This is a genomic window from Teichococcus deserti, from assembly GCF_001982615.1.
Taxonomy (GTDB): Bacteria; Pseudomonadota; Alphaproteobacteria; order Acetobacterales; family Acetobacteraceae; genus Pseudoroseomonas; species Pseudoroseomonas deserti.
On the sequence record NZ_MLCO01000153.1, the window covers coordinates 1 to 56086 of the forward strand.

Consider the following 56086-nt stretch of genomic DNA (forward strand, 5'->3'; position numbering starts at 1 on the left):
CGTCCCGGCGACGGCAGCCTCCTTCCGGCGGCGCTGGCGACCGGCATCGCCGCGGTCGAGCAGCGCGTGCTGCGCGACCATCAGCCCGCGGTCTCCGACCTGCTGCCGATGCCGGGCGAGTCGGGCCATGCCGTGCTGCTGGCCGTGCCGGTGCTGCGGCAGAACGAGCTGCGCGGCCTGCTCTGGCTGCTGCTGCGCCCGGAAGCCTTCCGCCAGACCCTGGCCGGCGTGCCGCTGCCGCGCGGCTGGGTCGGCAATCTTGTCGATGGCAGCGGCGGCCTCGTCGCCCGCAGCGCGCGGCATGACGACTTTCTCGGCCAGCCGACGCCCTCCGAGGCGCAGCGGCACAATCCCGGGCCCAGCGGCATCTGGATGACCGCGTCGCTGGACGGGCAGCAGGTGATGCTGGCCTATGTCATGCTGCAGGCCATCGGCTGGCGCGCCAGCGTGCTGGTGCCGGTGGCGGAGAGCGAAGGCGCGCTGCAGCACTCCCTCCTGTTGCTCGGCCTGGCGGCCGCCGGTCTCGTCGCCCTCGCCGCGGGGCTCGCGGTGCTCTTCGCCCGCGGCATCGCGCGGCCGGTGCGGGCGCTGGCGCAGGCCGCCCATGCGCTGGGCCGCGGCGAGCCCGTCGTCACCCCGCAGGCGCCGATCGAGGAGCTGCATGCCGTCGGCACCGCCATGGCCGCCGCCAGCATCACGCTGCGCGCCCGCGAGCGCGCGCTGGCCGAAAGCGAGGCCCGGCTGGCCCGCGCGCTGAAGGCGGCGCGCATCGCCACCTGGGAATGGGAAGCCGCGACCGACAGCCTGACCGGCTCGCGCGGGCGGGAGGCGCTGTATGGCCGCCCCGCCGGATCGCTGCGCGACCTGCCCGGCCTGCTGGCGGCGACGCATCCCGAGGATCGCGACCGCCTGGCCCAGGCGATGCATGGCGGGCTGGACCCGGCCGGCACCGGCGTCTTCGAGGTCGCCGCCCGCACCGTCTGGCCCGATGGCCGCATCCGCTGGCTGCAGTCCCAGGGCGCGGTGATGGAGCGCAGCCCGGGCGGCGAGCCGCTGCGCCTGTCCGGCGTCGTCATGGACGTGACCGACGCGCAGGCCGCGATGGAGCGCGAGAAGCTGCTGGTCGCCGAGGTCGACCACCGGGCCCGCAACGTGCTGACCGTGGTGCAGTCGCTGCTGAAGATGAGCCGCGCCGACGACCCGGCGCATTTCGCGGCCGCCGTCCAGGGCCGCGTCGCAGCGCTGGCCCGCGCCCACACGCTGCTGGCGCGCGAGCGCTGGGACGGCAGCGAGCTGTTCGCGCTGGCCCGCGAGACGCTCGGCGGCCATGTCGAGAGCGGCCATGTGCTGCTGCGCGGCCAGCCGGTCGACCTGGCGCCGCATGCGGTGCAGCCGCTGTCGATGGTGCTGCACGAGCTCGCCACCAACGCGGCGCAGCACGGCGCGCTGTCGCGCCCGTCGGGCCAGGTGGTGCTGTCCTGGCTGGTGCAGGGCGGCGTGCTCAGCCTGTCCTGGCACGAGCATCATGGCCCCGCCATCACCGCGCCGGCGCGGCGCGGCTTCGGGCTGCGCGTGGTGGAGAACACCATCGCCCGGCAGATGGGCGGCCAGGTCGAGCTGCAGTGGCAGCCGACCGGGCTGATCTGCCGGCTGCGCATCGCCGCCGGCCGCGTGCTGCGCGGCGAGGCCCCGGCCGAGGACGACCGCAACCTCGCCGGCTTCCGCTAGCGTCTGGCGGTCTGCGTCAGGCGGTGCGCCTGCTCGGCATTGACCGCGCCCTCGGGGATGCGGCCCTCGGCCAGCGCCGCGACCTGGTGCACCGTGTCCATCGCCTGGTGCTCGGTGGCCGCCCGGGTCAGGCCGCCGACATGCGGGGTGGCCACCACCAGCGGATGCCGCGCCAGGGCCAGCGCCGGCATCTGGTCCGGCGCGCGGCCGACATCCAGCGCCGCGCCCGCCAGCCGCCCGCTTTCCAGCGCGGCGAGCAGCGCCGCATCCTCCACCAGTTCCCCCCTGGCGAGGTTCAGGAAAAAACTGCCGGGGCGCATGCAGGCGAAGCGCTCGGCATTCATCAGCTCATAGGTCTCGGGAGTCGACGGCGCCAGGCAGACGACGAAGTCGGATTCGGCCAGCATCGGCTCCAGCCGCATGACGCTGACATCGGGCTGCGGCACCGGGTCATGCACCAGCACGTTCATCCCCACCGCCCGCGCGATGCCGGCCAGCCGGCGCGAGATCCGGCCATGGCTGATCAGCCCCAGCGTGCTGCCCGAGAGCTGCCGGCCGAGGAAGGGCCGCGGCTGCTGGCCGGCATGGAAGACCGTCGCATAGCGCGAGGTGCCGCGCGCCAGGTCGATCATCATGCCCAGCGCCAGCTCGGCCACCGCATCGACGAAGCCGGGCGTCGCCCGCGTCACCAGCACGCCGGCGGCCGAGGCCGCCGCGACATCGATGGTGGAGATGTCGACGGCGACCCGCAGGAAGGCGCGCAGCTCGGGCGCGGCGGCGAAGGTCTCGGCGGTGCCGGGGGTCGCGCGGCCGGCGACGATGGCCTGGCAGCCGGCGGCGGCGGCGGCGAGCTCGGCGCCAGACAGCACGCGGCCCGTGGTGTTGCGCACCACCTCGGCATGGCGCGACAGGGCCGCGAGCGCGCGCTCGCCGTAATAGCCGTCGAACTCGGCCTCGGTATGGGTGAGGAAGACGCGCATCGCGCGTCGCGGTCCTTCGGCGGCGGGCTTCTGCGGCATGCTTCCTCCTGCGTCGCCCTTGGCCGGGCTTGTTGCGCCGCCGAGCTTATCCAAGCCGGCCGCCGCCGGGAAGCTGTGGTGAATTTGTAAAGTTCCACATCCGCGGCTGGGAAGCTGTGGAAGAATGTGGCAGGTTCCAACCCATGGCCCCTCGCAACACCCATGCCCTCGGCAAGCCCGCCCGCCATGCCGCGATCCTGGACGCACTGTCGACCGACCCGCTGGTGCGCATCAGCACGCTGGCGGAGCAGTTCGCGGTCTCCACCGAGACGGTGCGGCGCGACATCGAGGATCTGTCGGCCCGCGGCATGGTGCGGCGGACCTATGGCGGCGCCTCCGCCTCGCATCCTGCGGTGCAGCCGGGCCTGAGCGAGCGCGAGCGGGTGCTGGTGGCCGAGCGCGCCCGCATCGGCCGCGCCGCCGCCGCCCTGGTCGAGGACGGCGCCGTGGTCATGCTCGATGCCGGCAGCACCACGACGCATTTCGCGCGCGCCCTGGCTGCCCGCGGCGTGCGCGCAACGCTGCTGACCAACAGCCTGGACGCCGCGCTGGCCGCCGGCGCGAGCGAGGCCCTGCGCGTGCTGGTGGCCCCGGGGGAGCTCAGCCTGGTGGAGCGCGGCCTCTATGGCGCCGAGACGCATGCCTTCCTGCGCCGCTTCAACGTCGATCTCGCGGTGATCGGCGCCTCCGGCCTGTCGGAGGAAGGCCCGAGCGAGGCGGAAAGCCGCGCCGCCTGGGTCAAGCGCGCCATGCTGGAGCGCGGCGACCGGCGGGTGCTGCTGGTCGATTCCTCGAAGTTCGGCCGCGTCTTCCTGGAGCGCGTCTGCCCCGCTGCCGAGATCACCGACCTGGTCACCGAGGCCGATCCGCCGGTGCCACTGGCCGCGGCCCTGGGCCAGCGCGGGCTGCGGCTGACCATTGCCACAGAACTGTAAAAAACATGTTTGACCTGCCACATCGGATAGTGGCAAGTACAACATGTATATGACACAAGAATCCGCCTGGCCGCGGCCCCTCGCCGCCGCCCCCCAGTCAGAGCTCGCGGGGCTTCGCTGGGTGCTGACCGATATCGACGACACGCTGACCAGCGACGGCAGGCTGCCCGCCGCCGCCTATGCCGCGCTGGAGGCGCTGGACGCCGCCGGCATCGCCGTGGTGCCGGTGACCGGCCGGCCGGCCGGCTGGTGCGACGCCATCGCCCGCCACTGGCCGGTGGCCGGCGTGGTCGGCGAGAATGGCGCGCTCTGGTATGCGCTCGATCGCGGCGCGCGACGAATGCTGCGCTGGCAGGCCCAGCCCGAGGCGGAGCGCCGGCTGCGCCGCGCCAGGCTGGAAGCCCTGGCCCAGGCGGCGATGGCCGCGGCGCCGGGCTCGGCCATCGCCGCCGACCAGCCCTTCCGCCTCTTCGACATGGCGATCGACTTCTGCGAGGATGCCGGCCCGCTCGGGCTTGAGGCGGCGGAGGACATCGCCCGTGTCTTCCGCGCCGGCGGGGCGGAGGCCAAGGTCTCCTCGATCCACGTCAATGCCTGGATCGGCAGCTGGGACAAGCGCGCCGGGATCGAGGCGCTCTTCGCCGCGCGCTTCGGCAACTTTGCCGATCTGGCCTCGCGCGTCGCCTTCGTCGGCGACAGCCTGAACGACGCGCCGCTGTTCGCCGCCGTGCCCTGCTCGGTGGGGGTCGCCAATGTCGCTCCCTTTCTCGCCGGCATGACCACGCCGCCGGCCTATGTCACCCGCGCCGAAGGCGGCGCGGGCTTCGCCGAATTCGCCGACGCGCTGCTCAAGGCGCGCGGCGCCGTCCCGGAGGAAACCGCCGCATGAAGACCATCCTGCTCGCCAGCTCGGCCCTGGCGCTGTCGCTCGGCCTCTCGGCCCTCGCCGCGCCTGCTGCCGCCCAGCAGGCCTGCGCCTTCCGCGGCGCCCTCGACGAGGCCTATTGCGACGCCAACCGCGACATGGTGGCCGATGCGCCGACCGATCCGTCGAAGCTGCGCGACCCCTCGACCATCGTCTTCACCTACACGCCCGTCGAGGATCCGGCGCTCTATGCCAGCCAGTTCCGCCCCTTCCTCGACTATCTCGGCAAGTGCACCGGCAAGCGCGCGGTCTACTTCCAGGTGACCTCGAACGCGGCGCAGGTCGAGGCGATGCGCTCCGGCCGGCTGCATGTCGCGGGCTTCTCCACCGGCCCGACCGCCTTCGCGGTCAACCTGGCCGGCGCCATCCCCTTCGCGGTGAAGGGCGACGCCTCGGGCTATGAGAGCTACAAGGTCGTCATGCTGGTGCGGGCCGACAGCCCCTATCAGACGCTGGCCGATCTGCGCGGCAAGCGCGTCGCGCACACCTCCGCCACCTCGAATTCCGGCAATCTGGCGCCGCGTGCCTTCTTCCCCGGCCTCGGCCTGAAGCCCGACCAGGACTACCAGGTGCTCTATTCCGGCGGCCATGACCGCAGCGTGATGGGCGTCAATGCCGGCGACTACGACGCGGCGCCGGTGGCCTCCGACGTCTGGACCCGCATGGTCGCCCGCGGCCAGGTGAAGCGCGAGAATTTCCGCGTCATCTGGGAGAGCGAGCCCTTCCCGACCAGCGGCTTCGCGCTCGCCCATGACCTGCGGCCGGAGCTGGCGGAGAAGATCCGCCAGTGCTTCCTCGACTATCGCTTCCCCGAGCAGATGGCGCGCGACCTGGGCGGCAACGACCGCTTCTGGCCGGCGACCTATGCCGAGCAATGGGCCCCGGTGCGCGCCGTCGCCGATGCGGTGAACGCCCCCTACAACCGCGCTGCCTTCGACGCCGAGAGCCGCCGCGAGCTGGAGGCCGAGGCCCGCAAGCGCGCCCAGAGCCAGCCCGCGGCGCCGACCCATGTGGCGCCGACCGGTGCCGCCCCCGCCACCCCCAAGCCGTAAGTCCGAGAAAAGATGTCTGCGACCATGACCGCGACGGCACCGGCTGCCGGCCTGGCGAGCGCCCTGGAGATCCGGGGCCTCGTGAAAGAATACGTGGCCGGCAAGCCGGTGCTGCGGGGCGTCGACCTGGCGGTGCCGGCCGAAGGGATCACCGCCATCATCGGCCCTTCCGGCACCGGCAAGTCGACCCTGATCCGCTGCATCAACCGCCTGGTCGAGCCGACGCGCGGCTCGATCAAGCTGCATGGCGAGGAGCTGACCGGGCTCAGCGGACGCGGGCTGCGGCTGGCCCGCCGGCGCATCGGCATGGTCTTCCAGGAATACAATCTGGTCGAGCGGCTGTCGGTCATGGAGAACGTCCTCAGCGGCCGGCTCGGCTATGTGCCGCTGTGGCGCGCCTGGCTGCGCAAGTATCCGCAGGCCGATATCGACCGCGCCTTCATGCTGCTGGACGCGGTCGGCCTGCCGGAGCATGCGACGCGCCGCGCCGATGCGCTCTCGGGCGGCCAGCGCCAGCGCGTCGGCATCGCCCGCGCGCTGATGCAGCGGCCGGACATCCTGCTGGCCGACGAGCCGACCTCCTCGCTCGATCCGCGCACCGCGGTCGAGGTGCTGGAGCTGCTGACCCGGCTGACGGCGGCGGAAGGCGTGCCCGTCATCATCAACATCCACAACGTGGATCTGGCCAAGCGCTATGCCCGGCGCATCGTCGGCATGTCGGGCGGCAGCGTCATCTTCGACGGCCCGCCGGAGGAGCTCGAGACGCACCATCTGCGCGCCATCTATGGCGGCGAGGACTGGATGTGAGCGCGACCCTCACCCCTCCGGCCGGCCGGCGCGTCGCCTTCGCGCCGAACTGGCCGATGCGCATCGCGCTGCTGCTGCTGGCCGCCTACACCATCTGGGCCTGCACCCGGCTGGGCCTGACCTGGGACCGTGTCCTGCACGGGCTCGGCGAGGGCGGCAAGCTGCTGGCCCGCATGGTGCCGCCGAATTTCGAGCGCTGGTCGCTGCTGCTGGAAGGCCTGCTGGAGAGCTTGCAGATCGCCGTGCTGGCCTCGGCCATCGGCATTCTTCTTTCCTTGCCGCTGGGGCTGCTGGCGGCGCGCAACCTGTCGCCCTGGTTCATCGCCGGGCCGGTGCGCGCGGTGATCGCCGTCTGCCGCTCGCTGCACTACGTCATCGTCGCCATCCTCTTCGTCAAGGCGATCGGCTTCGGCGCGCTGGCCGGCACCGCCGCGCTGGTGGTGGCCTCGATCGGCTTCATCGCCAAGCTCTTCGCCGAGGCCATCGAGGAAATCTCGATGAAGCAGGTGGAGGCGATCCGCGCCACGGGGGCGAGCGCCATGAAGGTGATCGCCTATGCGGTGCTGCCGCAGGTGGCGTCGCGCTTCATCGGCTTCTGCCTCTACCAGCTGGACAGCAACCTGCGGAACTCGACGCTGGTCGGCATCGTCGGCGCCGGCGGCATCGGCGGCACGCTCTTCGCGGCCTTCAAGCGCTTCGACTACGACTTCGTCGCCGCCATCCTGCTCGCCATCATCGCCCTCATCTTCCTGGCCGAGATCATCTCCGGCCGTGTCCGGGCCGCCCTGCGATGAACGCCATGCCTGCTGCCCAACCCGATCCCATGGCGCCGCTGCGGCGCGAATGGACCCGGCTGACCCCGGCCCAGCGCATCAGCCGCTGGCTGGTCTGGCTGGTCTGCGCCGCCGCCGTGCTCTGGGCGGTCCGCTCGATCGACATCATCCCGGAGTTCCTCGAGGACGCGCCGGAGCAGATGGCCGACCTGCTGGTCCGCATGTGGCCGCCCGACATCGCGCATTACTATCCGGCGGTGCATGAGGCGCTGATCGAGACGCTGCACATTGCGACGCTGGGCACCGTCTTCTGCTTCACCCTCGCCGTGCCGCTGGCGCTGCTGGCGGCGCGCAACATCTGCACCATCCGGCCGCTGAACACCCTGGCGCAGCTTGGGCTGGTGGCGTCGCGCTCGGTCAACTCGCTGGTCTGGGCGCTGCTCTTCGTGGCCATCTTCGGTCCCGGCGCCGCGGCCGGCGTCTTCGCCATCGCCTTCCGCTCAGTCGGCTTCGTCGGCAAGCTGCTGTCGGAAGCGCTGGAGGAGACCAGCCACGGCCCGCGCGAGGCGCTGCGCGCCTCGGGCGCCAGCTGGGGCGCCGAGATGCTGAAGGGCGTCTGGCCGCAGGTGCAGCCGGCCTTCTGGGGCATCGCCCTGTTCCGCTGGGACATCAATGTCCGCGAGAGCGCCGTGCTCGGCCTGGTCGGCGCCGGCGGCATCGGCCTGGTGCTGGACGACGCCATCAACTTCTTCCAGTGGGAACGGGTGGCCACCGTGCTGCTCGCCATCCTGGCGGTGGTGCTGCTGGCCGAGCTGGTGGTGACCCGCATCCGCGCGAGGCTGATCTGATGCGCGACGCCTTCGACCTGCTGGTGGTGGGCGGCGGCATCAACGGCGCCGGCATCGCCCGCGACGCCGCCGGCCGCAGCCTGACGGTGGCGCTGGTGGAGCGTGGCGACCTGGGCGGCGCCACCTCCTCCGCCTCCTCCAAGCTGATCCATGGCGGCCTGCGCTATCTCGAGCACCACGAGTTCCGCCTGGTGCGCGAGGCGCTGGCGGAGCGCGAGGTGCTGCTGCGCCTGGCGCCGCATATCGCCTGGCCGATGCGCTTCGTGCTGCCGCATGCGCCGGAGATGCGGCCGCGCTGGATGCTGCGCGCCGGCCTGTTCCTCTACGACCACCTGGCCAAGCGGGTCACCCTGCCGGCCAGCCAGTCGCTCGACCTGCGGACGCATCCCTGGGGGGCGCCGCTGAACGGCCAGGCACGGCACGGCTTCGCCTATTCCGACGCCTGGGTCGAGGATTCCCGCATGGTGGTCCTCAACGCCCGCGACGCCGCCGCCCGCGGCGCGCAGGTCATGGTGCGGACGGAATTCGTCGGCGCCACCCGCGACGCCGAGGGCTGGACGGCGACGCTGCGCGAGGCGTCCGGCGTGGAGCGGCAGGTCCGCGCACGCGCCATCGCCAATGCCGCCGGCCCCTGGGTGATGCAGGCGCTGGGCGCGACCGGCATCCCCGCCCCCGACCGCGTCCGGCTGGTGCGCGGCAGCCACATCGTGGTCCCGGCACTGCATGACGGCGACCAGGCCTATATCCTGCAGAACGACGACCGCCGCGTGGTCTTCGTCATCCCCTATGAGGGCCGCTTCTCGCTGATCGGCACGACGGATGTGCCGCACGACCCCGCCTCCGGCCCGCCGCGCTGCACGGAGGAGGAGCAGGACTACCTCTGCCGTGCCGTGTCGCGGCAGTTCCGCAAGCCGGTCACCCCGGCCGACATCGTCTGGACCTATTCCGGCGTGCGGCCGCTGCATGACGACGGGGCCGAGAACCCCTCCGCCGTCACCCGCGACTATGTGCTGAAGCTGGATCGCGACGGCGCGCCGCTGCTCTCGATCTTCGGCGGCAAGATCACCACCTTCCGCCGCCTGGCCGAGGATGCGACGACCCAGCTCTGCCAGGCGCTCGGCAGCCCCCGCCCGGCCTGGACCAGCGGCCCGGCCCTGCCCGGCGGCGATTTCGGCGGACGCGACGCGGCGGCCCTGCTGTCGGATCTCGCCTCCCGCTACCCCTTCCTGCCCGGCGACCAGCTGCGCCGCCTGTTCCGCTGCTACGGCAGCGACCTGCCGGCGGTGCTCGGCACCGCGCGCAGCGCCGAGGAACTGGGCCGCGACCTGGGCGGCGGCATCACCGAGCGCGAGCTCGACTGGATGGTGGCGCAGGAATGGGTCCGCTCGGCCGAGGATGCGATCTGGCGCCGCACCAAGCGCGGGCTGCACATGACGCCGCAGCAGCGGGACGACTTCGCCAGCAGCTTCGAGGCGCTGCGGGTCGCCGCCTGAAAGACAAGAAGAAATGGCACCGGGGGGACGTATCCCCCCGGACCCCCTTCTATTTCTTTGCAGAAGGCCGCCAGGTTGCATCGCTGCGCGCTGGGCCATAGGGTCGGGCAAAGCGCAGGACACAGCCTATGGCCGATCACGATGCCGCGGCGCAGGCCGCCGCCCTGGCCGAGGAATTCGCCCCCGATCTGGGCGCCATCCTCTTCACCATCTATCCCGATGCCGACAGCCTCGACACGCTGCGGCCCGGCCAGACCGACCCCGACAGCGTCAATGCCGCCAACCGCGCCGCCGCCGCCGTGCTGGCCCGCGAGGGCGTCCAGGTCTTCGCCCAGCGCGCCGACCGCGGCGCCTTCCGCCGCTACATGGACGGGCGCGAGGACAGCCAGGCGAACCGCCTGGCCTGGCGCGACCGCGACCGCCTGCTGCAGGGCGACGCCGCGCTGCAGGCGCTGGGCCTCGATCCCAAGCAGGCCCGCCCCCGCCCCAGCGCCGCCAAGATCACCGGCAGCCCGGCCGACCGGCTGGTGCGCGCTTTCGGCGACGGCGGCGGACCGGAATTCGACGACCTGGCCGAGGAGCTGCTGGCCGCCGGCCGCGACGGCGTGCTGGATGTGGCCCGCCGCAAGGTCGCCGAGCGCTTCGGCGACGAGGCGGCGGAGGACTTCGCCGCCAGCCTGCTGACCCTGGCCGAGGGCGCCGAGCTCGGCCCCTCCGGCTGGGCCTCCCTGGTCGCCCTGCCGGTCGCCCTGCAGCCCGGGCCCCTGCCCGACGCCGCCGCCATCGGCGCCAGCATGATCGCCGCCGGCCTGCTGGAGGAGGCGCTGGACATCCGCTTCCTGCCGGAATGGCGCGCGCCCGAGCGGCTGGCCGCGCTGTCGCCGGTCGCGCTGCGCCGCGTGCTGCTCGACATGCTGGAAGGCCGCGCGCCGAAGGACATGCCGCCCGCCGCCTCGCTGCAGGGCCAGGATTTCGCCCTGCTGCTCGGCCTGCAGATCGACTGGGAGATCCCGGTCTGGGAGGAGGTCGCGCTGAACGGCTTGCCCGAGGCGCCGGACGAGCCGCCCGAAGGCGAGGAGCCCGAGCTGACGCCGGAGCAGCATGCCCGCATGCAGCTTTTCGACCGGTGGCGCGCCGGCGTCTTCGAGAGCAGCGGCGGCTGCGTGCCGCTGGGCCTGGTCGCGGCCTCGGAGACCGGCGCCGAGATCGCCGACTTCCTGGCCGAGGCCGGCAGCCGCAGCGAAGGCATCGAGGAGATCCGCAACTTCGTCGCCGTCGCCCGCGACGAGGCGCGCGGGGAGAAGGTCGTCTGCGTGCCGCAGGTGGAGGGCGAGGCGCTGCGCCTGGCGCTCTACACCGAGAGCGGCAGCTTCCTCGACGAGCTGCGCCTCGAGGCCGACCAGCTGCCGGTCGCCGCCGCCGAAATGCCGCCGCTGCTGGCCGCCTTCGTCACGCTGGTCGAGGCGCCGCCGGGGGGCTGAACCCCCCGGCGCAGGCCTCACATCACCGCGCCGATCTGCCAGGGCACGAATTCGTTGCGCCCGTAGCCGAGCAGCTCCGACTTGCTGCGCTGCCCTGACGCGACCGCCAGGATATGCGCAAAAATCTGGCGGCCCTTCTCCTCGATCGAGACGCCGTCGAGGATGTCCCCACAATCGATGTCCATGTCCTCCTCCATCCGGCGATAGAGGTCGGAATTGGTCGCCAGCTTGATCGAGGGCGTCGGCTTGCAGCCATAGGCCGAGCCGCGGCCGGTGGTGAAGCACAGCACATTGGCGCCGCCGGCGACCTGCCCGGTGGCGGCCACCGGGTCATAGCCCGGCGTGTCCATATAGACGAAACCGGCGCGGTCGATCCGCTCGGCATAGCGATAGACGCCGCGAAGCGTCGAGGTGCCGCCCTTGGCCGCGGCGCCCAGCGACTTCTCCAGGATGGTGGTCAGCCCGCCCGCCTTGTTGCCCGGCGAGGGGTTGTTGTTGAGCTCGCCCCCCGCCCGCGCGGCGTAGTCCTTCCACCACTCGATCAGGTCGACGATCTTCTGGCCGACCTCGCGGCTTTCGGCGCGCCGCGTCAGCAGATGCTCGGCGCCGAAGATCTCCGGCGTCTCCGAGAGGATCGCGGTGCCGCCATGCCGCACCAGCAGGTCGACGGCGGCGCCCAGCGCCGGATTGGCGGTCAGCCCCGAATAGCCATCCGAGCCGCCGCATTGCAGCGCCAGGTTCAACGCCGAGGCCGGCACCGTCTGCCGCACCGAGCGGTTGGCCAGCGGCAGCATTTCCTTGATCTTGGCGACGCCCGCCTCGATGGACTTCCGCGTGCCGCCGCTTTCCTGGATCACCAGGCTCTGGAAATGCGTCCCGTCCTCGATGCCATAAGCGGCCTTCAGGCGCGGAATCTGAAAAACCTCGCAGCCCAGGCCGATCATCAGGATGGCGGAGAAATTCGGATGGCTGGCATAGCCCCATTGGGTGCGCGCCAGAAGGTCGAATTCCTCGCCCTTCGACGACATGCCGCAGCCGGTGCCATGGGTGAAGGGCACCACGCCGTCGATGTTCGGATAATCGGCGAGGATGCCGGAGCGGGCGATCTCCTCGGCAATGAAGTCCACGACGGTGGCCGAGCAGTTCACCGAGCTCAGGATACCGACATAGTTGCGCGTCCCGACCCGGCCACCGGGGCGCAGGAAGCCCTGGAAGGTTGCGGGTGCCTCGCCGGGGCGCAGGCCTTCATCCGGCTTGGCCTCGGTCGCGAAGGCATAGTCGCGCTCGAAATCCTGGATGGCGACGTTGTGCTCATGCACCCAGTCGCCCGCCGCGATCGGCTTGGCGGCGAAGCCGATGATCTGCCCAAACTTGCGGATCGGCGCGCCTTCGGCGATCGCCTCCACCGCCAGCTTGTGCCCCTTCGGCACGCGGCCGCTGACAGAAACCCCGCCGGCGGCCTGCATGCCTTCGGCCAGCGCGTCGATGGCGATGACGACATTGTCCGCCGCATGCAGGCGGAGGGTGCGGGGTTCCGTCATGCGCGTCAGACTTCCAGGATCGCCTTGATGACGCCGGCCTCGGGCCGCAGCCAGTCCTGGAACAGCCTGGGCGCATCGTCCAGCGAGCCGCGATGCGTGTTCAGCGCGCGCGTCGGCACCTTGCCAGCCTGCATCTGCTTCACGACCTCGGCGAAATCGTCCGGCTGCGCGTTGCGGCTGGCGAACAGCGTCGTCTCGCGCTTGTGGAACTCGGGGTCGCTGAACGTGATGTCTTCCCGCACGACACTGACCAGCACGTAGCGGCCGCCATGGGCGACAAAGCCGAAGCCGCGCTGCATGGCGCCGCGATTGCCGGTGGCATCGATCACCACGTCGTAGAAGTCGCCATCGGTCAGGCGGGCGGCCTTCTTCTCGGCATCGGCGTCAGCCAGCAGCAGCGCATCGGCCGAGAGCTGCTCGCGGGTGAAGGCCAGCCGATCCTCGCGCATGTCCATCACCGTGACATGGGCGCCGCGCGCCTTGGCGAAGATGATGGCCGACATGCCGATCGGGCCGGAGCCCACCACCAGCACGCGGTCCTGCGCCGTGATCCCGCCGCGCTTCACGCCATGCGCGCCGATCGCCAGGAACTCGATCATCGCCGCATCGTCGAGCGAGGTCTCGCCGACGGGAATGACATTCTGCGCCGGGACCGAGAGGTACTCCGCCATGCCGCCGTCGCAGTGGACGCCGAGCACGCGGATGTTCTGGCAGGCATTGGTCACGCCCTTGCGGCAGCCGACGCATTGTCCGCAGGACAGGTAGGGGACGATGTAGACGTTCTGCCCGGCCTTCAGGCCGCTTCCGGCCGGCGCGCTCTCGACCGTGCCGGACAGCTCATGGCCCATGACCCGCGGATATTCGAGGAAGGGGTGCTTGCCCTGGAAGATGTGGAAATCCGTGCCGCAGATGCCGACGCGGCGGATGCGCACCAGCACCTCGCCAGCGGCCGGCTTCGGCTCGGCGCGGCTGATGATCGACAGCTTGCCGGGCTCGTCGCAGATCAAGGCCTTCATCGGAATCTCTTTCCAGGGTCAGCGGAAACATGGAAGGCGCCCGGCACAGGATGCCGGGCGCCGCGTCGAAGTCAGGCCAGCATCTCGGCCGGCAGGTCGACGCCGTGGAACTTCTTGTAGATGGCGTTCAGCTTGCCGTTCTTCAGATTGGCGCTGATCCAGCTGTTCAGCTCGGCCTGCAGGGCGGTCTCGCCCTTGCGGATGCCGATCGCGTAGTTGTTGGTCTTCAGCGTGATCTTCACCTCGAAGGGCGACTGCGGATGGCGCTGGTTGGCCGTCTGCATCACCTGCGGCGAGGTGGCCATGATGTCCACCTGGCCGGAGACCAGCGCGGTGATCAGCGTCGCGTCGTCGTCGAAGCGGATGATCTGGGCGCCGGTGTTGCGGTCGGTGAACTCCTTGTCGTTGGAGCTGCCGCGGGTGGTGCCGACGCGCTTGCCGGCGAGGCTGGCGAGATCCTTGATCTCCACGCCCTTCTTGCCGGCGACGACGATCTGGATGACGCCGTAGGGGGCAGAGAAGTCGATGACGCGCTCGCGCTCCGGCGTCACGCTGAAGGAGGCGATGACCATGTCGGCCTTGCCGGTCAGCAGGAAGGGCACGCGGTTCGGGCCGGTGACCTGCACCAGCTCCATCGGCATGCCCCAGTCGGCGGCCAGCAGGCGGCCGGTCTCGACGTCGGAGCCGCTGGGCTGCATCTGCGCGTCGGACTGGCCGAAGGGCGGGTTGCCGAGGTCGATGGCGACCAGCAGCTTCTTGCGGGCGCGCAGCGTCTCGAGCGCATTGGCGAAGGCCGGGCGGGCCAGCGGCGCGAGGGCCAGGCCGGCACCGGCGGCGAGCAGGGTACGACGGTTCATTCTTGGTTCCTCCAGCAGAGAGTTGGCGCGGTCAGAGGCCGCTGCCGACGAAATCGCGCAGCTCCGGCGTGGTCGGGGCGTCGAGCATGCTGCCCGGCCCGGTCTCCCACACCTTGCCCTTGTTCATGTAGACGACCTGGCTCGCCACCTTGCGGGCGAAGGCCATCTCATGCGTGACCAGGATCATGGTCATGCCGCCGCGGGCGAGGTCTTCCATGACCTTCAGCACCTCGCCGGTCAGCTGCGGGTCGAGCGCCGAGGTCACCTCGTCGAACAGCATGACCTTGGGCTGCATGGCCAGCGAGCGGGCGATGGCCACGCGCTGCTGCTGCCCGCCCGAGAGCTGCTCGGGATAATGGTCCGCCTTCTCCGACAGGCCGACGCGGGCAAGGCAGTCGCGGGCGATGTCGCGCGCCGCCTTCTTGCCCAGCGCCTTCACGCAGGTCGGCGCCAGCATGATGTTCTGCTCGGCCGTCAGATGCGGGAAGAGGTTGTAGCTCTGGAAGACGATGCCGACATCGAGCCGCAGCTTGCGCTTGTCGAGCTTCTCGTCATGCACGGCATGGCCGCAGACCTCGATGCTGCCCTGCTGGATGGTCTCCAGCGCGTTGATGCAGCGCAGCGCGGTCGACTTGCCGGAACCCGACTGGCCGATCACCGCAACGACCTCGCCGCGCGCCACCTCGAAGGAGACGCCGTCCAGGACCTTCAGCGGACCGAAGCTCTTATGGACATTGGAGAGCTTAACGACGACCGACATTGAGCCTCCTTTCCAGCCCGCGGCTCCAGGCCGACAGCGGGAAGCAGATGATGAAGTAGAAGACAGCCACGGTGACGAAGACCATGAAGGGCTGGAAGATCGAGTTGTTGATCAGCTTGCCGGCCTGGGCGAGCTCGACGAAGCCGACCACCGAGGCGAGCGAGGTGTTCTTGACGATCTGCACCAGGAAGCCGACGGTCGGCGCGGTCGCGATGCGCAGCGCCTGCGGCAGGATGACGCGGGTCATCCGCTGCCAGCGCGTCATGGCGAGGCATTCCGCCGCCTCCCACTGCGTCTTCGGCACGCTCTCGATGCAGCCGCGCCAGATCTCGCCGAGGAAGCCCGAGGAATAGATGGTCAGGCCGATGCCGGCGGCGATGATGGCGGGCAGCTGGTCGAAGCCGATGATGGCCAAGCCGAAATAGATCAGGAACAGCAGGATCAGCAGCGGCGTGCCCTGCACCACCTGCACGTAGGTGATGGCGATGCCGCGCACCAGGCGGCTGGGCGAGACGCGCATCAGCGCGATGACGAAGCCCAGCATGCCGCCGCCGATGAAGGCGACCGCCGACAGGCCGATCGTCCAGAAGGCGGCGATGGCGAGGAATTCGAGATGGACGAGGCCGAAGCTCGGCATGGTGGCGGCCCTCCCTTACAGCGCCGTGCCGAGCTTGCGGCGGCGGGTGAAGACCAGCATGCCGAAGCCCCAGAAGGCCCAGCGCACCACGAAGGACAGCGCCAGATAGAGCAGGCCCACGACGATATAGGTCTCGAAGGCGCGGAAGGTGTCGGACTGGATGCGGTTGGCCACCGCGGTCAGCTCCTCCGCCGAGATCTGCGAGGTGATCGAGGAGGCCAGCATCAGCAGAACGTACTGGCTGACCAGCGCCGGATAGACGCGCTCGATCGCCGGGCGCAGCACCACGTGCCAATAGGTCTGGCGCCGGTTCAGCCCGAGGCACTCGGCGGCCTCGACCTGCGCCTTGTGCACGCTCTCGATGCCGGCGCGCATGATCTCGCAGGTATAGGCGACGACATTGACCACCAACGCGATGACGGCGGCCAGGTTGGCGTCGACCATGAGGCCGAGGCTGGCGATGCCGAAATAGACCAGGAAGACCTGGACCAGCAGCGGCGTGTTGCGGATCACCTCGACATAGGCGCCGACGACGCGCTGCAGCCAGGGCGGCCCGTCGGCCCGGGCGATGGCGCAGAGCGCGCCGCCGACGAAGCCCAGCACGGTGGAGATGGCGGAAAGCTGCAGCGTCAGCCACAGCCCTTCCGCGAATTGCTGCCAGTAGGGCAGCAGCGATGAGAAATCGAACTGATAGGTCATGCCTGCTCCCGCGCAGCATGGCGCGCGACCAGGCCGCGCAGCACCGGCATCGGCAGCGCGGCATCGCGCTCCGCCGCCCAGTCGATGAAGGCGGCGATGCGCCGCTCCACCTTCAGCGCGTGGTTCTGCGCGATGTCGGCGACCCGATGCTCGAGGAAGGGGTTCCGGAAGCGGTCCAGCGTGGTGGCGACATAGGCGCGCGCGCCGTCTTCCATGCCATGGGCTGCGAAGCCGGGCAGCACCTCTTCGGCATAGAGCGCGTCGAGCCGCGCCGCGATCGCCGGGTCCGCCAGCATGTCCTTGACGGTGGTGCCGGCCGCGAGGCCGTCACGCTGGAAGATCTCCGCCAGAACGGTATGGCCGAGATTCAGGATATGCAGCTTCAGCCGCTCGAAGGGCTCGAGGGAATCCGCGAGCTCCAGGCTGGGATGTTCGAAGGGCAGCACAAGGCCAGGCCGGCGCTCGACCGCCCAGAGCGCATAGGGCTCGGCCACCGCGCCCACCGGCTCCAGCGGGGCAGAGACGATGCGGTCGACCAGCGTGTCGGCCCAGATCACCGTCTCCTGCAGCCACGCGACAAAGCCGGCCTCGGCGCCGGCCTGCTGCGCCAGCTCGGCGACCAGTCCCTGCAGCACGGCGCCGTTGCGGTTCAGCAGCTCGCAGGGAAGCACGGTGATCGGTGCGGCGCCGTGGCGCCAGCGATGGTGCAGCAGCGCGGTCAGCTTGCCGGGGAAGCTGGCCGGAACATCATCCTGCAATAGCGCCCGGCCGCGGTCCGCCGCGGCGACGGCATAGCCGGCATCCCCGGTGTTGGAGATGACATAGCCTGCATCGGCGACAAAAAGCCGGCGCAATTCGTCCCAGTCCGCGGCGGCGGAGAGGCCGCGCGCCACGCTGGTGACCTGGACCTGGCGGTCGACGGCGACGCCGTCCTGCATGCCACGGATGATGACCGGGTAGCCTTCGGGCCGGCCGAAGGCGGCGACGCGCCCGGCGCGACCGGCGGCACCAGAGGTCTGCACCACGACGATCGGGCCGGCTGCCTGCCCCTGCTCCCGCGCCTCATGCAGGAACAGCGCGGCATGGGCCTGCAGGAAGCGGCTGGTGCCGAACTGGATGATCAGGCGCGCGCTCATGCTGCGCCGCACAAGAAGCGCGAGGCAGCGAGCAGGCGCAGGCCGGTCACCCGGCCGTCGGGGGAAATGGCGGACACATCCTCTCCAGGCTTATTGGTTCCTGTTGATTGAACTTAAAAAACCGATCGCCCCGGTCCTGTCAACCGGTATTCCATGCGTAAAGAACTACCATACCAGCGCCTTCGCCGCGCCGTCTGGACGGCAGCGGCGGTGCCATGTTTCATGCCGGCTCCAAGATCGAGCGACGAATGAAGGCCAATACCGTCTACAAGCGGGCGCATAACCGCTGTCTGGCGCTGCTGCGGCAGCGGGAGCTGGGGAAACCCCTGGGATCGGAAGCGGAGCTGGCGCAGAGCCTGGCGGTCAGCCGCACCACGGTGCGCGCCGTGCTGGCGGCGCTGCAGTCATCTGGCATCCTGGCGCCGGATGGCGCGAAACGCTGTCTGCTGCGGCACCCGACCGCAGAGGAATTCTTCCCGGAACCGCAGACCGAGGCCGTTGCCGACCTGGTGGAACGCAAATTCCTGAACTGGGTGCTGGTGGGGGATTGCCGGCCGGGGCAGTCGATCAACGCCTCGGAGCTGGCGCGGCAATTCGGCACCTCGACCACCGCGATCCGCGAGTATCTCACGCATTTCCGCCATTACGGCCTGCTGGAGCGGCGGCCGAACAGCCGCTGGATCTTCAAGGGCATCACCCGCGACTTCGCTGCCGAGATCTATGAGATCCGCGAGATCTTCGAGCTGCGTTCGGCCCGGCGCTTCGCTGAGCTGCCGCCGGAGGCGCTGCCCTGGACGGAGCTCGCCGAGATCGAGCGCCAGCACCATGCGCTGCTCGGCGAGATCGAGGCCCGCTACAGCGATTTCTCCCAGCTGGACGAGCGGCTGCACCGGCTGATCCACGGCGCCTCCTGCAACCGCTTCATCCAGGATTTCTACCAGCTCATCGCCATGATCTTCCACTACCACTACCAGTGGAACAAGGCGGATGAGAAGGAACGCAACACCGTCGCCATCCACGAGCATCTCGCCTATATCGCGGCGCTGCGCTCGCGCGACTGGCGGGCCATCGACAGCACCTGCCGCGCGCATCTGCGCACGGCGCGCGCGACACTGCTGCGCTCGATCGAGGTCGGGCCGCTCGGCTGATCAGCGGCGATGCGCGGGGCCGACCACCTCGCGCATCGCGACAATGGTGCGGAAGCCGCGCACATTCGGGTCGTCCAGGAAGACCTCGCGGGTGAAGGCCTCATAGGCCTCCATGCTGGCCAGGTTCAGCAGCAGCACGAAATCCGCCTCGCCGGTGACGTACCAGGCCTGGCGCACCTCCTCCCGCCCGCGCAGCTTGCGGGTGAAGGCGTCGAGCAGCGCCGAGCCCTCCCGCTCGAGCGAGACCAGCACATGCAGGGTCAGCGGCCGGCCCAGCACCGCCGGATGCACCACGGCGACATCGGCCAGGATCACCCCCGCCTGGCGCAGGCGCCGCAGCCGGCGCAGCACGGCGCTGTCCGACAGCCCGACGCGTTCGGCCAGCAGCCGCGCCGGCGCCTGGTTGTCACGCTGCACCTCTGTCAGGAGAGCCTGGTCGAAGCTGTCCAGCTCGACGCCTGTTTTCACCGATCGTCCGCCCTTACACGCCGAAAACAGGCGCGATATAGCCTGAATTCGGCGATATCTTTCAAGGGCGTTGCGGCAGTCTGGTAGCATGGCACCGAACGACATCCTCCCCTCCCCACAGGACATCGCCCGCCTGCTCGGCCGGCTTGATCCGGCCTATGCTCCGACGCCGCTGCACAGCCTGCCGGCGCTCGCTCGGAAGCTCGGCATCGCCGCGCTCTGGGTGAAGGACGAGGGCGCACGCAGCCTGGGCAGCTTCAAGTCGCTCGGCGGCACCTATGCCGGGCTGCGGGCGCTGGCGCGCCACGCCGGCGTCACGCCGGAAGCGCTGCTGGAGGCGGCCACGCGGCCACAGGTGCTGCCGGCGCTGCTCTGCGCCAGTGACGGCAACCATGGCCTGGCGGTGGCCGCGGCGGCGCGGGCCGCTGGCGCGCCCTGCACCGTCTTCCTGCATTCCAGCGTGCCCCAGGCGCGCGCCGCGCGGATCACCGCGATGGGCGCGGCGATCACCTGGGTCCAGGGCACCTATGACGACGCCGTCGATGCCGCCGTGCTGGCCGCCGAGAAGGGTGACGGGCTGCTGGTGGCGGACACCGCGCTGGGCGCGCAGGATCCGGTCGTCGGCGACGTCATGGCCGGCTACGGCGTCATCGCCGCCGAGATTCGTGCGCAGGCAACAGCGCCGTTGCCGACGCATCTCTATGTCCAGGCCGGCGTCGGCGGCCTAGCGGCGGCGATGATCGCCGGGCTGGACGGCTTCCTGGCGGCGCCCGCGGCCATGGCGGTGGTGGAACCGGCCGAGGCCGCCTCGGTCGGCGCCGCGCTCGCCGCCGGCAGGGTGCTGCGCCTGCCGGGCGCGCTGCATTCGGTGGCCGAGATGCTGTCCTGCGGCGAGGCCAGCGGGCCGGCGCTCGCGTTGCTGCAGCCCCGCGCGCCGCGCGCCATCGCCGTGCCCGAGGACCGTCTGGTCGAGGCGCCGCGCCTGCTCGGGGAATCTGGCGGTCCGGCCAGTACGCCCTCCGGCGCGACGGGATTCTCCGGATTGCTGCAGGACATCGCCGACGGCCGTCATCCCGGTCCTGACGCGCGCGTCCTTCTGGTGATCAGCGAAAGGGCCCTGTCGTGAACGACGCGGCATTCTGGCAGAAGCTGGTGGAGTGGCGGCGGGATTTCCACCGCCATCCCGAATTCGGCTTTGAGGAAGGCCGTACTGCGCGGCTGGTCGCGGAACGGCTGCGCGGCTTCGGCCTCGAGGTGGCCGAAGGCGTCGGCGGCACTGGCGTGGTCGGCACGCTGCGCCGGGGCGATGGCGGGCGCAGCATCGCGCTGCGCGCCGACATGGATGCGCTGCGCATCGCCGAGCAGGGCGAGTCCGCATGGCGCTCGACGACACCGGGGATGATGCATGGCTGCGGCCATGACGGGCATGTCACCATGCTGCTCGGCGCCGCCGAGAAACTGGCCACGGAAGGGGGCTTCGCCGGCACCGTGAATGTCCTGTTCCAGCCCGCCGAGGAATGGGGCCGCGGCGCGCAGGCGATGATCGATGCCGGGCTGCTGGACCGTTTTCCGTTCGATGAGGTCTATGGGCTGCACAACATGCCCGGCATGGCGGTCGGACACTTCACGACGCGCGCGGGTCCGGTCATGGCGGCCGAGGACATCTTCGACATCCGGCTGACCGGGAAAGGCGGCCACGCCTCGCAGCCGCAGGCAGGGCGGGAGGTGATGCTGGCCGCCTGCGCGCTCGTGGTCGCGCTGCAGGCCATCGTCAGCCGCCGGCTGCCGCCCGGGGCCGCGGCGGTGGTCTCGGTGACTGAGCTGACCACCGACGGCACCCGCAACGTGCTGCCCGGCCAGGCCCGCATCCAGGGCGACGCCCGCAGCTTTCTGCCGGGCATCAGCGCGACGATCGAGGAAGACATGCGGCGCATTGCGGAGGGGGTCGCCCTCGCGCATGGCTGCACCGCCGAGGTCACCTACACGCGCGAATTTATCCCCACCCTCAACCATCCCGGCGCGACCGCCGCGGCCCTCGCCGCCGCGCGCGCCGCGCTGGGCGACAGCCACGTCGACGACATGGCCGAGCCGATCACCGCCTCCGAAGACTTCGCCCGCTTCCTGGCGCTGCGGCCGGGCTGCTTCGCCTTCCTCGGAAATGGCGCCGGTTCCGCCCCGCTGCACAACCCGCGCTACGATTTCTGCGACGATGCCATCCCGCATGGTGTCGGCTTCTTCACCGCCATCGCCCGGCAGCGCCTGGCGCCGGGTGCGGAGCCGCTCGCATGACCCTGCCCGCGATCGATGCCGCGACCCTGATGGCGCGGCTGCAGCGGCTCGGCGAGGTCGGCCGGGGCGCCGACGGCCGCCTGATACGCCTGGCCGGCAGCGAGGCCGATGGCGCCGGGCGCGACCTGGTCGCCGGCTGGATGCGCATGGCGGGGATGGAGGTCACCGTCGACGCGGTCGGCAATCTGGTCGGCCTCTGGCGGGGCGGGGCGCCGGCGGGCGCGGCGCCGGTGATGCTCGGCTCGCATATCGACACGGTGATCGACTCCGGCATCTATGATGGCTGCTATGGCGTGCTGGCCGGGCTCGCGGTGATCGAGGCGCTGCAGGCGGCCGGCACGCGCCTCTCGCGCCCCGTGGCGCTGGCCGCCTTCACCAACGAGGAAGGCGTGCGCTTCGCGCCCGACATGCTGGGCTCGCTGGTCTATGCCGGCGGCATGGCGGCCGAGGCGGCGCTGGCCATCCACGGCACCGACGGCGTGACGCTGCGGGAAGCTCTGACCGCCATCGGCTATGCCGGCGACGCCACGCCCGGCTTCCTGCGCCCGCATGCCTATCTCGAACTGCATATCGAGCAGGGCCCGGTGCTGGAGCATGAGGGCATCGCCATCGGCGCCGTCGACCGGCTGCAAGGCATCTCCTGGCAGTCCTTCGTGCTGACCGGCGAGGCCAACCATGCCGGCACCACGCCGATGGCGATGCGGCGCGATGCCGGGCTGGTCGCGGCCCAGGCCATCGCCTTCCTGCGCGGGAGGATCGCGCCGCGCGGCGGCAGCACCCTGGCGACGGTGGGCACGCTGACGCTGGATCCCGGCGCCATCAACGTCATCCCTGGCATGGTCCGCTTCACGCTCGACCTGCGCGATCCGGACGAGGCGCGGCTCGCCGAGGCGGAACGAGGCTTTGCCGCGGAACTGCAAAGGCTCTCCGAAGCCGAGGGCGTCAGCGTCGAAAGCACCCGCCTCGCCCGCTTCGAGCCCGTCATCTTCGATGCCGGCATCGTCGCCCAGGTCGAGGCGGCGGCGGCACGGCGCAGCCTGTCCTGTCGCCGCATCACCTCCGGCGCCGGGCATGACGCGCAGATGATGGCGCGGATCTGCCCGGCGGCGATGATCTTCGTCCCCAGCCGCGGTGGGATCAGCCACAATCCGCGCGAATTCACCGAATTCCGCCAACTGGCAGACGGCGCCGCGGTGCTGCTGGACAGCGCCATGGCTCTGGCGCGCTAGGCGGCACCCTCCATCTGCCAGGCGACCAGGCGGGCATAGGCGCCGCCTTGCGCCAGCAGCGCGTCATGCGGGCCGGCCTCGACAAGTTGGCCGGCCTGCATGACCAGGATGGTGTCGGCCTCGCGGATGGTGGACAGGCGATGCGCGATCACCAGCACCGTGCGGCTTTTCATCAGCCCCTTCAGGGCGGCGCGCACCTCGGCCTCGCTGATGGCATCGAGATGCGAGGTCGCCTCGTCCAGCACCAGCACCGGCGCGTCCTTCAGGAAGGCGCGGGCGATGGCGATGCGCTGCCGCTGCCCGCCGGACAGTTGCAGCCCGCGCTCGCCGACCGGCGTCGCCAGCCCCTGCGGCAGGCCAGCGACGAAGTCGCGCAGCGAGGCCTGCTCGATGGCGCGCGCCAGTTCCTCGGCGCTCGCCTCGGGCCGTGCCATCCGGATGTTCTCTTCCAGCGTGTCATTGAACAGGAAGGTGTCCTGGGCGACGAGGGCGACATGGTGGCGCAGCCCGTCGAGGGTCAGCTCGCGCAGGTCCATGCCGTCCAGCGTGATGCGCCCGGCCTCGGGGTCGAAGAAGCGGAGCAGCAGCGCCGCCACGGTGGACTTGCCGGCGCCCGAGGGCCCGACCAGCGCCGCGGTGCGCCCGGCCGGCAACATCAAGTCCAGTCCCGACAAAGCCGGATTGCTGCGGCCGTCATAGCGGAACGAGACGTCCTCGAAGCGGATCTCGGACCCGCCCTGCGGCGTCACCGGCGTCAGCCGCCCCGGGCGGATGCGCGGCTGCTCGCGCTCCACCAGCCGCAGCCGGCGGGTGGAGGCGATGGTGTCGGCCAGCTGCCGCCCGACCTGGGCGATTTCTGAGACCGGCAGGAAGGCGGCGATGGCCAGCAGGATCAGCATCGGCAGCAGCCCGGCCGCCAGCTGCCCCTGCGCCACCAGCAGCGCGCCGCCGGCGGCGACCGCCAGCCCGCCGAGGCCGGTCGCCACCTCCAGCCCGGCCGCGGCGCGCGCCTGGTCGTGCTGCAGCGCCAGCCGCCGCGCCTGATAGGTGGCGACACGGTCGAGGAAGGCAGCGCGCCGCAGCGGCACCGCCTGGAAGGCCAGCAGGTCGCCCAGGCCCTGGATGGTCTCGGTGACATGGGCGCCGAGCTCGCCCAGCGCGCCGCGCGCCTGGCTGCCCAGCGCGTCGATCCGCGCCCGCCCGCGCAGCGGCGACAGTCCGGCGAACAGCAGGAAGGGGAACAGGGCCAGGGCCAGCGGCCAGGCGAAGTAGCCCAGCACCAGCAACACCGTCACCGGCACCAGCAGCGCCACCACCGCCGGTGCCACGGTATGCGCGTAGAAATATTCGACCGTCTCGACATCGGTGGTGGCCAGCGCCACCAGGTCACCGGCGCGGCGGCGCAGCAGATAGGCCGGGCCCAGCGCGTCGAGCCGGGCGAAGAGGTCGATGCGCATCTCGGCCAGCAGGCGATAGGCCATGTCATGCGCCAGCCAGGATTCGAGCCAGTGCAGCAGCCCGGCCAGCGGCGCCAGCACCAGCAGGGCCACCGCCAGCGCGCCGATTGGCTCGCCGCGCCCCAGCGCCGCGGTCAGCAGCGCGCCCGCGACACCGACGCCGATGAAGGCTGCGACACGGCCGATGCCCAGCAGCACGGTCAGCGCCAGCTTGCCACGCCAGGGCAGGATGTAGCGGACCAGGCTGGAAAAGGTCTCGCGCCCGCCGATGGCGGCGGCCTCGGCATTGAGGTCGATCGGCGCGGCGGCGGTCTCGGCTTCGGCGATGGCGGCGGCGTCGAGCCGGTCGGGGGGCGCGCCGGCGCCGCGCTCGGCGGCCTGGGCGCCCATCAGGCGGAAATAGGTGCCGCCGGCCTGCATCAGCGCGGCATGGCTGCCGGATTCGACCACCCTGCCCTGGTCGAGAACAAGAATGCGGTCGGCGCCGATGACGCTGGACAGGCGATGCGCCAGGACCAGCGTGGTGCGCCCCTGCATCAGCCGGTCCAGCGCCTGCTGGATCAGCGCCTCGTTCTCGGCGTCCACGGCCGAGAGCGCCTCGTCCAGGATCAGGATCGGCGCGTCGCGCAGCAAGGCGCGGGCGATGGCGACGCGCTGGCGCTGCCCCCCCGAAAGCCGCGCGCCACGCTCGCCGATCAGCGCGTCATAGCCGCCGGGCAGGCCCAGGATGAAGTCATGCGCATTGGCGGCGCGGCAGGCGGCTTCGAGCTCTGCCTGGCCGGCCCCTGGCCGGCCGAGCCGCAGGTTCTCGGCGACCGTGCCGTGGAACAGCGTGGCGTCCTGGGCGACGATGGCGATCGACGCCGCGATTGAAGCAGGGTCCACCTCCGACAGCAGCTGGCCGCCGATGCGGATGGTGCCGGCCTGCGGGTCGTGCTGGCGCAGCAGCAGCCGCAGGATCGAGGATTTGCCCGCGCCGCTGGGCCCGACGATGCCGACGCGCTCGCCCGGGCGGATGGCGAAGGAAAGCCTGTCATGCGCCGGCGAGCGGCCGCCGGGATAGGCGAAGCGCACAGCGTCGAACTCGATCCCCGGCGCGGCGCCGCGCAATTCCAACGGCGCGCCGCCGGGGCCGATGGCGGGCTCGGCCTGCAGCAGCTCGTGCAGCCCGGCCGCGGCCGATTGCCCGACCATGCCCTGGTGCAGCACGCTGCGCAGGTCGCGCAGCGGCCGGAAGATTTCCGTCCCCGCCATCAGCACGACCAGCAGCGCTTCCAGGCTCATCTGCCCGGCCTCGACACGGTGGGCGCCCAGGATCAGCGCCAGCGCCGCGCCCAGCGCCATGCCGGTGTCCGTGATGCCCCTGGTCGAGACCGAGACGGCCAGCACGCGGAAGGTGGTCTGGAACAGCGCGCGGGCGCGGCGGGCCAGGCGCTCGCCATGGCTGGCGCTCTGGCCGAAGGCCTGCAGCGTCGGCAGGCCCTGCACCGCGTCGAGGAACTCGGCGCCGAAGGCCTTGAATTCCTTCTGGCGGGCCAGCGCGGCGCGGCGGTCGGAGCGATGCACCAGCGCCGGCAGCACCAGCGTCAGCAGCGCCGCGACCAGCAGCACGAAGGCGACGGGCACGTCCCACCACGCCATGAACAGGAAGATCGCCAAGGGCGCGCAGGCGGCGATGGCCAGCTGCGGCAGGTACTGGCCGAAGAAGGTCTGCAGCTGCTCGACGCCATCGACCATGGCCAGCATGACGCCGCCGGTGCGCTGCCCGGCGAACCAGGCCGGGCCCAGCGCCGCGATGCGGTCGAACAGCGCCGCCCGCAACTTCGTTTGCACGGCGGCGGCGGTGCGATGCGCCAGCCCCGCCCGCGCCTGCTCCAGCAGCCCGCGCAGCAGCACGGCGGCGGCGGCGCCCGCCAGCGGCCAGGCGGCCTCGGCCAGCCCGCCGCCGGCGAAGACGCGGGCCAGCGCCACGCCCAGGCAGGCGAAGCGGGCGATGCCGGCGGCCAGCGCCGCCAGGCCCAGCAGCACGCCCGCCAGCATGCCGAGGCGCAGGCCCTGGGTCAGCCGCCAGAGGCGCAGGTCGAAATACATGGAAGCCGTCTCCGGGCGATCGAGCCGCGATGCTGCGACCGGTCCGCGGCCACAGCAAATGCAAGCTTTTCATCGGCTGTTGAGCTAGATTGCACGGCCATGATCCCGCCGCTGCCGCCCCTCGCCGCGCTGCGCGCCTTCGCCGCCGTGGCGCGGGCCGGCAGCTTCGCCCGCGCCGCCACCCAGCTGCATGTCAGCACCAGCGCCGTCAGCCACCAGATCCGCGGGCTGGAGGCGCAGCTGGGCACGCCGCTGCTGACCCGCGCCCGCAACGGCGCCGGCCACAGCCAGACCGCGCCCACCGCCGCCGGGCAGACATTGCTGGAGGCGGTGGAGGCGGCGCTGACCATGCTCGCCGAAAGCTGCGCCGGCATCCGCGCCGAGGCCGGTCGGCCGCGTGCCCGGCTGGTGGTCTGCGCCAATGGCTCGGTCGCCTCGCTCTGGCTGGCGCCGCGGCTGGCGGCCTTTGCCGGGCTGCATCCTTCGGTCGACTGGCATATGCGGGCGGTCGAGGCTGGCTCGCCCGACCTGGCCGCCGAGGGCATCGACCTGGCGATCCTGCGCGCCCGCACCGGCCAGATCCCGCCCGGCGATTCCTTGCTGTTCGAGGAAAGGATGTTCCCCGTCGCCAGCCCGGCCGTCGCGGCGGAGGTGGCGCGGCTCGGGCGCAGCACGGCGCTGGCCCGGCTCAGCCTGCTGGAGGAGGAGCACAGCGCCGACAGCCCGGACAAGGACTGGCGGCACTGGCTGGCGCATCTGGGCGAGGCGGTGCCGGCGCCGCGGCTGATCCGCTTCAGCGGCTTCAACCAGGCGATCGGCGCGGCGCTGGCGGGGGCGGGCATCGCGCTCGGCCGCTCGCCGCTGCTGGATGCGGAGCTCGCCGCCGGCCGGCTGGTGCGGCTTTTCGCGCCCGAGGCCCTGGCCGGCACCTGGGTCTTCACCCTGCGCCTGGGGCCCGCTGCCGCGCGCGACCCGCATGTCCGCCAGCTGAGCGACTTCTTGCGCACGCCATCCTCCGGCTGAGGCCGAGAACAGAAAAAGTTCTGTCTTTATCTGCAGCGGCGCCGGCGCTTCGATAAAGGCCGCGTTGATGGAGAGGCACAGCATGCGCGATGACGGCCGGAAAGACATGGTGCTGGGGCTGAACCTGGTAGGGGCAGGCGCGCATGGCGGCGGCTGGCGCATGCCGGAGGCCAAGGCCGATGCCGCCCTCGACATCCGCTTCTGGAAACAGATGGCGCGCGAGGCCGAGGCCGCCTGCTTCCACTTCATGTTCTGGGCCGACGGGATCGCCGTGCGCAGCAATGCCCGCGACGAGCGGCAGCTGAGCTATGACAGCCGCATCGACGTCTTCGAGCCGCTGACCCTGCTGGCAGCGCTCTCGGCGGTGACCGAGAAGCTCGGCTTCATCGCGACCGCCAGCACCACCTACAACGAGCCCTACAGCATGGCGCGCAAGCTCGCCTCGCTCGACCACATCACCGAGGGGCGGGTGGGCTGGAACGTCGTCACCTCCTGGAGCGAGCAGGAGGCGCTGAATTTCGGCCGCGAGCGCCACATGGAGCACGCCGCGCGCTACCGCCGCGCCGAGGAATACGTCGACCTGATGTTCTCGCTGTGGGACAGCTTCGAAGACGGCGCCTTCATCCGCGACAAGGAAAGCGGGCAGTACTTCGACCCTGCCAGACTGCACACGCCGCATCACCACGGCGAGCATTTCAAGGTGCGCGGGCCGCTGAACCTGGCGCGGCCGATCCAGGGCTATCCGGTGATCGCCCAGGCGGGCTCCTCGGGCCCGGGCCAGGCGCTGGCGGCGCGCACGGCCGAGGTGATCTACACCATGCAGCGCAGCCGCGACGAGGCGGCCGCCTTCTACGCCCGCGTCAAAGGCCAGTTCGCGCCATTTGGCCGCGCGCCGGAATCGGCGCTGGTCATGCCGGGGATGATGCCGATCATCGGCCGCAGCCGGCAGGAAGCCCGCGACCTGTTCGAGCGGCTGCAATCGCTGATCCATCCCGAGCTCGGCCTGGCGGCGCTGTCGACCAGCTTCGGCGATCTCAGCGGCCATGACGTCGACGGCCCGCTGCCGCCGCTGCTGGCCGAGAGCAACGCGCTGAAAAGCGAGCATGCCAAATTGCAGACGTTCCTGGACGGGCGCAGCCTGACGATCCGGCAGCTGTTCCAGGCGCGCGCCGCCTCCGGCCACCACCTGATCGTCGGCACCGCCGCCGAGATCGCCGACGAGATGCAGGACTGGTTCGAGCATCGCGCCTGCGACGGCTTCAACATCCTGCCGCCCTTCTATCCGGGCCCGGTCGAGGATGTCTTCCATCGCCTGATCCCCGAGCTGCAGCGCCGCGGCCTTTTCCAGACCGACTATCGCGGCACCACGCTCCGGGAAAATCTCGGCCTGGCACGGCCGGCGCATGGCGCGCACCGGCCGGCGGCGCTGCGCCAGGCGGGGGAATGACCGCCCCACCGCATTTACCGAATTTCAATTCCGCCCTGAGAGAACCTTGCCGAAGCACGGAACCGCGCCAGCCTAGGAGAGGCTGCCTTCCGCCCCACCCCCTCGCGGGAGGCCTCGCATGCATCTTCGCCCCATCGATCTCGAGCGCGAGCAGGACAGCCGGCGCAGCTCCCGCGGTTTCCTGGGCCTGTCGCGCCTCGCCCATGCGCGGGAGGGGCTGCGCCGCTTCCTGGGCCTCGCCCCGGAGCCTGGCGCGAAGGCGCCGCTCAGCACCGAGGAAATCCGCGCCCGGCTGCGCGCGGACCGGCCGGCCACCACCAGCCTGCTGCCGACGCCCGAGACGTCCAGCGCCGAGCCGGAAGCGGCGCCGCAGCCGCAGGGGCTGCGCCGCTTCCTGGGCCTCGCCCCGCTGGTCGGCGTGCCTTCCAGCCTCGGCCGCTTCCTGGGCCTGGCGCCGCTGCCGCCGGCCCCGCCGGCCGAGCGCTTCCTCGACCTGGCGCCGGTGACCGGCGCCGCGCTGCCCGAGGCCGTGGCGCTGGCGCCGCTCGCCACCCCGGCGGCCGAGCCCCGCTTCATCGACCTCGCACCCCTGGCCGTGCCGGCCGCTGTCGTACCGCGCCATGTCGACCTGGCCCCGCTGGCCTCGAGCCCGGCGGCGCCGCGCTTCATCGACCTGGCGCCGTTGCCGCTGGCCGCCAGCGCGCCGCGCCATGTCGACCTGGCGCCGCTGCAGGCAGCCGCCGCCCGCGACATCAGCCTGCCCGCCCTGGCCGCGGCCAGCGCCAGCGAGGCGCATCGCCTGGCGCCCATCGCCCTTCGCCGCGAGCGCTTCGTCGGGCTGGCCCCGCTGGGCCGCACCGGCGCGCACTGAAAAAAAACCGGGGCGCACTGAAAAAAGGGCCCAGAGGCTTGCGCCCCCGGACCCTGGTCGGACCGTGCTGCAGGACGGCTCAGGTATCGCGCGAGCGGCCGGCCAGCGCCGCGGCAGTCGCCGCGATGAAGGCGCCGATCAGCATCGACAGCGCGGTGAACAGCGCCGTCGTCGCCGCCGACTTGCGGGCCGTCTCCGCCGCCTGCTTGGCCTGCTCGGCCGCCTGCTGGGCGCGGGTCACCGCGGCATCGACACGGCTGCGCGCTTCGGCCGGCGGAATCTCCGCCCGCGCCGCCACCAGCTGGGCCAGATAGGCACGGTCGGCCTCCGGCACCTCGCCCTGGGCAATGCCATTGGCGATGATGCGCCCGGCCTCGGCCGCCGCCTGGCCCTCCTCGCCCTGCACCACCGGCTGGGCGCGGCGGAACAGCGAGTCGATGTCATAGCTGCGGGCCAGCGCCGGCCCGGCCGTGCTGGCCGCCGCCTGCACCGCACCGCCGCCGACCGCCGAGACCGCCCGCGCGCCGGCGCCGATCGCGCCCGAGGCCGCCGAGGCCAGCACGCCGACCGTCACCAGCGTCGCCACGGCCCAGGCCAGGAAGCCATGCGCGGTGTCGCGGAAATAGACCTCGTCCGCATGCACCGAGGCCCAGTGGGTGCGCAGCCGGCCGGCGATATAGCCGCCGATGCCGGAGGAGAGCCACTGGGTGATGACCAGCCAGACTGCGGCGGTGACGCCGACCGCGGTCGCCGTCGGACCGGACCAGGGCGAGGCGATCGCCAGGCCAAAGCCGGTGCCGAGCAGCACCAGGATGAGGGACACCGCCGCCGCGCCCGCCGCGCCGCCCAGGATGGCGCCCCAGGAGATGGCGGAGACGGGCGACTGGTAGGTCGCCGGCAGCTCGGTCTCGCCGAGGCTCAGCCGGCCGCCGAGAGAGCTTCCGGAGTGGGAGGTGCTGGCCATGGCGGCGCCCTCCTTCCTCAGCGGAACAGCAGCATGAGGATGATGATCACCGGGATGGGAATGCCCAGCAACCACAGCAGAATTCCGCGACCCATGTGATGGCTCCTCCGGTCTTGACTATCCGGGGAGCCAACGCCGGCCAGCGCGGCCGGTTGCCGCATGACCGAATGGTCATGTGGCGAAAGCCCTGGCTTATCCAGGGCTTCGCCGTTACCAGCCAAGCCAGGCATGCTCCGGCGCCATGGTGAATTTCCAGGCGCGGCGCGGCCCGGCCATGACGTTCAGATACCAGAGGTCGAAGCCATGCGGTGCGCCGACCGGGTGGTAGCCGCGCGGCACCAGCACGACGTCGCCGTCGCCGACGGCCATGGTCTCGTCCAGGCTGCGGTCGTCGGTATAGACGCGCTGCACCGCGAAGCCGCCCGGCCGCGCCAGCCGGTGGTAATAGGTTTCCTCCAGCGCCGTCTCGTTGGGGAAGTCGTCGGCATCGTGCTTGTGCGGCGGATAGCTGGACCAGTTGCCGCCGGGCGTGACCACTTCCACCACCAACAGGCTTTCCGCCTCGGCGGTATCGGGCAGGATGTTGCGCACGTGGCGGAGATTGGTGCCCTCGCCGCGCAGCTCCTGCCCCACCGCCTCCGGCGGGATCAGCCGCGCCGGCAGGCGGCCGGTCGCCGGCGCGGTGCAGACGGCGACCTCCGCCCCCGCGGCGCTGGTCACCACCAGCCGCTGCCCGGGCGGCGCATAGACCGACCAGGGGCTTCCGTCGAAGACCGAGGCGCGGCCACCGATGTTTTCGAAGGTCTGGTCGCCGACGGCGACGGTGACATGGCCGGTCAGGACGACGAGGCAGGTCTCGCGCGCCGTCTCCTCGCGGGTCAGGCCGGCGCCCGGCGCCAGGCGATGCACCTCGAAGCCGACATAGGTCCAGCCGGCATTCCCGGGCGTGATGTGGTGCAGCCGGCCGTTGGCATCGGCGGCGGTCGGGTGGCGCAGCAGCGGGGTGGGCATCGAGCGGTCTCCCGGGATCAGAGCGCGGACAGCATGGCCGGGGCGCGGCGCGCTTCCCAGGCCTCGGTCAGGGCGGCGAAGCGCTCGGCCATCACCGTCTCGGCGGCGGCGTCGTCGAGCCGCCCGGCCAGCCAGGCACGTGCCGGCTCGGCAAAGATGCTGCGGCCGACAGCGAAGCCGCGCACCCGGGGCGCGGCGGTGCTGGCCTGGAAGGCGGCGACCAGCTCGGGCAGCGGCGCTTTCAGCCCGAGCATGACGATGCCGCGGCAATGCGGATCATGCGCGGCGATGACGCCGTCGATGGCGGTCCAGGCGGCGGCATCGGCCTGCGGCTCCAGCTTCCACCAGTCGGGGCGGATGCCGAGGCCGTAGAGATGCGCGAGCACGCCGGCGATGGTGCCGCTGTCCAGTGGACCATGCGGCCCCGCGATGATCTCTATCAGGAGCTCACGGCCCAGGCGCCGGCAGGCGTCGAAGACGCGTTTCAATTCGCGTTCCTGCCTGGCGCGCAACGCCGGCGCGTCGGCCGGGTGCCAGAAGCACAGCGCCTTGACCGTGTGCTCCAGCGGCCATTCGACCAGCGAAGAGCCTAGGTCGCCGCCGCCTTCGAAATCCAGCGGGCGCGAGCCGGGCTCTTCCACCGGGCGGCCGATCCACAAGCCCTGGCGCGAGGCCTCGAACAGCGCCTCCCGCCCATAGCGGCCGTCGAGCAGCATGCCGAAGCCCGGCCGCCCCTTGGCGACGCGGGCGGCGGCGCGCACCGCCAGCAGCTTGAACTCGCCGATCCGGCCGGCGATCTCGGCCTCCGGGATGCCGGCCTCGACCGCCATGGCGGCCAGCTGCGGCCGGTGGTCGATGGCCAGCGCCATCAGCGTGTCGGGCTGCGGCCGCCGCGTGGTCGACCAGTGCAGCGCCGACAGCGCGTCGTCATGCCGCAGCGCTGTCGTGGTGACGCCGCGCTCCAGGAAGAAGGAAAGCTCTTCCCAGGTGGCGTATTCCGGCGCGCAGAGCAGCCGCGACACGGCGATGGCGCCGCAGGCATTGGCGAAGGCGCAGGCGCGCTGCAGCGGCTCGCCACGCAGCCAGCCGCGCAGGAAGCCGGCCATGAAGGCGTCGCCGGCGCCGAGGACATTGTAGACCTCGACCGGGAAGCCGGGGCCGGCGATGCCGTCCTCCAGCCGCGCCGGGATGGAATCGGGGAAGACCAGGCAGCCCATCGGGCCGCGCTTGCAGACCAGCAAGGCCTTGCTGACCGCCCGAATGTTCTTCAATGCCTGCAGCGTGTCTTCGGAGCCGCCAGCGATATGCAACTCTTCCTCGGTGCCGACGATCAGGTCACATTCCGGCAGCAGCGGCGCCAGGCTTTCGGTCACCGCATCGGCGCGGATATAGCGGCTCTCGCCGGCATCATGCCCGGCGACGCCCCAGAGGTTCGGGCGGTAGTCGATGTCGAAGGCGACGCGGCGGCCGTTCTCGCGGGCGATGCGCATCGCCTTGCGCTGGGCGGCGGCGGTGTTGGCGCGGGCGAAATGCGTCCCCGTCACGACGATGCACGCGGCCGAGGCGATGAAACCCGGGTCGATGTCGCTTTCGTCCAGCGCGGCATCGGCGCAGTCGGTGCGGTAGAAGATCAGCGGAAACGACGAAGAATCCCGCACGCCCAGCACGGCCAGCGCGGTCAGCCGCTGCTGGTCCGTGTGGATGCCCGTCGTGTCCACGCCCTCGCGCGCCGCCTGCTCGCGGATGAAGCGGCCGAAGGCCTCGTCGCCGACGCGGGTGACCAGCCCGGCGCGCAGGCCGAGCCGCGACGCGCCGATGGCAATGTTGGCCGGGCAACCGCCGACCGCCTTGGCGAAGCTCGCCATATCCTCGAGCCGGCCGCCGATCTGCTGGCCATAGAGGTCGACCGAGGCGCGGCCGATGGTGATGAGGTCCAGCGTCGCTGCCGGCATCCTGGCGATATCCCCTCCAAAACTGATCGCCCGGTTCTGCGCCGGGCATCCGTCGCGGATGGAATTCTTTTTTCCTTATCCGGTCAAGGATGGAATTTGAATTCCATTCACCCCGCCGCGCGCAGCCGCGCCTCGGCGGTGCCCACCGCCAGGGTCATGGCCAGGGCGAAGGTGCCGGCCAGCGAGCGGAAGCCGGCATGGTCGGCCTCCGCCACCTCCAGCCAGGCGCTGGCCGAGGCCGCCAGCGGCGAGAACGGCGTGTCGGTCAAAGCCACCACGCCATGCCCACGCGCCGCCGCCGCCGCCACCAGCTCCAGCGTCGCCGGCGCATAGGGCGAGAAGCTGACAGCCAGCAGGACATCGCCCGGGGCCATCAGCGCCACCTGCTCCGGCGCCAGCCCGCCGGCCTGGTCGATCAGGTGGCAGCGGATCTCCAGCTTGCGCAGGGCATAGGCCAGGTAGGCGGCCACCGGAAAGGCGCGGCGGCTGCCCAGCAGGTGGATGGTGGGCGCTGCCGCCAGCAGCCCGATGGCGCGGTCCAGCGCCGCCGCATCCAGCGTTTCCGACAGCCGCTCCACCGAATGCAGCGAGGCGCCGATGAAGCCGCGCAGCAGCGCCGCGGGGCCGTCGCCGCCTTCCTCGCTGCGCAGCGTCTCCAGCCGCTCGCGGTAATCCGGCCAGCGGTCGCGGGCATGGGCGCGGAACACCGCCTGCAGCTCGCTGAAGCCGGAATAGCCCAGGCTCTGGGCGAAGCGCACCAGGGCCGAGGGCTGCACCCCCGCCTGCTGCGCGATCGCCCCGATAGTGGCGAAGGCGAATTCCTGCGGATGCGACAGGGCGTAGTCGGCCGCCTGCAGCAGCCGCTTCGGCAGGCTGTCGCGGCTCTGCAGGATCAGCGCGCGCAGCGCGGTCAGCGTCGCGGGCGGGGCGGCGGAATCGGGGGCGTCACCGGTCATGACGCCCCTCTTAGCCGCTCTGCTGCCACGCCGGGCGGGTTTTACGTCGTCAGGCTGGAAGGGCATGGCCGCATTCGGCCGGCCAGTGGCAGGTGACGCGGCTGCCCAGCGGCAGGATCGGCTCGCCCGCGGGGGCGGCGACCTTCAGCACCAGGTCGCCGGCGACCTTCACCTCGTAGCGCGTGGCGGCGCCCAGGAAGGCGGCCAGCTGCACCGTGCCGTCCAGCTGCGGCCCCTCCCCCGGCAGCGCGCCGAAGGGGCGCAGCCGGATCAGCTCGGGCCGCAGCGCCAGCTGCACCGACTGGCCCGGCGTGGCGCGCCCGGCGCGGGCCGGCAGCGGGCCGGCCGCGGTCTCGACCACCGCCTGGCCGTCGGCGGCGTGCTGCAGCCGCCCGGGCAGCAGGTTGTTGACGCCGACGAAGTCCGCGACGAACAGCGAGGCCGGCGCGCCATAGATCTCGGTCGGCGAGCCGATCTGCTCGACATGCCCCTTGTTCATCACGACGATCCGGTCGGAGACGGCCATGGCCTCCTCCTGGTCATGGGTGACGAAGACGGTGGTGATGCCTAAGCGCTTCTGCAGCGCGCGCAGCTCGAAGCGGATGCGCTCGCGCAGCTTGGCGTCCAGGTTGGACAGCGGCTCGTCCATCAGCAGCAGCGCCGGGCGGATGGCGATGGCGCGCGCGATGGCGACGCGCTGCTGCTGCCCGCCGGAGAGCTGCTTCGGGTGCCGGTCGGCGAAGGCTTCGAGGCCCACCATGTCGAGCACCGCATCGACCCGCGATTTGATCTCGGCCGCCGGCAGCTTCCGTAGCTTCAGCCCATAGGCGATGTTCGCCCGCACCGTCATATGCGGGAACAGCGCATAGGACTGGAAGACGAAGCCGCAGTCGCGGAGATTCGGCGGCAGATGCGTGATGTCGCGGCCGTTGAGAAGGATGCGGCCGCTGTCGGGGGCGCCGAAGCCGCCCACCATGCGCAGCAGCGTCGTCTTGCCGCAACCCGAGGGCCCAAGGAAGGTCATGAACTCCCCCGGCTCGACATCGAGGGAAATCCTCTCCAGCACCGTGTTGGCGCCGAAGGACTTTTTGACATCCTGGATCGAAAGGGGCGATGCAGTTACCACCAGCGCAGCCTCCGCACGGCGATTTCAAGGATGACGATGACCGCCACGGCGAAGACGTTGGTGGCCATGGCGACGGCGGCGCCGAGGCGGGTCGAGCCGCTCTCGAAGGCCTGGTAGATGGCGATCGGCATGGTGCTGATCTCCGGCGTGGTCAGCAACAGGGTGATCTCGAAATCCGAGATCGAGCGGGCGAAGACCAGCGCGACGCCGGTCAGCACCGAGGGCATGATCACCGGCAGCACGGTGGTGGCGAAGGCGCGGAGCGGCCCGGCGCCCAGGCTGCGCGCCGCATCCTCCACCGAGACATCGACCCGCTGCAGGGCGGCGATGATCGGCTGGATCATGAAGGGCAGCGAGACGACGGCATGGCCCAGCACGATGGCGACCCAGGGGCTGGTGCCGGAGAGCGGCCCCTGCTTGAAGATCTGCATCAGCCCGAAGGCCAGCACGATCGGCGGGAAGACCAGCGGCAGGTTCACCAGCTCCGCCAGCAGGCCGCGGCCGGGGAAGCGCAGCCGCACCAGCGCATAGGCGACCGGCAGCCCGACCAGGAAGCAGACCACGACGGTCGGCAGGGCGATGCGCATGCTGTCGGCGACCGAGCGCAGGATGGCCGGCCCAGATTCGCGATACAGGTCGAAGCTGATGCCATGCGGGAAGATGCCCCAGACCAGGTCGAAGCGGTCATTGACCGACAGCGACAGCAGGGTGATGGGCGGCAGCAGGATGAACAGGATCAGCCCGACCGTGGTCGCCGGGAACAGCCAGCGGAACGGCGGCAGGACGCTGCGCGGCGCCGCGGCGGCGGGCGCCGGGATGGTGGGGGCAAGCGTCGTCACAGGATCTCCCCCTGCAGCCTGTCGCGGAAGGCGCGGCGCACGATGGCCAGGTAGACGGCGCGGCCGAGCAGCGTGATGGTCGCCAGCACCACGGCGAAGGCGCAGATCTGCGCCATGCTGCCGGAAATGCCGAGCGACTGGATGCGGCTGAAGATTTCCAGCGGCAGCACGACGATGCCCTTGGCGCCGCCGCCCAGCACCAGCGCCGCCACATAGGCGACCATGGTGCGGATGAAGATGAAGACCCAGACCGCTGCGAGACCTGGTGCTGCCAACGGCAGCACGATTGACAGAAAAGTCTGGCGGAAGGTCGCGCCCAGCGAGGAAGAAGCATCTTCAAGCGCCGGCTCGATCATCTCGAACAGCGATGCCATCATCCGCACCGCCAGTGTCGAGAACAGCGCCAGGTCGCCCAGCACGATGGCGGTGAAGGTGCCGGTGAACTGCAGAGGCTCGTCGATCAGCTCCAACTGCTGGAACAGGATATGGTTGACCGGCCCGGTCGGCGCCATGAACCACAGGATGGCGAAGATGATCGTCACCGCCGGCGCCAGCGACGGATAGGTGACGATGGCCGAGATGGTCGGCGCCAGCCCCGGGCGGCGGGCCATGTAATAGCCGGTGCCGATGCCGATCAGCGTCAGCAGCGTCGCCACCACGGCCGAGATCGCCAGCGTCACCAGGATCACCTGCTGGTTGTGCGGCTCGGTCAGGATGGCGACGTAATGCGCAGTGGTCGGCTGCAGCCCGACGATGCCGTCGGCCCCGCCCAGGAATGGCAGGCCGAAGCTCGACGAGCCGGAAAAGCTCTTGATGGCGATGGACAGAAAGGGCGCGACCAGCAGCCCCAGCAGCATCAGGGTGAAGGGCGCGGCCAGCAGCCAGGCCAGCCAGGTCTCGCGCCGGATCAAGGGTTGTGATGGTGGCATCGGTCGCGCCCCCCGCTCAGCCGCGGCGGCGGAGGATCTCGGCCTCCCAGGTCTGGACATAGCGGTCCATCTTGCCCGCCCAGGCGACCCAGTCGGTCTTCATCGTGTGCTTCTGCACGTCCGCCCAGGAATTCAGCCCGACCTTGCTGGCATTGTTCAGCTCGAGGATCTTGTCGGACATCGGATGCGGATAGTTGGCCGGGTTGTTGCTCGGGTTCAGGCCGATATCCATCATCACCTTGGCGTAGCGGGCCGAGCTGATCAGGTTCAGCACCTTCAGCGCGCCGGTGCGCGACGGCGCCGACTTCAGCAGCGCGATCGACACCGGCAGCACGCCGAGGCCGACCTCAGGCTGGGTGATCGGGAAGCCGCTGACCGACGCCTTGTCGATCTGCGTGCTGATATAGATGTTCGCCAGGTTCATGAAGGTGATCCAGGCGTCGCCGCGCTGCAGCCCGATCCGGTTGTCGATCCAGCGGGCGTTGTAGGTCTTCACATTGGCGTCGATGCGGCGGCAATAGTCGATCCAGCCATTCTCGCCGAACAGCTCGACGACGATCGGGATCCAAACCGGGAAGCCGCGCGGATCGGCCCAGCTCAGCCGGTTCTTCCAGCGCGGATCGGCGAAGACCTCCCAGGTCAGCGGCGTCGTGAAGCTGCTGGCGCGCACAAAATTGGTGTTGAAGGCGGCGACGCCCCAATTGGTGCGGAACACCTCCAGCGTGAACTCGCCGCGGGCGAAGGCGTCCAGCTCCTGCGTCAGCGGCAGGTCGTCATAGGGCAGCCGCTCCAGCAGCCCGTCGAGCGCCAGACGCTCCGGGAAGGGGCTGTCGCCATAGAACAGGTCGGTGGTGAAGCTGCGGCTTTCCGCCTCGGTCTTGATCTTGGCAAAGGCCGGCGCATAGCCCAGCGGATCGAAGCGGACCTCGACCTCGCCCTTGGTCTCCTCGCGAATCATGGCAGACCATTCCTGCCACAGCTTCACATGCAGGCCGGGAACGCCCAGGACGTTCACCACCTGGGCGGCATTGGCGCGCGCCCCCAGGAAGGGTGTCGCCAGGCTCGCCCCGCCAGCCGCCTGCAGCAGGCGACGGCGCGGCAGGATCAATCTGCTTTCCATCAACTTTTTCCTTCCCCACAAACGAAAGAAAGCAAGGCTGGGGGGAGGTATCCCCCCAGACCCCCTTCTATTTTTATTTCTTGAGAGCAGCCTGGACGGTGGTCACCACCGCCGCGGGCGTGATGCCGAAATGCTCGTAGAGCTCGGCAGGCGCAGCGCTGGCGCCGAAACCCTTCATGCCGACGAAGCCGCCACGACGGCCGATGATCGCATCCCAGCCCTGGCGGATCGCCGCTTCCACCGCAACCTTCACCGGGGCGGTGCCGATCACCGATTCCACATAGTCGTCGCCCTGCTCGAAGAACAATTCGAAGCACGGCACGGAGACGACGCGTGTCGGCACGCCCGCGGCCTGCAGCTGCTCGCGCGCGGCCAGCGCGATGCTGACCTCGGAGCCGCTGGCGAACAGCGTCGCCGCGGCCTCGCAATCGGCGGCGGCGATCTCATAGGCGCCGCGCGACGAAAAATTCTCGGCCTCGGCATGGCGGCGCAGCGCCGGCACCTCCTGGCGGCACAGTGCCAGCACGCTCGGCCGCTCGCGCTCGGCCATGGCGATCTGCCAGCATTCGGCGGTCTCGATCGGATCGGCCGGGCGCAGCAGAAGAAGATTCGGGATCGCCCGCAGCGCCGCCAGATGCTCGACCGGCTGGTGCGTCGGCCCGTCCTCGCCCAGCCCGATGCTGTCATGCGTCATCACATGGATGGCGCCGACGCCCATCAGCGCCGCCAGGCGCAGCGCCGGGCGGCAATAGTCGGAGAAGGCCAGGAAGGTGCCGCTGGCGGGAATGGCGCCGCCATGCAGCGCCATGCCGTTCATCGCCGCCGCCATCGCATGCTCGCGGATGCCCCAATAGACATAGCGGCCGGCGAAATTCTTCTCGGCGATCGGGCCGAAGCCCTCGATCTTGGTGAAGTTGGCCGAGGTCAGGTCGGCCGAGCCGGTCACCAGCTCCGGCACCGCCGGCATCAGCAGCTCCAGCACCGCTTCCGACGCCTTGCGCGTTGCCAGCTTCGGCATCTTCTCGGCGAAACGCTGCTTGATCGCCAGGATCGCCGCATCCAGCCCGGCCGGGCGGCCGCCGGCCAGCGAGGCCTCGAACGCCGCGCGCTGGGCCGAAGCCGCAAGACGCTGCTGCCAGGCGGCATGCGGCGCGCGGGCGCGGGCGGCGGCGGCGTCCCAGGCGACGCGGGCCTCGGTGGGGATCTCGAAGGGACCGGCGGTCCAGCCGAGATGCGCGCGCACGCCTTCGACTTCCTGGGTGCCCAGCGGCGAGGAATGCGCCGCCGGCGTCCCCTGCTTCACCGGCGCGCCATAGCCGATGACGGTGCGGCAGGCGACCAGGCTGGGCCGCGGATCGGCGATGGCCTGGGCGATGGCGTCCGAGATCGCCTCCGGGTCATGCCCGTCGACCCGGATCGTGTGCCAGCCCGAGGCCTGGAAGCGCGCGATCTGGTCCGTCGCATCGACGAGGGAAATCTTGCCGTCGATGGAGATGTCGTTGTCGTCGAACAGCACGATCAGCCGCCCGAGGCCGAGCCGCCCGGCCAGCCCGATCGATTCCTGGCTGACGCCTTCCATCAGGTCGCCATCCGAGGCCAGCACCCAGGTGCGGTGATCGGCCAGTGCCTCGCCGAAGCGGGCGGCCTGGATGCGCTCGGCCATGGCCATGCCGATGGCGGTGGCCAGCCCCTGCCCCAGCGGCCCGGTCGTCGTCTCGATGCCCGTCGCATGGCCGTATTCCGGATGGCCGGCGGCCGGGCTGCCCAGCTTGCGGAAGCGCTGCAGCGCCTCGATGGTCATATCCGCATGGCCCATCAGATGCAGCAGCGCATAGAGCAGCATCGAGCCGTGGCCTGCCGACAGCACGAAGCGGTCGCGGTCGGGCCAGTGCGGCGCCCGCGAGTCAACCTTGATGAAGCGGCCGAACAGGGTCGCCGCCACATCGGCCATGCCCAGCGGCAGGCCGGGATGGCCGGACTGGGCGTGCTCGATCGCATCCATGCTGAGCGCGCGGATGGCATTGGCCATCAGCCGCAGACGCGCGGCGTCCGGCAGGGTGGTGGCGGCCGGATGCCGCGCGTCCGCGGCCTCCCGCACCGCGCCGGGCGCGGGCATCAGGTGGGGCATGGTGTTTCCTCGGCTGGCGCGCCGCGTCGCAGCGCGGCGGCTTGTTCTGCGGCGGCATGGAAACACATTGCCGAAGATCGGTCAAAACGGAATTTTTGTTCCAAATGCCGGAATCCGGCGAGCCGCGCCGCGGCGGCCTCGATCCGTCCCGGCGCTGCATTGGTCACCCCGAGCAGCAGCCCCCGCCGCGGCGCCCCGGCATACCAGGCGGAGAGCGGCACCACCCCGCCGCCGGCCTCCCGCGCCAGGGCGACGTCGTCGGCCGCCTCCGGCAGCGGCAGCAGCAGCGACAACCCGGCCTCCACCCCGCCCAGCGCCTGCCGCAGCGCCTGGCGCCGCGCGGCATAGAGCCGCTTCATCCGCCGCAAGTGGCGCAGCGCATGGCCGTCGCGCAGCAGCGCGGCGACGGCCAGCTGCGGCGCGGCCCCGGGCGCCGGCGCCAGGCACAGCGCGGCCTCGGCGAAACGCGGCACCAGCGCCGGCGGCACGACCAGGAAGCCCAGCCGCAGCGCCGGGCTGAGTGTCTTGCTGAAGCTGCCGGCATGGATCACCCGCCCCGCCCGGTCGAGCGCGGCCAGCGCCGGCGCCGCCCGCCCGGCCAGTTGCAGCTCGCCAAGATAGTCGTCCTCGATGATCCAGGCGCCCTGCCCCGCCGCCCAGTCCAATAGCGCGCGGCGCCGGGCCAGCGACAGGGTGACGCCCAGCGGCGCCTGCTGCCCCGGCGTCACCAGCGCCAGGGCCGCATCGGGCGCGCGGGCAAGGCCGGCCTCGACCTGCAGCCCCTCGGCATCCACCGGCACCGGCACGGCTTGGAGCCCGGCCAGGCGCAGCCCGGCGCGGGCGAGGGGATAGCCGGGCTCCTCCATCCAGGCCTTCTGTCCGGCCAGCCCTAGCGCCTGCAGCGCCAGGCCCAGCCCGCCCGCATAGCCGGCGGTGACGAAGACCTGCGCCGGGCTGCAGGCGATGGCGCGGGCCAGCGCGAGGTAGGAAGAGATCTCCTGCCGCAGGGCGAGCTCGCCGCGCGGGTCGGGATAGCTGACCGGCGCCGCGGCCGCGGTCCGGGCGGCGCGCGCCAACACCCGCGACCACAGCTTGAACGGGAAAGCATCCTGCGCCGGGACGCCCATCTGGAAGGGGGCCGGCGGGCCGCCGATCTCGACCGGGAAGCCGGGCAGCGGCGGCGGCTCGGGCGGCGCGGCCGGGGTCACGCTGGCGGCGGGCTGGTCGGTGACATGGGTGCCGGCCGGGCCCGAGGCCACCAGCAGCTGGCTGTCGGCCAGCCGCTCATAGGCCACGCGGACGGTGCCGCGGGCGACGCCCAGCTGCGCCGCCAGGTCGCGCCAGGAGGGCATGCGGGCACCGGGCCGCAGCCGCCCCTCGGCGATGGCGGCGGCGATGCCCAGGCGGATCTGCTCGGCCAGGGGCTGCCGGGCGGCACGGTCGAGGGTCAGCGCGAGCTCTTCGGTCATGCCCGCGATGGTACAGTCTTTTCAGCCGTTCTTGGGGCTGTCGCCTGCGCCATCCGCGGCGCATTTCCCGCGCCGACACAGCCGATGGTGGAGAGAAAAATGGAACGGATGGATTATGCGGCGGCAGCGCCGGCGGGGGTGAAGGCGCTGGGTGCCGTTTATGGCTATGTCCAGCAATGCGGCTTGCCGGCGCAGCTGGTCGAGCTGGTCTATCTGCGCATCTCGCTGCTGAACGGCTGCGCCTATTGCATCGACAAGCATTCGCGCGACCTGCTGCAGCGCGGGCTGGCGCCGGCGGCCCTGGCCATGGTCCCGGCCTGGCGCGAAGCCGGCACCTTGCTGGATGCGCGGGAAAAGGCGGCGCTAGCCTGGGCCGAGACGGTCACCCTGGTCGGCCAGACCCAGGTGCCCGAGGCCGACTATGCCGCGGCGGCCTCGGTGTTCTCAGACAAGGAGCTGGCCGACCTGACCATCGCCATCGGGCTGATGAACGCCTTCAACCGGCTGGCCATCAGCTTCCGCAAGACGCCGGATTCCGCGCGCGGCTAGCGGACCGGCAGCTTCCAGATCTCCTCGGCATAGTCGCGGATGGTGCGGTCGGAGGAGAACCAGGCGACATTGGCGGTGTTCAGCACGGCGCTGCGCCACCAGTCGTCGGGCTGGCGCCAGCGCTCGGCGACCTGGCGCTGGCTGCGCTGGTAGCTGTCGAAATCGGCGGTGACCAGGAAGCTGTCATGCGCCAGCAGCCCCTCCACCAGCCCGCGATAGCGGTCGGGCTCTTCCGGCGAGAAGACGCCGCCCATCAGCGAATCCAGCACGCCCTGCAGCTCCGGCGACGCCGCGACGGCAGCCCGCGCGTCGAAGCCGTCGCGGCGCATCGCGCCCGCCGCATCGGCCTTGAGGCCAAAGATAAAAATATTGTCGAGGCCGACGCGCTCGCTGATCTCGACATTGGCGCCGTCCAGCGTGCCGATGGTCAGCGCGCCGTTCAGCGCGAACTTCATGTTGCCGGTGCCCGAGGCCTCGAGGCCGGCGGTCGAGATCTGCTCCGACAGGTCGGCCGCCGGGATGATGCTCTCGGCCAGCGTCACGTTGTAGTTGGGCAGGAAGGCGACCTTCAGCAGCCCGTGCAGCGTCGGGTCGTTGTTGACCACGCGGGCGACGTCATTGGCCAGGCGGATGATCAGCTTGGCCTGGTGGTAGCTCGGCGCCGCCTTGCCGGCGAAGATTTTTACACGTGGCGTCCAGCGCGACATCGGCTGCGCCCGCATCGCGTTGTAGAGCGCGATGGTCTGCAGGATGTTCAGCAGCTGGCGCTTGTATTCGTGGATGCGCTTGATCTGCACGTCGAACAGCGCCTGCGGATCGACGGCGACGCCGATGCGGGCGCGCACCACCTCGGCCAGGCGGCGCTTGGCGGCCAGGCGCTGCGCCTCGAAGGCCTCGCGGAAGGCCGCGTCATGGGCCAGCGGCGCCAACTCGGCCAGATGCTCGGGGTCGTCCAGGAAGCGCGGGCCGATGCTGTCGGTGATCAGCTTCGTCAGGCCGGGATTGGCGCGCTGCAGCCAGCGGCGGAAGGTGATGCCGTTGGTCTTGTTGGTGATGCGGCCCGGGCAGGCGCGGTCGAGCTCGGCGAAGACGGTGGTCTTCATCAGCCCGGTGTGCAGCGCGCTGACGCCGTTGACCTTGTGCGAGCCGACGAAGGCCAAGTGCCCCATGCGGACGCGGCGCCCGGCATGCTCGTTGATGATCGAGATGGCTTCCAGCATGCCGTCATTGGCGCCGGCCTGGCGCGCCGCCTCCAGGTGCTGCGCGTTGATCAGGTAGATGATCTGCATGTTGCGCGGCAGCAGCCGCTCCATCAGCGCGACCGGCCAGCTTTCCAGCGCCTCCGGCATCAGCGTGTGGTTGGTGTAGGAGAAGGTGGCGATGCCGATGCGCCAGGCCTCGTCCCATTCCAGCCCGTGCACGTCGATCAGCAGCCGCATCAGCTCGGCCACGCCGATCGCCGGATGCGTGTCGTTCAGCTGGACGGCGTTCTTCTCGGCGAGCGTCGTCACCTCGCCATGCAGCCGCTTGTGCCGCCGGATCATGTCCTGCAGCGAGGCCGAGGCGAAGAAATACTCCTGCCGCAGCCGCAGCTCCTGCCCGGCCGGGCTTTCATCGCCGGGATAGAGCACGCGGGAGATGGCCTCGGCCCGCACCCGGTTCAGCTGGGCGCCGATATGGTCGCCGCTGTTGAAGGCGTCGAGCTGCAGCGGGTCGGTGGCGCGGGCCGACCACAGCCGCAGCGTGTTGACCCACTTGCCGCCCCAGCCGACCACGGGGGTGTCATAGGCGATGGCGCGCACCACCTCGCCCGGGTGCCAGGCGACGCCGCCCTCGGCGCGCGGCGCGACATGGCCGCCGAAGCCGACGTCGCAGACGATGTTGGCGCGCTCGAATTCCCAGGGGTTGCCCAGGCTCAGCCAGTCCTCCGGCACCTCGCGCTGGCGGCCGTCCTGGATCAGCTGGCGGAACAGCCCGTGCTCGTAGCGGATGCCATAGCCGAAGGCCGGGATCGACAGGCTGGCCATGCTGTCCATGAAGCAGGCGGCCAGACGCCCGAGGCCGCCATTGCCCAGCGCCGCATCCGGCTCCTGCGCATAGATCTCTTCCAGCTCGACGCCGAGGCCGGAGAGGGCCTCGCGCATCGTCTCGGTCAGGCCGAGATTGCCCAAGGCGTCGGAGAGCAGCCGGCCGATCAGGAATTCCATCGACAGGTAGCAGACCTGGCGGTGGTGCTCGGCGGCGGACAGGTCGTTGGCAGCGCGCCAGCGGTCCATGATGCGGTCGCGCACCGCCAGCGTCGCCGCCAGGAACCAGTCGCGCGGGCTGGCGCGCTCGTCGCGGCCGCCGACCTGGTAGATCAGCTTGTCCAGGATCGCCGCCCGCAGCGCCGCGACCTCCGGCGAGGCGGGCGCGGCCCCGTCATCGGGCATGGGCAGGCGGTCCCGGGTCAGGCTGTCGTCGGTCATGCGGCGAGGTCCCTTCTGCGGTGGCGGGCAGGCGCCCCGCCGGCGGTCAGGCGACCGCGCGGTAGAGCGCCGCGTAGTGACGGGCGGGGCGGCGCCAGCTGACATCGGCGGCCATGCCGTTGCGCTGCAGCTGCTGCCAGCCAGGGCGATCCTGCCACAAGGCGGCCAGCCGCCCCAGCGCGGCCTCGAGCGGGGCGCGGGCCGCGGCGGCGAACTGCACCCCCGTGCCGACCCCGGCGGCCAGCGCCATCTCATTGGCATCGATGACGGTATCCGCCAGGCCGCCGACGCGCGCGACCACCGGAAGCGCGCCGTAACGCAGAGCGCAAAGCTGCGTGAGGCCGCAGGGCTCGAAGCGCGAGGGCACCAGCAGCGCGTCGCTGCCGCCCTGCACCAGATGCGCCAGCGCCTCGTCATAGCCGCGATGCAGCCCGACCTGGCCGGGATGTGCCGCCGCCGCCGCGGCAAAGCCCTCTTCCAGGGCAGGGTCGCCGCTGCCGAGCACGGCCAGCTGCATGCCATGGCCGAGCAGCGCCGGCAGCGCCTCCAGCACGGCATCCATGCCCTTCTGCCAGGACAGCCGGCTGACGATGCCCAGCAGCGGCGCCACCGGCCGCTCGGCCAGGCCCATGCGGCGGCGCAGCGCAGCCCGGCTGGCCTCGCGCGCCGAGAGGGTGTCGGACGAATATGGGCCGGGCAGCGCCGCATCGGCCTCCGGGTTCCAGACCGCGGTGTCGATGCCGTTCAGGATGCCGGACAGGTCGGCGGCGCGCGACCGCAGCAGCCCGCCCAGGCCCATGCCGCCCTCCTCGGTGCGGATCTCCGCGGCATAGGAGGGCGAGACGGTGGTGATGCGGTCGGCGAAATGCAGCCCGGCCTTCAGGAAGCCGATGCCGCCGTAGTACTCGACGCCGTCCATCGCCCAGGCCTGCGGCGGCAGGCGCAGGGCGGCGAGCAGCTCGGGCGCGCACTGCCCCTGGAAGGCCAGGTTGTGCACGGTCATCACCGTGCCCGGGCGACTGGCCTCGGCATAATGCAGATAGGCGGGCGCCAGCCCGGCCTGCCAGTCATGCGCATGCACGACATCGGCGCGGAAGCCGGACAGGCGCCCGAGGCCGAGCTCGGCGGCCACCCAGCCCAGGCCCGCGAAGCGCTGCGGATTGTCGCGGAAGTCGCCCTCCGGCCCGGCATAGGGACTGCCGGGACGGGCATAGAGATGCGGCGCGTCGATGACGAAAAGGTCCAGCCCGGCGGCGCGGGCGGCCAGCAGCCGGCCCGGCCCGCCGAACAGGTCGTCCCAGTGCAGCACCGGCTCGGCCTGCTCCAGCCGCTGCATCACCGCCGGATAGCCCGGCAGCAGGGAATGGACGGCAATCCCCTCGGCGGCCAGCGCCCCGGGCAGGGCGCCGGCCACATCGGCCAGCCCCCCGGTCTTGATCAGCGGATAGAGCTCGGAAGCGACCGAGAGGACAGTGAACGTCATGGGCAGGCAGCACTCACGCGGTAAGGGCGTCGACCATCGGCTGGGTGATCAGGGTAACGCCACCGGCGGTGCGGCGGAAGCGGCGGGCATCGGCCTCCGCGTCCTCGCCGACCACCAGGCCTTCCGGCAGGCGCACGCCGCTATCGACCACGGCCCGGGTCAGCCGGGTGTGCCGGTTCACGGTGACGCCGGGCAGCAGCACGCTGCTGTTCAGGTCGCAATAGGAATGCACCCGCACATTGGTCGACAGCACCGAGCGCTCGACATGCGAGCCGGAGACGATGCAGCCACCGGAGACCAGCGAATCCACCGCCATGCCGCGCCGCGCCTCGTCGTTGAAGACGAACTTGGCCGGCGGCGACAGCTCGCTATGGGTCCAGATCGGCCAGTCGCGGTCGTAGAGGTCGAGCGGAGGGACGACGTCGCACAGGTCGATATTCGCCTGCCAATAGGCGTCCACCGTGCCCACGTCGCGCCAATAGGACGACGCCTCCTCGCCGGTGGTGACGCAGCTGTCGGTGAAGCGATGCGCCTGGGCGCGGCCGTTCCTGACGATATGGGGGACCAGGTCGGAGCCGAAATCGTGGCTGGATTGCGGGTCGGCGGCGTCGCGCCGCAGCTGCTCGGCCAGGAAGCTGGTGGAGAAGACGTAGATGCCCATGCTGGCCAGCGCCATCTCGGGCTTGTCGGGCATGCCCGGCGGGTCGGCCGGCTTCTCCAGGAAGGAGACGATGCGGTCCTCCTGGTCGACCTGCATGACGCCGAAGGCCATGGCCTCGGCCCGCGGCACCTCGATGCAGCCGACGGTGACATCGGCGCCCGAGGCCTCGTGCTGCTGCAGCATGACCTCGTAGTCCATCTTGTAGACATGGTCGCCGGCCAGCACGATCATGTAGCGCACGCCATAGGCCTCGATGATGTCGAGGTTCTGGTAGACGGCATCCGCCGTGCCGGAATACCAGCCGCTGCCCTCGACCCGCTGGCTGGCGGGCAGGATATCGAAGCTCTCGTTCCGCTCGGCCCGCATGAAGTTCCAGCCGCGCTGCAGGTGGCGGATCAGGCTGTGCGCCTTGTACTGGGTGGCGACGCCGATGCGGCGGATGCCCGAATTCAGGGCGTTGGACAGCGCGAAGTCGATGATGCGGGACTTGGCGCCGAAGAAGACGGCGGGCTTCACCCGGCGCTCGGTCAGCTCCATCAGGCGGGTGCCGCGGCCCCCGGCCAGGACATAGGCCATGGCGTGGCGCGCCAGGGGCGCGGGCGTCTGCGGCTTCAGCATGCGCTGGCGACTTCGGTGTTCATTGGCAGCTGGCTCCCCCGATCCCCTCATGGCCATGGCACGGCACCAGGTCAGGATAGGCCGATGCCGATGCCCGGCGACAGGCAGACGATGCAAGGGGGGCGAAAGTTTCAGCCACGCTGTCGCTTTTCATGCTTTCACCCCCCGGCGTGACATCGCGGCGTCACGCCCGGGGACCATCGTGGCTGGTTCAGGCCTGCGCCGTCACCGGTTCCATGACCGCCTTCGGGGCCGGCCGCTGCAGCGACAGCACCATCAGCGCGGCGACCAGGCAGAAACCGCCGGCGACGAACAGGGCGGGCAGATAGGTGTCGAAGGCGCTGCGGGCGCCGCCGGCGGCGAAGGCGGCGGTGGCGGCGCCCAGCTGGTGCCCGGCGAAGACCCAGCCGAAGACCAGCCCGGCGCGCTCGGCGCCGAAGCGCTCGGCGACCAGGCGCACCGTGGGCGGCACGGTCGCGATCCAGTCCAGCCCGTAGAAGACGGCGAAGAGGCTGAGCGCCACCAGGTTGAACTCGGTGAAGGGCAGGTAGAGCAGCGACAGCCCGCGCAGCCCGTAGAACCAGAAGAGCAGCCAGCGATTGTCGTAGCGGTCGGCAAGCCAGCCCGAGGCCACGGTGCCGACCAGGTCGAACAGCCCGATCACCGCCAGCATGCCCGCCGCCCCCACCGGCGCCACGCCGAAATCGCCGCAGAGCGAGACCCAATGGGTCTGGATCAGCCCGTTGGTGCTGAGGCCACAGATGAAGAAGGTGCCGAACAGCACCCAGAAGGCGCGGCTGCGCGAGGCCTCCTGCAGCGCCAGCAGCGGCGAGGCCAGCAGGTCGAGCAGCCCGCCCTTCGGCTTCCCCGGCGGCACGACCTCCGCCCCGCCCAGCGGCGGCAGGCCGAGCTCGGCGGGGTGGTCGCGCATCAGCAGGGTGACCAGAGCGAGGGCCAGCAGCAGCATGGCGACGACGAAGGCCAGCGCGGCGCGCCAGCCGATCGCCTCAGTCAGCGCCGCCAGCAGCGGCAGGAAGACCAGCTGGCCGGTGGCGTTGCTGGCCGTCATCAACCCGACCACCAGGCCACGGCGCTGCACGAACCAGCGGGTGGCCACCGTCGCGCCCAGGACCAGCGCGGTCATGCCGGTGCCGAGCCCGACCACCCCGCCCCAGAGCAGCAGCAGCTGCCAGTGCTCGGTCATCAGGGCGGAGGCCGCCAGCCCGCCGCCGATCATCAGCAGCGCCACGGTGACCACCCGGCGCAGGCCGAAATGGTTCATGAAGGCGGCGGCGAAAGGCCCCATCAGCCCGAACAGCACCAGCCGCAGCGCCATGGCGGAGGAGACCTCGGCATTGCTCCAGCCGAACTCGGCCTGCAGCGGCGCCAGCAGCACGCCGGCCGATCCCATGGCGCCGGCCGTGGCCAGCATGGTGACGAAGGTCGCCGCCACCACCGCCCAGCCGTAATAGATCTTCCGTTCGGTCAACCAGCGGGCCAGGGCTGCCTGCATCGTCGTCACCCCCATAAAGCGGGCATATGCCCGCATTTTGTCGCAAAAACCCGGTCAGAAATCCTCGGCCAGGCGGGACAGGGCGGCCAGGCCCTCGGCGCCCAGGCGCGTCTCGATCTCGGCCTGGGCGGCATCCCAGAGCGGCGCCGCCTTTTCCAGCAACGCCTCCCCCGCCGGGGACAGCGCCAGCGGCGCCTCGCGCTGATCGGCGCCGGCGCGGCCCTCGACGAGCCCCAGCTTCTCCAGCACCCGTGCGTTGCGGCCGATGGTGGAGCGGTCGAGATCGGCCAGCCTGCCGAGCTCGGTCAGCGACACCGGCCCGTGCCGGCGGATCCGCCGCAGCAGGCTGAGCTGGCCGATATTGACGCCGACCGGAGCCAGCGCCGCGTCGTAGATGGCGCTGATCTTCCGCGCGGCACCGCGCAGGGTGATGCAGTAACAGGCGGAACTGGCGGGAGCAGGAGCGGCCGGCATGACGCGGGTATATGCCCGGACCCGGTCATCGCGCAAGCGGACTGGAAGAAAAGTGTGCGGCGGCCTGGCGGTGGCGGTGCCATAACCCGCAGCGATGAGAGGATGGAAAGCCTGGGCCCGGCTCAGCGGCCTCGCTGCGTCGCTGGCGCTCTGGGGCGCCGTGCTCTGGACCGGCCAGGCCTGGTACCAGGAGCGCGACGCGCGGCTGACCGGCGACCCGCCGCGCCGGGCGGCGCAGCTGACCCTGCCGCCGCGCGACAGCGAAGGGTCGGTGCGGCTGCGCATCCCCTTCGCCGTGCTGCAGCAGGCGGCCGAGCGCGACCTGCCCGCCGAGTTCAGCCAGAGCGGCGAGGGCGACGGCACCCGCTACAGCTTCACGCTGCGCCGCACCGCGCCGATCCGCTTCCGCGCCGTGGATGGCCAGCTGCGGGCGACGACCAGCCTGCAGGTCAATGGCCAGGCCGGGCTGACCGGGGGCGTGGCCAGCCTGCTCGGGCTGGACGCGAAGAATTTCGACGCAGCCGCCGACATCGAGGCGGAGATCCAGGCGACGCTGGATGCCGACTGGTGCCCGGCGGTCGCCGTCCGCGTCGGCTACCAGTGGAGCAAGGCGCCGCGCCTCGAGATCATCGGCGGCGTCTGGGTCGGTATCGAGGAGCGGGTGCGCGCCCTGGTCGACGAGGCGCTGCGCAACCTGCCACAGACATTGAAAGACAACATTCCCTGCGAGCGGCTGCGCGAGGCGGCGGCGGAGCAGTGGCGCCGGCACGACATCCCGGTCCAGCTGCCCGCGGCACCGCCGCTGCTGGTGCAGATCGAGCCGCAGGCGCTGGGCAGCTCGGAGCTCGCGGTGGAGCCCAACCATCTGCGCCTGGTGCTCGCCCTGCAGGCACGCACCGCGGTGACCGAGCGTGCCGCCGCCACCCCCGCCCGGCAGATCTTCCTGCCGCCCCTGCGCCAGGTGCCGGACCGCGACGGGCGGATCGCGCTGTCCATCCCGATCCGCGCCGGCTACGACATGATCCGCGACTGGATCATGCGCGAATTCGGCCACCAGGACATTCCGGTGCAACTGGGCGGCGTCACCGCGGTGTTCCGGGTGCAGGCGCTGACCGTCTATCCGAGCGACCCGAACATCGCGCTGGCGGTGGAATTCTCGGCCGCCCTGCCCGGCCGGGTGCTGAACACCACCGGCCGGGTCATCTTCACCGCGAAGCCCGTCGTCGAGCAGCGCGGCAGCCAGGTACGGCTGACGGACATCCAATTCGCACGGGACTTCGACAATCCGCTCTGGTCGCTGGCGACCGCCACCTTCGAGGACCGCATCCGCGCGGCGCTCTCCGATGTCGCCGTCTATGATCTCAAGGACATCATCGCCGGCGCCTTGACAGAACTGCGCCGCCGCCTGGCCGATCCGGCGGTCACCGGGCGGCTGCGGGTGACGCTGACCCGCCCGGCCCTGCGGCTGGAGCGGCTGGTGATGGAGAACGACGCGCTGACCGTGCTGGGCACCGCCGAGGCGGGGATCGAGGCCGAGGTGACGGCGCTGCCGTGACCTCGACCCTGAAGCAGCGCCGGCTCAGCTCGGCTGGATCTTCCGCTCGGCGATCAGCTGGCCCCAGCGCTGGGTTTCCTGCTTCACGAAGGCAGTGAATTCGGCCGGCGTGCTGCTATAGGCCGTGGCGCCCAGCTCGGCGAAGCGGGCGATGGTGGCGGGCTGCTTCATGAAGGCGATGATCGCCGTCGACAGCCGGTTGGCGATCTCCGGCGGCGTGCCCTTGGGCAGGAAGAAGCCGTGCCAGGCAACCGCCTCGAAGCCCGGCAGGGTCTCGGCGATGGCCGGCAGGTTGCGGTCGAAATCCGGGCGCTCGCGGGTCGCGCTGCCCAGCAGCACCAGCCGCTTGTCGGCGACATAGGGCAGCAGCAGCGGGATGTTGTCGAAGGACAGGTCGATCGCGCCGCTCAGCAGGTCGACCACCATCGGGCCCGAGCCGCGATAGGGGACATGCACCATCGAGGTGCCGGTCATCGCCTGGAACAGCTCGGCCGCCAGGTGCTGGCTGGTGCCGACGCCCGGGGTGCCATAGGTGGCCTTGCCCGGATTGGCCTTGGCCCAGGCGATGAACTCGGCGACCGACCGCGCCTGCACCGTCTTCGGGTTCACTGCCAGCACGTTCGGGATCGTGGTGATCTGGCCCAGCAGCGCGAAGTCCTCGACCTTGTAGGTGATGGGGACGTTGCCGAAGGCCGGGATAATCGACAGGCCGGAGATCGAGCCCAGGCCGATGGTCTGCCCGTCCGGCGCGGCGCGCGCCACCTGGCCGATGCCCAGCGTGCTGCCGGCGCCGCCGACATTCTCGCAGACGAAAGGCTTGCCGAACTCCTTGCCCAGATGCTCGGCGATCATGCGGCCGAAGACATCGGCCGAGCCGCCGGGGGCGAAGGGAATGACCACCCGCACCGGGCCGGAGGGATAGGCCTCGCCAGCGGCGATCGCGGGCCGCGCGCCGGTGAAGGTGGCGGCGCCCAGCGCCAGGCCGGCGGCGCCGAGGCCGCGACGGGTGATGTTCATTTGCTTGTCGTTCCCCACTGAAAGAAATCCCCGGACGGTGCCGGGCGGCTAGATCAGGATCTTGCCGGGATTCATCAGGCCCTGCGGATCGAGCAGGTCCTTGAAACGTCGCATCAGCTCGAGTTCCAGCGGCGGCGCGGCGCGGGCCAGCCGGGCGCGGTTCGAGAGGCCGATGCCATGCTCGGCGCTGATGGCGCCGCCCAGCGGCACCAGCACGCCATCCACCGCCAGGCTGATCGCCGCGGCGCGGTCCTGCAGCGCGGCCGCGTCATCGAAGGCCTTCGGATCGAGGATGGCCAGCACATGCATGTTGCCGTCGCCGACATGGCCATGCATCACCACCGTCGCCCCGGGCGAGACCGCCTCGATCGCCTGCTCGACGCCGCGGATGAAATCGGCCTGGCGCTCCAGCGGCACGACGCTGTCATGGCTGACGACATAGCCCTCGGCCTTGCTGCTTTCCGAGACGCTGTGGCGGATGCGCCAGAGGCCTTCCGCCTGGGCCTGGCTGCTGGCGACGATGGCATCCATCACCAGCTCTTTTTCCAGCGCCTCGCCGAGCATCGCTTCCAGCAACGCCGGCAGGGAATCGCCCTCCAGCGTGTCGGACAGCTCGACCAGCACATACCAGCCGGCCTCGAGGGAGAAGGGAATCGCCACCTGCGGCATGTGGCGGGCGATCACCTCGACCTGGCGGCGCGACATGGCCTCGAAGCTGGACAGGCGGTCGCCCAGCCGGCTGCGGGCCAGCGCCAGCAGCGCCTGCACCTGCTCGAAATTCTCGGCCATGCCCATGGCCACCGCCGAGGCGCGCGGCCGCGGAAACAGCTTCAGCACCGCGCCGGTGATGATGCCCAGCGTCCCTTCCGCACCGATGAACATCTGCTTGATGTCGTAGCCGGTGCTGTCCTTGCGCAGCGCCGTCATGGTCTCCAGCAGGCGGCCGTCGGGCAGCACCACCTCCAGCCCCAGGCAGAGCTCACGCATGGTGCCGTAGCGCAGCACCTGGGTGCCGCCGGCATTGGTCGAGAGGTTGCCGCCGATCTGGCAGCTGCCCTCGGCGCCGAGGCTCAGCGGGAAGAGGCGGTCGATGCGCTCGGCCGCCTGCTGGATCTCGGCCAGGATGCAGCCGGCATCGACGGCGATGGCGTCACCCAGGCTGCTGACCCAGCGGATGCGGTTCAGCCGGTCGAGCCGCAGCACCACGGCGCGGCCCTCGGTCGGCGGGACCGCGGCGCCGCACATGCCGGTATTGCCACCCTGCGGCACCACCGCCACCCCCTGCGAGACGCAGAGCTTCACCACCTCCGAAACCTGCGCCGCATCGGCCGGGCGCACCACCGCCTCGGCCCGGCCGTGGTAGCGGCCGCGCCAGTCGGTGACGAAGGGCGCCTGGTCATGGCCGGGGGCGATGACATGGGCGGGGCCCACAATGGCCGCCAGCGCGGGCAGCAGGTCCGTCATGTCAGTAGCCGGCGCGCGGCTGCGGCGCCGTCATCGGGCGGTCCAGCGCCTTCATCAGCTGGCCGGCGCCGATGCCGAACAGCCGGTTGTCGTTCGGCGCCGTGACCATGTCGAAGCCGCGGCCCCACATGGCGACGCAATAATCGATCGCCGAGCTGTGCATGGCGACCTTCTTTCCCGCCCGCCGCGCGGCGTCGCGGATGGCGTCGATACGGGCCAGCATTTCGGGGTGCTCCGGCCCGGTCACGGGGTCGTGGCCATGGGTGAAGCTCAAATCCGAAGGACCGATGTACACGCCGTCCAGGCCGGGGACGGCCAGGATCGAGTCGATGTTCGAGAAACCCTCCGCCGTCTCGATCATGGCGAGGGTCAGGATGGTGTCGTTCGCCTGGGCCACGTAGTGGCGCCCGGCATAGAGCTGCGCCCGGGTCGGGCCGAAGGAGCGGCCGCCGAAGGGCGGGTAGCGGCAGGCGGAGACGAAGGCCGCGGCCTGCTCGGCATTGTCGATCAGCGGGCAGATGATGCCCATGGCGCCGGCATCCAGCAGCTTCATGATCGCCGGCGGCTCCAGCCCGGCGACGCGGGCCAGCGGCGTGACGTCGGTGGTGCTGATCGCCTGCAGCATCGACAGCGCCGCGTCGAAGGAGATCAGCCCGTGCTGCAGGTCCAGCGTGATGGAGTCGAAGCCCTGATGCGCCATGGCCTCGGCCAGGAAGGGGCTGGGAATGGCCGACCATCCGTTCAGGGCGCATTCGCCGCTGGCCAGCATCCGGTGCAGTCGCGTGCCTCGCATCGCATTTCCTCCAAGCTGAAATCTGGTTATCATAAGACTTCGCGGCTTGGCAATCCGGGCTGCGCGGAAGACCGCGCGGTGCTAGGATGGCCTGGCGGGACGCAGCCAGGGGGACGAGGATCGATGCCGGAGGGCGTGGCCAGAAGTAGCGTGGCGAAGCCGAGCCTCGCCGACCATGTGGTGGGCGCGCTCAGCCGCAGCATCGCCGAGGGGCGGCTGGCCCCGGGGGCGCGGCTGCCCACCGGCCAGCAATTGGCAGAACAGTATGGCGTCAGCCTGGCGGTGATCCGCGAGGCCATTTCCAGCCTGCGCGCCGAGGGGCTGGTCGAGACCCGCCAGGGCGCCGGCGCCTTCGTGGCCGCACCCAGCAGCAACCAGCCGTTCCGCATCCAGCCGCTGCTGCAGGCCGGCCCCGACGCCGCCCGCAAGATTTTTGAACTTCGCATGGGCGCCGAGATTTCGGCCGCCGGCCTGGCCGCGGCGCGCGCCACCCGCGGGCAGCTCGCCGAGCTCAAGCGGGCGCATCAGGCGATGGAGGCGGCCGTCGCCGCCGGCGGCAACGGCGTCGAGGAAGACCTCGACTTCCACCGCGGCATCGCCGAGGCGGCCAACAACGAGCTCTTCGTGAAGTTCGTGACCTTCCTCGGCCACCATATCCGCGACAGCGTCCTCGCCTCCCGCCCCGAGGGCAGCCAGTGGGAGGCGGCCGAGGTGCTCTCCGAGCATGCCGCCATCCTGGCCGCCATCCGCGCCGGCGACGTCGCCGCCGCCCAGGCCGCGGCCGCCGCCCATATGGGCAACTGCCTGGCCCGCTGCGCGGTGAAATAGGGCGTCAGCCCCGGGCGACGATGTCCTCGGGGCGGATATTGTCGACCTGGCCGTAGATGCAGCAGGCGTCGATGAAGCCGCCCGGCCCGTATTCGAAGACATGCCATTCCAGCTCGGCGAAATGCAGGATGGTGCCGGCGGTGACCGGCACCTTCTCCGGCAGGTCGTCCTTGGCCGGGCCCTTGCGGATCCAGCCGTCGCGGGCGTCGAGGATCACCACCGTCTCCTCGGCATGGTGGTGCGGCTCCATCGGCCCGCTCTCGGCGGCGTAGCGGCAGAAGGACACCGTCATCTTGCCGCTGGCGGAGGCCGAGTCGCGGCCGATCGCCCGCTGCAGCACGCGGCCGGGCAGCGGCTCCTGAATCAGCTCGTCGCGCTGCAGAACCTTCATCTTGGACTCTCCTGTCAGGGGCGCGCCGGGGTGGTCCCGGGCCTCGGC

Annotated in this window: 49 protein-coding genes; 19 read left to right on the forward strand and 30 right to left on the reverse strand. The window is 71.1% G+C overall.

From position 1 onward, the window contains the following. Positions 1-1728: HWE histidine kinase domain-containing protein (locus BKE38_RS15670; RefSeq protein WP_076958232.1), on the forward strand; the 1728-nt coding region annotated here is incomplete at its 5' end. On the opposite strand, the gene BKE38_RS15675 is transcribed toward BKE38_RS15670, so the two are convergent. Beyond that, on the reverse strand, positions 1725-2747 hold the full coding sequence (locus tag BKE38_RS15675; protein ID WP_242662373.1) for an NAD(P)-dependent oxidoreductase: 1023 nt from the start codon (positions 2745-2747) through the stop codon (positions 1725-1727). The genes BKE38_RS15670 and BKE38_RS15675 overlap by 4 nt on opposite strands. A gap of 143 nt (positions 2748-2890) precedes the next feature. Here BKE38_RS15675 and BKE38_RS15680 point away from each other — a divergent pair, with 143 nt between their 5' ends. The 8 genes from BKE38_RS15680 to BKE38_RS15715 all read left to right on the forward strand — a co-directional run bounded on the left by BKE38_RS15680 (position 2891) and on the right by BKE38_RS15715 (position 11061). Beyond that, a complete protein-coding gene (locus BKE38_RS15680; protein ID WP_076958233.1) occupies positions 2891-3682 on the forward strand; it encodes a DeoR/GlpR family DNA-binding transcription regulator in 792 nt (263 codons plus the stop codon). A gap of 43 nt (positions 3683-3725) precedes the next feature. Next, positions 3726-4571 carry an HAD family hydrolase gene (locus BKE38_RS15685; protein WP_076958234.1) on the forward strand — a complete coding sequence of 282 codons (846 nt, stop codon included), beginning with the start codon at positions 3726-3728 and terminating at the stop codon, positions 4569-4571. Beyond that, positions 4568-5659 (forward strand): phosphate/phosphite/phosphonate ABC transporter substrate-binding protein, encoded by a 1092-nt coding sequence (phnD, locus tag BKE38_RS15690; RefSeq protein ID WP_076958235.1) that lies wholly within the window; start codon positions 4568-4570, stop codon positions 5657-5659. Before BKE38_RS15685 ends, phnD begins: the two co-directional genes overlap by 4 nt. Positions 5660-5683: 24 nt before the next feature. Next, positions 5684-6466 (forward strand): phosphonate ABC transporter ATP-binding protein, encoded by a 783-nt coding sequence (phnC, locus tag BKE38_RS15695; RefSeq protein WP_420014331.1) that lies wholly within the window; start codon positions 5684-5686, stop codon positions 6464-6466. Next, on the forward strand, positions 6463-7260 hold the full coding sequence (gene phnE, locus BKE38_RS15700; protein ID WP_076958237.1) for a phosphonate ABC transporter, permease protein PhnE: 798 nt from the start codon (positions 6463-6465) through the stop codon (positions 7258-7260). The genes phnC and phnE (BKE38_RS15700) overlap by 4 nt, the downstream gene beginning before the upstream one ends. A gap of 5 nt (positions 7261-7265) precedes the next feature. Continuing rightward, entirely contained in the window at positions 7266-8087 is an 822-nt protein-coding gene (gene phnE / locus BKE38_RS15705; RefSeq protein WP_242662374.1) for a phosphonate ABC transporter, permease protein PhnE, read from the forward strand. Further along, a complete protein-coding gene (glpD, locus tag BKE38_RS15710) occupies positions 8087-9580 on the forward strand; it encodes a glycerol-3-phosphate dehydrogenase (RefSeq protein WP_076958239.1) in 1494 nt (497 codons plus the stop codon). The genes phnE (BKE38_RS15705) and glpD overlap by 1 nt, the downstream gene beginning before the upstream one ends. 128 nt (positions 9581-9708) lie before the next feature. Then, positions 9709-11061: a hypothetical protein gene (locus BKE38_RS15715; protein ID WP_076958240.1), complete on the forward strand. Its 1353-nt coding sequence runs from the start codon at positions 9709-9711 to the stop codon at positions 11059-11061. 17 nt (positions 11062-11078) lie between these two features. Here the strand turns inward: BKE38_RS15715 and BKE38_RS15720 are convergent, their stop codons facing one another. The 7 genes from BKE38_RS15720 to BKE38_RS15750 all read right to left on the reverse strand — a co-directional run bounded on the left by BKE38_RS15720 (position 11079) and on the right by BKE38_RS15750 (position 17707). Further along, positions 11079-12602, reverse strand: coding sequence for a UxaA family hydrolase (locus tag BKE38_RS15720; protein WP_076958241.1), 1524 nt, complete (start codon positions 12600-12602; stop codon positions 11079-11081). A 5-nt stretch (positions 12603-12607) separates the two neighbouring features. Next, positions 12608-13618 carry a zinc-binding alcohol dehydrogenase family protein gene (locus tag BKE38_RS15725; RefSeq protein WP_076958242.1) on the reverse strand — a complete coding sequence of 337 codons (1011 nt, stop codon included), beginning with the start codon at positions 13616-13618 and terminating at the stop codon, positions 12608-12610. A gap of 71 nt (positions 13619-13689) precedes the next feature. Beyond that, positions 13690-14475 carry a transporter substrate-binding domain-containing protein gene (locus tag BKE38_RS15730; RefSeq protein ID WP_076958243.1) on the reverse strand — a complete coding sequence of 262 codons (786 nt, stop codon included), beginning with the start codon at positions 14473-14475 and terminating at the stop codon, positions 13690-13692. 31 nt (positions 14476-14506) lie between these two features. Beyond that, positions 14507-15235, reverse strand: a complete 729-nt coding sequence (locus BKE38_RS15735) for an amino acid ABC transporter ATP-binding protein (protein ID WP_076958244.1) — start codon at positions 15233-15235, stop codon at positions 14507-14509. Then, positions 15219-15872 (reverse strand): amino acid ABC transporter permease, encoded by a 654-nt coding sequence (locus tag BKE38_RS15740; RefSeq protein WP_076958245.1) that lies wholly within the window; start codon positions 15870-15872, stop codon positions 15219-15221. The genes BKE38_RS15735 and BKE38_RS15740 overlap by 17 nt, the downstream gene beginning before the upstream one ends. 15 nt (positions 15873-15887) lie before the next feature. After that, the gene (locus BKE38_RS15745) at positions 15888-16571 is read right to left on the reverse strand and encodes an amino acid ABC transporter permease (RefSeq protein ID WP_076958246.1); all 684 of its coding nucleotides are present in this window, start codon (positions 16569-16571) and stop codon (positions 15888-15890) included. Beyond that, entirely contained in the window at positions 16568-17707 is a 1140-nt protein-coding gene (locus tag BKE38_RS15750; protein ID WP_076958247.1) for a mannitol dehydrogenase family protein, read from the reverse strand. The genes BKE38_RS15745 and BKE38_RS15750 overlap by 4 nt, the downstream gene beginning before the upstream one ends. 248 nt (positions 17708-17955) lie before the next feature. On the opposite strand from BKE38_RS15750, the gene BKE38_RS15755 reads away from it, so the two are divergent. Beyond that, positions 17956-18855, forward strand: a complete 900-nt coding sequence (locus BKE38_RS15755) for a GntR family transcriptional regulator (protein WP_076958248.1) — start codon at positions 17956-17958, stop codon at positions 18853-18855. Here BKE38_RS15755 and BKE38_RS15760 read toward each other — a convergent pair whose 3' ends face one another. Next, positions 18856-19323: an Lrp/AsnC family transcriptional regulator gene (locus BKE38_RS15760; RefSeq protein WP_076958249.1), complete on the reverse strand. Its 468-nt coding sequence runs from the start codon at positions 19321-19323 to the stop codon at positions 18856-18858. Between the two features lie 88 nt (positions 19324-19411). Between BKE38_RS15760 and BKE38_RS15765 the strand changes: the two genes are divergently transcribed. From BKE38_RS15765 to BKE38_RS15775, 3 genes are read left to right on the forward strand one after another with little or no spacing between them, the layout of a single operon-like run. Beyond that, positions 19412-20449: a pyridoxal-phosphate dependent enzyme gene (locus BKE38_RS15765; RefSeq protein ID WP_076958250.1), complete on the forward strand. Its 1038-nt coding sequence runs from the start codon at positions 19412-19414 to the stop codon at positions 20447-20449. Continuing rightward, positions 20446-21612 (forward strand): amidohydrolase, encoded by a 1167-nt coding sequence (locus BKE38_RS15770; RefSeq protein WP_076958251.1) that lies wholly within the window; start codon positions 20446-20448, stop codon positions 21610-21612. Before BKE38_RS15765 ends, BKE38_RS15770 begins: the two co-directional genes overlap by 4 nt. Continuing rightward, complete coding sequence (locus BKE38_RS15775) at positions 21609-22841, forward strand: Zn-dependent hydrolase (RefSeq protein WP_076958252.1); 1233 nt, start codon at positions 21609-21611, stop codon at positions 22839-22841. The genes BKE38_RS15770 and BKE38_RS15775 overlap by 4 nt, the downstream gene beginning before the upstream one ends. On the opposite strand, the gene BKE38_RS15780 is transcribed toward BKE38_RS15775, so the two are convergent. After that, positions 22838-26389, reverse strand: coding sequence for an ABC transporter ATP-binding protein (locus BKE38_RS15780; RefSeq protein WP_076958253.1), 3552 nt, complete (start codon positions 26387-26389; stop codon positions 22838-22840). The two genes, BKE38_RS15775 and BKE38_RS15780, sit on opposite strands and share 4 nt — an antisense overlap. A gap of 99 nt (positions 26390-26488) precedes the next feature. Here BKE38_RS15780 and BKE38_RS15785 point away from each other — a divergent pair, with 99 nt between their 5' ends. From BKE38_RS15785 to BKE38_RS15795, 3 genes are all read left to right on the forward strand, one after another. Continuing rightward, on the forward strand, positions 26489-27412 hold the full coding sequence (locus BKE38_RS15785; RefSeq protein ID WP_076958254.1) for a LysR substrate-binding domain-containing protein: 924 nt from the start codon (positions 26489-26491) through the stop codon (positions 27410-27412). An 82-nt stretch (positions 27413-27494) separates the two neighbouring features. Then, positions 27495-28859 carry an LLM class flavin-dependent oxidoreductase gene (locus BKE38_RS15790; protein WP_242662375.1) on the forward strand — a complete coding sequence of 455 codons (1365 nt, stop codon included), beginning with the start codon at positions 27495-27497 and terminating at the stop codon, positions 28857-28859. A 118-nt stretch (positions 28860-28977) separates the two neighbouring features. Continuing rightward, positions 28978-29730, forward strand: coding sequence for a hypothetical protein (locus BKE38_RS15795; protein WP_076958255.1), 753 nt, complete (start codon positions 28978-28980; stop codon positions 29728-29730). A 79-nt stretch (positions 29731-29809) separates the two neighbouring features. On the opposite strand, the gene BKE38_RS15800 is transcribed toward BKE38_RS15795, so the two are convergent. The 11 genes from BKE38_RS15800 to pdxR form a co-directional block, all read right to left on the reverse strand. Then, positions 29810-30694: a hypothetical protein gene (locus tag BKE38_RS15800; protein ID WP_242662376.1), complete on the reverse strand. Its 885-nt coding sequence runs from the start codon at positions 30692-30694 to the stop codon at positions 29810-29812. A 17-nt stretch (positions 30695-30711) separates the two neighbouring features. After that, positions 30712-30915 (reverse strand): hypothetical protein, encoded by a 204-nt coding sequence (locus BKE38_RS31525; protein WP_131829611.1) that lies wholly within the window; start codon positions 30913-30915, stop codon positions 30712-30714. Further along, a complete protein-coding gene (iolB, locus tag BKE38_RS15805; RefSeq protein WP_076958256.1) occupies positions 30905-31705 on the reverse strand; it encodes a 5-deoxy-glucuronate isomerase in 801 nt (266 codons plus the stop codon). The genes BKE38_RS31525 and iolB overlap by 11 nt, the downstream gene beginning before the upstream one ends. A 17-nt stretch (positions 31706-31722) precedes the next feature. Further along, positions 31723-33657, reverse strand: a complete 1935-nt coding sequence (locus BKE38_RS15810) for a bifunctional 5-dehydro-2-deoxygluconokinase/5-dehydro-2-deoxyphosphogluconate aldolase (protein WP_076958257.1) — start codon at positions 33655-33657, stop codon at positions 31723-31725. A 107-nt stretch (positions 33658-33764) separates the two neighbouring features. Continuing rightward, on the reverse strand, positions 33765-34613 hold the full coding sequence (locus BKE38_RS15815; RefSeq protein ID WP_076958258.1) for a MurR/RpiR family transcriptional regulator: 849 nt from the start codon (positions 34611-34613) through the stop codon (positions 33765-33767). A 49-nt stretch (positions 34614-34662) separates the two neighbouring features. After that, the gene (locus BKE38_RS15820) at positions 34663-35739 is read right to left on the reverse strand and encodes an ABC transporter ATP-binding protein (protein WP_076958259.1); all 1077 of its coding nucleotides are present in this window, start codon (positions 35737-35739) and stop codon (positions 34663-34665) included. Beyond that, positions 35733-36578 (reverse strand): ABC transporter permease, encoded by an 846-nt coding sequence (locus BKE38_RS15825; protein ID WP_076958260.1) that lies wholly within the window; start codon positions 36576-36578, stop codon positions 35733-35735. Before BKE38_RS15825 ends, BKE38_RS15820 begins: the two co-directional genes overlap by 7 nt. Further along, positions 36575-37489: an ABC transporter permease gene (locus tag BKE38_RS15830; protein ID WP_076958261.1), complete on the reverse strand. Its 915-nt coding sequence runs from the start codon at positions 37487-37489 to the stop codon at positions 36575-36577. The genes BKE38_RS15825 and BKE38_RS15830 overlap by 4 nt, the downstream gene beginning before the upstream one ends. Before the next feature lie 34 nt (positions 37490-37523). Then, positions 37524-38627, reverse strand: coding sequence for an extracellular solute-binding protein (locus BKE38_RS15835; protein ID WP_076958262.1), 1104 nt, complete (start codon positions 38625-38627; stop codon positions 37524-37526). A 73-nt stretch (positions 38628-38700) separates the two neighbouring features. Then, positions 38701-40755: a transketolase gene (tkt, locus tag BKE38_RS15840; RefSeq protein WP_076958263.1), complete on the reverse strand. Its 2055-nt coding sequence runs from the start codon at positions 40753-40755 to the stop codon at positions 38701-38703. After that, entirely contained in the window at positions 40743-42224 is a 1482-nt protein-coding gene (gene pdxR, locus BKE38_RS15845) for a MocR-like pyridoxine biosynthesis transcription factor PdxR (RefSeq protein ID WP_076958264.1), read from the reverse strand. Before pdxR ends, tkt begins: the two co-directional genes overlap by 13 nt. Before the next feature lie 99 nt (positions 42225-42323). Between pdxR and BKE38_RS15850 the strand changes: the two genes are divergently transcribed. Further along, complete coding sequence (locus tag BKE38_RS15850; RefSeq protein WP_076958265.1) at positions 42324-42773, forward strand: carboxymuconolactone decarboxylase family protein; 450 nt, start codon at positions 42324-42326, stop codon at positions 42771-42773. Here BKE38_RS15850 and BKE38_RS15855 read toward each other — a convergent pair. From BKE38_RS15855 to BKE38_RS15875, 5 genes are all read right to left on the reverse strand, one after another. Beyond that, complete coding sequence (locus BKE38_RS15855) at positions 42770-45241, reverse strand: glycogen/starch/alpha-glucan phosphorylase (protein ID WP_420014332.1); 2472 nt, start codon at positions 45239-45241, stop codon at positions 42770-42772. The genes BKE38_RS15850 and BKE38_RS15855 overlap by 4 nt on opposite strands. Positions 45242-45287: 46 nt before the next feature. Further along, complete coding sequence (glgA, locus tag BKE38_RS15860) at positions 45288-46724, reverse strand: glycogen synthase GlgA (RefSeq protein ID WP_076958266.1); 1437 nt, start codon at positions 46722-46724, stop codon at positions 45288-45290. 13 nt (positions 46725-46737) lie between these two features. Next, the gene (gene glgC / locus BKE38_RS15865) at positions 46738-48003 is read right to left on the reverse strand and encodes a glucose-1-phosphate adenylyltransferase (protein WP_076958267.1); all 1266 of its coding nucleotides are present in this window, start codon (positions 48001-48003) and stop codon (positions 46738-46740) included. 211 nt (positions 48004-48214) lie between these two features. Beyond that, on the reverse strand, positions 48215-49516 hold the full coding sequence (locus BKE38_RS15870) for an MFS transporter (protein ID WP_076958280.1): 1302 nt from the start codon (positions 49514-49516) through the stop codon (positions 48215-48217). Between the two features lie 54 nt (positions 49517-49570). Next, positions 49571-49990 (reverse strand): MarR family winged helix-turn-helix transcriptional regulator, encoded by a 420-nt coding sequence (locus BKE38_RS15875; RefSeq protein WP_076958268.1) that lies wholly within the window; start codon positions 49988-49990, stop codon positions 49571-49573. A gap of 94 nt (positions 49991-50084) precedes the next feature. Between BKE38_RS15875 and BKE38_RS15880 the strand changes: the two genes are divergently transcribed. After that, entirely contained in the window at positions 50085-51545 is a 1461-nt protein-coding gene (locus BKE38_RS15880) for a DUF4403 family protein (RefSeq protein WP_076958269.1), read from the forward strand. Positions 51546-51569: 24 nt separating this feature from the next. Here BKE38_RS15880 and BKE38_RS15885 read toward each other — a convergent pair whose 3' ends face one another. From BKE38_RS15885 to BKE38_RS15895, 3 genes are read right to left on the reverse strand one after another with little or no spacing between them, the layout of a single operon-like run. Continuing rightward, positions 51570-52562: a Bug family tripartite tricarboxylate transporter substrate binding protein gene (locus tag BKE38_RS15885; RefSeq protein WP_076958270.1), complete on the reverse strand. Its 993-nt coding sequence runs from the start codon at positions 52560-52562 to the stop codon at positions 51570-51572. A 48-nt stretch (positions 52563-52610) separates the two neighbouring features. Then, positions 52611-54026 (reverse strand): FAD-binding oxidoreductase, encoded by a 1416-nt coding sequence (locus BKE38_RS15890; protein ID WP_076958271.1) that lies wholly within the window; start codon positions 54024-54026, stop codon positions 52611-52613. Position 54027: 1 nt separating this feature from the next. Continuing rightward, positions 54028-54819, reverse strand: coding sequence for an HpcH/HpaI aldolase family protein (locus tag BKE38_RS15895; RefSeq protein ID WP_076958272.1), 792 nt, complete (start codon positions 54817-54819; stop codon positions 54028-54030). Positions 54820-54969: 150 nt separating this feature from the next. Between BKE38_RS15895 and BKE38_RS31530 the strand changes: the two genes are divergently transcribed. After that, the gene (locus BKE38_RS31530; RefSeq protein WP_165694201.1) at positions 54970-55647 is read left to right on the forward strand and encodes a FadR/GntR family transcriptional regulator; all 678 of its coding nucleotides are present in this window, start codon (positions 54970-54972) and stop codon (positions 55645-55647) included. Positions 55648-55651: 4 nt separating this feature from the next. Here the strand turns inward: BKE38_RS31530 and BKE38_RS15905 are convergent, their stop codons facing one another. Continuing rightward, the gene (locus BKE38_RS15905; RefSeq protein ID WP_076958274.1) at positions 55652-56038 is read right to left on the reverse strand and encodes a hypothetical protein; all 387 of its coding nucleotides are present in this window, start codon (positions 56036-56038) and stop codon (positions 55652-55654) included. Positions 56039-56086: the final 48 nt, after the last annotated feature.

What these genes read in the sequence shown, in the direction of transcription:
- BKE38_RS15675 (WP_242662373.1), bottom strand. Translation starts at nt 2,747, where the DNA reads ATGCCGCAGAAGCCCGCCGCCGAAGGACCGCGACGCGCGATGCGCGTC.
- BKE38_RS15680 (WP_076958233.1), top strand. Translation starts at nt 2,891, where the DNA reads ATGGCCCCTCGCAACACCCATGCCCTCGGCAAGCCCGCCCGCCATGCC.
- BKE38_RS15685 (WP_076958234.1), top strand. Translation starts at nt 3,726, where the DNA reads ATGTATATGACACAAGAATCCGCCTGGCCGCGGCCCCTCGCCGCCGCC.
- phnD (WP_076958235.1), top strand. Translation starts at nt 4,568, where the DNA reads ATGAAGACCATCCTGCTCGCCAGCTCGGCCCTGGCGCTGTCGCTCGGC.
- phnC (WP_420014331.1), top strand. Translation starts at nt 5,684, where the DNA reads ATGACCGCGACGGCACCGGCTGCCGGCCTGGCGAGCGCCCTGGAGATC.
- phnE (WP_242662374.1), top strand. Translation starts at nt 7,266, where the DNA reads ATGCCTGCTGCCCAACCCGATCCCATGGCGCCGCTGCGGCGCGAATGG.
- glpD (WP_076958239.1), top strand. Translation starts at nt 8,087, where the DNA reads ATGCGCGACGCCTTCGACCTGCTGGTGGTGGGCGGCGGCATCAACGGC.
- BKE38_RS15715 (WP_076958240.1), top strand. Translation starts at nt 9,709, where the DNA reads ATGGCCGATCACGATGCCGCGGCGCAGGCCGCCGCCCTGGCCGAGGAA.
- BKE38_RS15720 (WP_076958241.1), bottom strand. Translation starts at nt 12,602, where the DNA reads ATGACGGAACCCCGCACCCTCCGCCTGCATGCGGCGGACAATGTCGTC.
- BKE38_RS15725 (WP_076958242.1), bottom strand. Translation starts at nt 13,618, where the DNA reads ATGAAGGCCTTGATCTGCGACGAGCCCGGCAAGCTGTCGATCATCAGC.
- BKE38_RS15730 (WP_076958243.1), bottom strand. Translation starts at nt 14,475, where the DNA reads ATGAACCGTCGTACCCTGCTCGCCGCCGGTGCCGGCCTGGCCCTCGCG.
- BKE38_RS15735 (WP_076958244.1), bottom strand. Translation starts at nt 15,235, where the DNA reads ATGTCGGTCGTCGTTAAGCTCTCCAATGTCCATAAGAGCTTCGGTCCG.
- BKE38_RS15740 (WP_076958245.1), bottom strand. Translation starts at nt 15,872, where the DNA reads ATGCCGAGCTTCGGCCTCGTCCATCTCGAATTCCTCGCCATCGCCGCC.
- BKE38_RS15745 (WP_076958246.1), bottom strand. Translation starts at nt 16,571, where the DNA reads ATGACCTATCAGTTCGATTTCTCATCGCTGCTGCCCTACTGGCAGCAA.
- BKE38_RS15750 (WP_076958247.1), bottom strand. Translation starts at nt 17,707, where the DNA reads ATGAGCGCGCGCCTGATCATCCAGTTCGGCACCAGCCGCTTCCTGCAG.
- BKE38_RS15755 (WP_076958248.1), top strand. Translation starts at nt 17,956, where the DNA reads ATGAAGGCCAATACCGTCTACAAGCGGGCGCATAACCGCTGTCTGGCG.
- BKE38_RS15765 (WP_076958250.1), top strand. Translation starts at nt 19,412, where the DNA reads ATGGCACCGAACGACATCCTCCCCTCCCCACAGGACATCGCCCGCCTG.
- BKE38_RS15775 (WP_076958252.1), top strand. Translation starts at nt 21,609, where the DNA reads ATGACCCTGCCCGCGATCGATGCCGCGACCCTGATGGCGCGGCTGCAG.
- BKE38_RS15780 (WP_076958253.1), bottom strand. Translation starts at nt 26,389, where the DNA reads ATGTATTTCGACCTGCGCCTCTGGCGGCTGACCCAGGGCCTGCGCCTC.
- BKE38_RS15785 (WP_076958254.1), top strand. Translation starts at nt 26,489, where the DNA reads ATGATCCCGCCGCTGCCGCCCCTCGCCGCGCTGCGCGCCTTCGCCGCC.
- BKE38_RS15790 (WP_242662375.1), top strand. Translation starts at nt 27,495, where the DNA reads ATGCGCGATGACGGCCGGAAAGACATGGTGCTGGGGCTGAACCTGGTA.
- BKE38_RS15795 (WP_076958255.1), top strand. Translation starts at nt 28,978, where the DNA reads ATGCATCTTCGCCCCATCGATCTCGAGCGCGAGCAGGACAGCCGGCGC.
- BKE38_RS15800 (WP_242662376.1), bottom strand. Translation starts at nt 30,694, where the DNA reads ATGGCCAGCACCTCCCACTCCGGAAGCTCTCTCGGCGGCCGGCTGAGC.
- iolB (WP_076958256.1), bottom strand. Translation starts at nt 31,705, where the DNA reads ATGCCCACCCCGCTGCTGCGCCACCCGACCGCCGCCGATGCCAACGGC.
- BKE38_RS15810 (WP_076958257.1), bottom strand. Translation starts at nt 33,657, where the DNA reads ATGCCGGCAGCGACGCTGGACCTCATCACCATCGGCCGCGCCTCGGTC.
- BKE38_RS15815 (WP_076958258.1), bottom strand. Translation starts at nt 34,613, where the DNA reads ATGACCGGTGACGCCCCCGATTCCGCCGCCCCGCCCGCGACGCTGACC.
- BKE38_RS15835 (WP_076958262.1), bottom strand. Translation starts at nt 38,627, where the DNA reads ATGGAAAGCAGATTGATCCTGCCGCGCCGTCGCCTGCTGCAGGCGGCT.
- tkt (WP_076958263.1), bottom strand. Translation starts at nt 40,755, where the DNA reads ATGCCCCACCTGATGCCCGCGCCCGGCGCGGTGCGGGAGGCCGCGGAC.
- pdxR (WP_076958264.1), bottom strand. Translation starts at nt 42,224, where the DNA reads ATGACCGAAGAGCTCGCGCTGACCCTCGACCGTGCCGCCCGGCAGCCC.
- BKE38_RS15850 (WP_076958265.1), top strand. Translation starts at nt 42,324, where the DNA reads ATGGAACGGATGGATTATGCGGCGGCAGCGCCGGCGGGGGTGAAGGCG.
- BKE38_RS15855 (WP_420014332.1), bottom strand. Translation starts at nt 45,241, where the DNA reads ATGACCGACGACAGCCTGACCCGGGACCGCCTGCCCATGCCCGATGAC.
- glgA (WP_076958266.1), bottom strand. Translation starts at nt 46,724, where the DNA reads ATGACGTTCACTGTCCTCTCGGTCGCTTCCGAGCTCTATCCGCTGATC.
- glgC (WP_076958267.1), bottom strand. Translation starts at nt 48,003, where the DNA reads ATGCTGAAGCCGCAGACGCCCGCGCCCCTGGCGCGCCACGCCATGGCC.
- BKE38_RS15870 (WP_076958280.1), bottom strand. Translation starts at nt 49,516, where the DNA reads ATGCAGGCAGCCCTGGCCCGCTGGTTGACCGAACGGAAGATCTATTAC.
- BKE38_RS15875 (WP_076958268.1), bottom strand. Translation starts at nt 49,990, where the DNA reads ATGCCGGCCGCTCCTGCTCCCGCCAGTTCCGCCTGTTACTGCATCACC.
- BKE38_RS15880 (WP_076958269.1), top strand. Translation starts at nt 50,085, where the DNA reads ATGAGAGGATGGAAAGCCTGGGCCCGGCTCAGCGGCCTCGCTGCGTCG.
- BKE38_RS15885 (WP_076958270.1), bottom strand. Translation starts at nt 52,562, where the DNA reads ATGAACATCACCCGTCGCGGCCTCGGCGCCGCCGGCCTGGCGCTGGGC.
- BKE38_RS15890 (WP_076958271.1), bottom strand. Translation starts at nt 54,026, where the DNA reads ATGACGGACCTGCTGCCCGCGCTGGCGGCCATTGTGGGCCCCGCCCAT.
- BKE38_RS15895 (WP_076958272.1), bottom strand. Translation starts at nt 54,819, where the DNA reads ATGCGAGGCACGCGACTGCACCGGATGCTGGCCAGCGGCGAATGCGCC.
- BKE38_RS15905 (WP_076958274.1), bottom strand. Translation starts at nt 56,038, where the DNA reads ATGAAGGTTCTGCAGCGCGACGAGCTGATTCAGGAGCCGCTGCCCGGC.